We start from the raw sequence: 47998 nt of genomic DNA, 5'->3' as shown, positions 1-47998 counted from the left end.
TAAACATATTATACGAGGGGGTATACATAATGGTGAAAATGAGGAATTTATTTTTATTTATGTCATTATTTTTTATGTTAGCTCTAGTTGCATGCAGTTCACCTGAAGCGGATGAAGTACTGGATTATCATAATAGCTTAGTTGATGATGTACAGCCTAAACTTGAGGAGATACAAACTTTAGGTCAAGAAGTATTAAGTATGAATTCGCAAGAGGATGCTTTGGAAAAACAAAAGAATGAAGTGATTCCACTATTGGATGAGGTGAAAGATTATATTGAATCCAAAGAGCCTGAGCATGACATTACAAAAGAGTATCATCAACTCAAAGTTGACTGGATTAATGCTTTAAGGGAATCTGTCCAGTTAGAACAAGAAGCATTCGAAGGATTGTTCGACGGTTCTTTAACAGAAGAGGAAGCCAATGAAGTACTGGCAAAATCTGAAGAAAAAACACAGGAATCACTAGAAATAGATGAAAAGGCACAAAAAAAATGGGAAGATATAAAAGAAGAATATAAATTTGAGGATATAGAAGAGGAAGAATAATTAATTTCCTTTACTATAACTTTATAAAACTACAGGGTCTTCTGTAGTTTTTTAGTGAGTTTTATTATGTAAGCCCCTTTCCCTTTTCATTGGAACATGTAATAATGAAGAAAACAGATGATGGGATGAAATCATGATAAACGTGGTTAAAATTAAGGTTCAATCAAAATACGTAACGAAGTATAAGAATGGATATCCATTGGTACATAGAGATATGATTGTTGATGATCATTTGCTAAAAAAAGAAGGCAGTATTTTCTATTTAGTAGACCAGCACCAGCAATTTATTGCAAAGGCTTATTATGGAAAGCAAAATAAAGGAATCGGCTGGATTTTATCAAGGAAAAAAGAAGAAAAAATTGATTTTAACTTTTTCAAGGAAAAAATCAATGCAGCAATTCAGAAGAGGAAACATCTATTTAATGATCAGAACACAAATGCTTTTCGAGTTTTCAATGGCGAAGGAGACGGTATTGGCGGATTGACCATTGACTATTTCGATGGCTTTTACTTAATTAATTGGTACAGTCAAGGAATTTTTTCATTTAAAGATGACGTTATACGGACATTGGATGAGCTAGCGAATTACACTGGCATCTATCAGAAAAAAAGGTTTAATACGGAAGGCCAGTATATCGATGATGATGATTTTGTGAAGGGAAAGCGCGGGGAGTTTCCTATCATTGTAAAAGAGAATGGAATGAATTATGCCGTTTATTTAAACGATGGTGCCATGGTAGGTATTTTCTTAGATCAACGTGAAGTCAGAAAAGCGATTAGGGATCAATATTCGAAAGATAAACATGTGTTAAATACTTTTTCTTATACAGGCGCTTTTTCCGTAGCAGCCGCTATAGGTGGAGCAGCAAAAACGACAAGTGTGGATTTAGCAAAACGAAGTAAAAGTAAAACAATTGAACATTTTAGTGTCAATGGAATTGACTATGAACAACAAGATATTATTGTGATGGATGTTTTTGATTACTTTAAATACGCTAATCGTAAAAAATTAAAATTTGATTTAGTTATACTGGACCCTCCGAGTTTTGCACGTTCAAAGAAACACACATTTCGAGCAGCGAAGGATTATACGAAATTGGTAAAGGATACAATTACAATTACGGAGAAAAACGGTATAATTGCCGCTTCAACAAATAATGCGACGTTCGGGATGAAAAAATTTAAAGGATTTATTGACAGGGCTTTTAAAGAAACTGGGGACAAATATGAAATTCTTAGAGAATATACATTACCTAGTGATTTCAAGGTATTGGATGGTTTTTTACAAGGAAATTACCTGAAAGTTGTCATTGTAAAGAAACAAACCTGAAAATAGGTAAAGGAGGTGTTTACATGGGAGTTTGTAATATTGACCATTCCCTTGAGGATGTACAAAAAAAGCTCAAGGGCCAAGAATCATTTTTACCAGATGATTTGGCTCGTAAGGTTCATCAATTTTTAGAAAATGAACAATCCCAGGAAAACTTAAATGAATTATTTCACCTTTTAAAGAAATACGATCTGGCTTCAAAACTTGAAAGGGAAGAAAGAGATAAGAAACTAGCAGTCTTAATTAGTTAGAAATGGATAAAATTCCCTGCTCCTTTATATAAAGCAGGGAATTTTTTAATTTGGAATAACAAGTGAGTTCCTGTTACTATTTTCAAGCACCTGTGGTGGTAGTGTTGGCTTTTTATTTTTTTGTTGCTTGCGTCATTTGATGCCAGATGGAACCTTTGGCTTCTTCCCCGCCTTCAATACGGGCTAGAGCCATTTTCACTTGCATGCGTACCTCAAATTCCGGGTCATCCATTGCCTGACGTAATGCTGGTATAGCAGTTTCATCACCGATTTCATACAGAAACATAGCAGCCCTCCAGCGAACAATCCGACTGGAATCTGACAATGCCTTGATCATTTCCGGGATAGCTTCTTTAAAGCCTAAATCAGAAAGGCAATCGCCCGCAGTACGCCGCACGTTAATCGCATTGTCTTTTAATGCTTTATACAAATAAGGCAGTACTTCAGGTTCTTCAATCATACCAAGGAATGCAGTGGCAAGCCGGCGTATGGATGCCTTTTCGTCATCTAAAGCCTTATTAAGAACATCTAAGTCATCGATCATTGGATCCATTCGGTCAAGTGCTGCGTAACGTTCTTTCCAGTTAGGACTGTCAAGCATTTCGGGTGTAACTTTTACACGTGAATTGGAGGTGGGCGGTGTTTCCCCATCTTTGGTAAAGGCAAGTTGAACAAGTTCGTCCAGTCTTTCTGTGTTATAGCTTGCTGTTAGTTCCTCAACAACCTCTTCTCCAATTTCTTTTATTTCCCCATAACGTGGGTTCTGTTCGACCCATTTTCTTTCCATGAGCATATTGTCTGTAGCTTCAGATGCCTTCATAGAAGCATTTGTGAATGATTCAGGCAATCCAAATCGTTGTTCTGTTTCTCCCTCTTGCAACTTTACTTGCATCGGGATATTTCGAAACATTTGGATAAATACCTTTATTTCACCAAAAGAGTCAGCTGTCGAAGTGCCGCCTGCATGAAATGTATCCGTCATATCTTCTGAAGATCCTAAGACATCTCGCACTTGCGGGAGAATGTCTTCCCATCTAACACGCGGGTTACGCTGCAGCGTAATAAAGTCCATTACTTGGTAAAGACCTTTCACACCTTCAATTGCAAACAGGTCTTTGATATATGGAGGAGCATCGTTTAGCTCATCACCAAGTTGGAAGTTTTGACTTTTCCCATCAGCTAATGTTTCATCGACATTTATTTTCATAGAGTGTGGGCTTGGTGTTGGTTCAATTGAGGTAATTTTCATGTTAAGACCTCCTTAAAAATCCTTGTTATACCTTTGATTTTACCAAAGCAATGGTTGATTATCCATCATTGAAGTTCCATCCTGCATCTAGGGAAATATTATTATATAATGATAGAAAGTGATAGAGAGTTATTTTTAATGGAGGTGCATAAAAATTACAAGTATAAGCTTGGTACGACATGGTGAAACGGACTGGAATGCTTTAGAAATCGTACAGGGGCAAATGGATACCCCTCTAAATGAGAGGGGAATAGAACAAGCCAAGGAATGTGCTAATCAGCTGGTGAAAACGAAGTATGATGTACTGATAACAAGTCCTTTGCAACGGGCAAAGCAGACAGCGAATATTATCAATGAAAAGCTCCAAATTCCGCTCATTGAAATGGAAGCATTTGTAGAAAGGTATTACGGGGAAGCACAGGGTATGACAAAAAGAGAGCGACAGGCAAAATATCCAGATAAAGATTATCCTAATCAGGAAACACGGGGAGCCCTTCGGAAACGCGTAATGGCTGGTCTGAATGAGATCATCGAGAACAATCAGGGTAAGCATATCCTGCTTGTCGCACATGGAGCTGTAATTAACACGATCTTAGCCACCATATCAAATGGAAAGATAGGTTCAGGGAAAACAAAACTAATTAATGCTTGTATTAGTAATATTACCTTTAACCAAGTGGAATGGAGGATTCAAGACTACAATATTGTTTCTCATCTTTCCGCATATTGCGAAAGAAGTGAATAGAGATTTGTTACTTAAGGTTTCTAATGAAATTTTTAATCATATTGTTGTATTCCGTTATCTCTTTTTCATTCATGTGATCCGGCTGTTTCGGAATAATTAATCCTTCTAAATCTGTTACATATAAAAAGTAATGTTTATTATCTTCGCTTACCTTTTCAAATTGATTCCAATTAAAATGGGAGGTAGAATGTTTTGTTTCTCTATCTATTCCATTCTCGGAAAAAGTCATTTGACAGGGGCCAAGTATATGTGAATAATCATTGTTTTGCAGTTTATTCTTTAATTTACGAAAAGTCATAGATTTATATAAATATGGAAATAGAAAAAAATAGATCATAGCTATTATTAGAATAAATATGGCCGATAATAAAGAAGTCTTTACAAGCAATAGCATTCCAAGGAGAATGATGATGGTTGTAATCCATTTAAAGTATTTAGCTTTTATATCATGTGTGCGCGAATTATTAATAACATCTTCTTGAAAGGCTAATAGGTCATCAAATTCAAGATTAAAGTTTACGTTCATTATGATAAGCTCCCTTTTACATAAATCATTTTCCACAATAAAATATTACTTGAAAACTATTTTTTATTCAACGTATTTCATCTAGTTGACAATTAGGTGTTATCATGATTAAGTTAAGATATAACGCATAATTAAATAGGAAAGTCCACTAGGGGTGCCACATGGCTGAGATAAGGTAAAATCCTCAACCCTTCGAACCTGATCTAGTTCAAACTAGCGTAGGAAAGTGGAGAATGGTTATAGTATATGAAAACAGCTATACCTTTGTATACGTATATCAAGCCACTCCAATTTCCTGGTGTGGTTTTTATTATGAAATTACCTTATCTCCATTTTTCCTTCATAGGGATTTTCCATGAAAAGGGGTTAATAAACGATGAAATATGCAACTTCTTCTGCACTTACGATTGCTGGTACGGATCCAACTGGTGGTGCAGGGATTCAAGCAGATTTAAAATCATTTCAGGAGCGAGAAGTTTATGGCATGAGCGTTGTTACGTCGGTCGTAGCACAAAATACATTAGGCGTTCAATCTATCGAACATCTATCTGTTTCATTTATAGAGAAGCAACTTGAAAGTGTTTTTAATGATATTGTACCAGACGTTGTGAAAACAGGGATGATCGCCACACCTGAAATGATGGAAGTAGTTAGTCATGCAATCAAATCTAACCATGTTCCATATGTTCTTGATCCAGTCATGGTTGCTAAAAGTGGAGATCATTTGATGGATAAAGAATCAAGACAGACGATCCGTGAAGCATTAGTTCCGTTGTCTACTGTTATTACGCCAAATATACCAGAGGCAGAAGAACTATTGGAAGTGTCTATTCAATCAACCGAGGATGCAGAAATTGCTGCCAAGCGAATAGTCGAGGAGTTAGGAGCACAATCTGCTATTGTGAAGGGCGGTCACTTTGCTGGAGATGCGATTGATATATTATTTGATGGGAAGAAAATTTACAAATTCCCGACAGAACGAATTAATACAAAGCATACACATGGAACAGGATGTACGTATTCCGCAGTCATTGCAGCAGAAATAGCAAAAGGAAAATCAATTTATGAATCTGTTGCGATCGCTAAGCAATTTATAACTGACGCCATTCGATTCAGTTTAGAAATAGGCAGGGGGAACGGACCGACAAACCACTGGGGTTATCGTTTGCAGGGAGTTCCGGAAAATAAAACGAAAGAGGCTAATTAATGGACTACATCACAGCAATAAGAAAACAAAAACCATTGATCCATAATATTACGAATATCGTTGTTGCAAATTTTTCAGCAAATGGATTATTAGCAATAGGTGCATCGCCTGTAATGGCAAATGCTCCTGAAGAAGTGGAAGAGATGGTAAGCCATGCTAATGCGCTGGTGTTAAATATTGGAACGTGTACACAAACTCAAGTGAGAGCCATGCTTCTTGCTGGGAAAACTGCTAATGATCAAGGGGTTCCTGTTATATTAGACCCAGTTGGAGTCGGGGCAACAAGTTTCAGAAAACAAGCAGTAAAGCAAATTTTGGGTGAAATTAATGTATCTGTTATTCGCGGAAACACAGGGGAAATAGCTATCTTAGGGGAAGTCGGATCAGAAATGAAAGGTGTCGATGCATCAACAGATCATATCAATCCCAATATAGCGAAGCAAGTTTCAAGAAGATATGGTTCAATCGTTATTACGACAGGAGAAACTGACGTTATTACGGATGGTGAAAGATATTCATTATGTAAAAATGGTGTACCCATGCTGCCAAGGGTTACTGGATCTGGCTGTTTACTGACTGCTATCATTGGAGCTTTTGTTAGTGTAGCTGATGATAGGTATCATGCGTCTGTAAACGCAGTTAGCAGTTATGGAGCAGCATCAGAAATTGCTATGGAAACAGTGAGTGGCCCAGGAGCTTTCTCAGCTGCTTTAATGGATAGCCTTTACAATTTAACAAATCAGGATGTTACGAAACGAAAAAGAATACAAATGTTCACAGCTCAGGAGGATTAACCTTTTATGATCAATGAAAAAGATCTTCTACTCTATTTTATAATGGGAAGTGACAATACAAAGCGCAATCCTTCCCAAGTATTACAGGAAGCCATCGATGGCGGAGTTACCATTTTTCAGTATCGGGAAAAAGGACTTCATGTAAAAAAAGGCGAAGATAAAATTCAGCTTGGAAAACAGCTAAGGAAGATATGTCAAGAAAAGGGAGTTCCATTTATTGTTAATGACGATATCGATTTGGCTATCCAGCTTGGTGCTGATGGAGTTCATCTGGGACAAGGAGACGAACCAATTAAAGAGGCTAGAGAAAAACTTCCAAATACTTTTCCGATTGGTATTTCTGTATCAACTATAGAAGAAGCAGTACTAGCTGAGCAGCAAGGAGCTAGTTACCTCGGAGTAGGCCCGATTTTTGAAACAGCAACAAAACCAGGTAAAAAGCCTATTGGAATTCAGACGATTAGAGATATTACGGAGAAAGTTAACATTCCAATTGTAGCTATTGGCGGGGTAAAAAAATCCAATGCTATGCAAATAAAAAAAGCAGGAGCGGCAGGTATATCAGTGATCACGGCAATTAGTCAAGCAGGGGACGCTGAGCAAGCTGCAAGAGAACTGCGAGAACAATTAGACAAGGTGCAGTAAATATTGTCGATATTTCCCGGGAAATATCACATTTTGCGGAAAAAGGGGAATACAATGTGAATCGAACAAGACTAATTACAACAATGGCAGTTTTCGTTGCTATAGCGACAATCGGTTCCCAATTACTCTGGTTTCCTGCAGGGGTTGCAAAGGCATATCCAGTACAGCATGCGATCAATGTTATGGTGGCAATACTATTAGGACCAGTTCCAGCTGTTATAATCGCTTTTGTGACGGGGTTGATTCGTAATATGCTTGGACTAGGAACAATCATTGCTTTTCCGGGGGGGATGATTGGTGCCTTCTTAGCTGGTATTTTCTATAAACATTTTGGCAAAAAAATAATGGCTGTGATTGGAGAAATTGTTGGAACAGGGCTGATTGGTTCCTTGTTTGCAGTCCCGTACGCGAATATATTAATGGGAAGTTCGATGGGAGCCATGGTGTTTATGCCTTCATTTTTAGTAAGTAGTATTTCTGGTGCCTTTATTGGTTATTTTATAGTAAAGCGAGTGAAACAAACAAATCATTTCCAATATTATGCAAATAATGGAAAAAAAGAAGGCAGGCATTTTGGTTAGGAACACCACCATTATGTAGGGCGAGGGTCCAAGGGTGGCATTACGTGATATAAAGATGCGGGGCAATCGTTTTTGCAAAGAAAAGAGTATAAGGTTCATGAAAAGTGCCAATAAAAGGATTAGAAATGGAACTTTGCGCTTGTTATTAAATTTCACTTGGATAACGTTTGTAAATGGATTTATGAAAAAGCACCTTGAAAATGATCAAGGTGCAAATTCATTCATACGGGAAGTACGCCATGTTTTCTCTTTGTAAATTCTACATTTTTTGATTCATAAGCTTTAAAACGCTTTCCTAATTCCACTCTTAACTGATCTGGTTCTACAATTTGATCGACAACCATTTCAGATGCTAAACGATAAACGTCAATATCATCACGATATTCTTCTTGTTTTTCCTTTATAAACCTTTGTCTTTCTTCTCCTTCTAATGATGCTATTTTATTTGCATACACTGCATTTACCGCTGCTTCCGGTCCCATCACAGCAATTTGTGCTGTTGGCAATGCTAAAACAGCGTCTGGTTCAAATGCAGGTCCAGCCATTGCATAAAGACCAGCCCCATAAGCTTTTCTAACGATTACTGAAATTTTTGGAACCGTAGCTTCACTCATAGATGCCAACATTTTTGCACCATGTCTAATGATACCTTGACTCTCCACTTTTGTACCTATCATAAAACCAGGCACATCCATAAGGAAGAGCAGGGGAATATTAAATGCATCACATAATTGTATGAATTTCGCAGCTTTGTCTGCCGAATCTGGAAATAATACACTTCCTTTTTGGCGTGGCTGACTTGCAATAATACCTACAACTCCACCTTCAATACGGGACAATCCCGTTATTATTTCTGGTGCAAATAACTTTTTAATTTCACAAAAGCTGTTTGTGTCGATAATCTGATCGATCAATTCTTTCATATCAAAAGGTGTATTTTGGTTAGCTGGAATAATATCCTTGATTGTTTTATGAAACGCTTTTTGGGCGGGAACTGCAGCTTTTTTCGGTTTGCTTCTAAAGTTAGCAGGGAAGTACGTTAAATAGTTTCTTGCAAATTCAATGGCTTCTTCTTCTGTTTTAGCAAGAACGTCTCCGCAACCGGATACAGCACAATGCATTTTTGCACCGCCCATTTCTTCTAGAGTGACTTTTTCTCCAATAACCTTTTCAGCCATACGAGGGGATCCTAAGTACATGGAGGCATTTCCTTTCACCATAATGACAATGTCACAGAAGGCAGGAATATATGCGCCTCCAGCGGCAGAAGGACCAAATAATAGACAAATTTGAGGAACGCGGCCTGACAATTTTATTTGATTGTGAAAAATACGGCCCGCCCCGCGGCGGCCAGGAAACATTTCAATTTGATCAGTTATTCTCGCTCCAGCTGAATCGACTAAATATAACATTGGCAGTTCTAATTTTAGCGCTGTCTCTTGAATACGAATAATTTTTTCAACTGTTCTTTTTCCCCAAGATCCTGCCTTAACAGTCGAATCATTTGCCATCACGCACACTTTTTGGCCATTCATTTCTCCAATCCCTGTAACGACACCATCGGACGGTAACTCATCATCCATGCAGTTAGCAAAAAATGCATCCTCGATATCCAGTCCCTTATCGAAAAGCAAATTTAGTCGTTCTCTTACAAATAGCTTCCCACGTTCTTGATTATTTTTATGGTACTTTTCTTTTCCACCTTTTTTAATCGTATCGACTTTTTCTGTTAATTGTTCTACATAGGACATAGATATGTATCCTCCTTGTTAGTCTCCTTTATAAACAGGTTTTCTCTTTTCTTTAAAAGCACGTAAACCTTCTAATCGATCTTCAGTACGGATGGTTTCTTTATAACTGAGATGTTCGATCTCCAGCCCGGTTAATAAATCAACTTGCATGCCATTATTAATAGCAATTTTAGCCTGTTGAACCGCTATCGGTCCATTGCTAGCTATATCCTTTGCTATTTCTATTGACCTTTCTATTAACTGACTTGGTTCAATAATTTCTTCGACTAAACCAAGGTTTCTTGCTTCCCTAGCCGTTAATTTTTTTGCTGTATATATAAGTTGTTTGGCATTGCCAATGCCTATTAAACGCGGCAGTCGTTGTGTTCCCCCTGCACCGGGGATAATAGCTAGTGATGTCTCGGTTAACCCCAAATGAATGTGTTCGGCTGCTAATCGAATATCACATCCTAAAGCTAGTTCTAATCCTCCGCCGAAAGCAACTCCATTTAAAGCGGCAATAACAGGCATCCGCATTTGTTCAATATTTAGCACGGTATTTCCGATGCTGCGTACAGCTTCGATGACTTCCTTGTTATTCATGCCGCTTCGTTCCTTTAAGTCAGCTCCAGCACAAAAGGCTTTTTCACCGACACCAGTAATAACCGTACAATAAATAGAATCATATTCACTTATTGAAAAAATAGCATCATTGATTTCTTTTAGTAATTGCCGACTCATTGCATTTGCTGCTTCAGGCCGATTTAGTTTAATAATGGCAATATGATCGTCTCTCAGTTCTACTTGAACAAGATTTGACATGAATAAAAGGCCTCCTAATCTATTAACACTTTAGCCCTCAGAGGAGAGCTAAAGTGCTCGGATTATTCTATAATTACAAGCACATCACCTTCATTGACAAAATCGCCTTCATTAACACTTAATTCTTTTACTATTCCTTCTTCATCAGCAGCAATTGGGATTTCCATTTTCATTGATTCTAAAATAACAACGTCTTGATCTTCTGTTACGGTGTCACCTTTACTAACTACGATTTTCCATACGTTTCCTGCCATATTTGCTTTTATTTGAGTCATTTTAATACTCCCCTCATGTTGAATGGTTCTCCGTTTATTTCACTATCGGTAAATAATGTTCTTCAACAAAATCTGTTGTTGTGTTACCTGAGATAAAGTGTTCATGATGAATAACTTCTTTTAACATCGGTATATTTGTCTTAATCCCTTCAATTTTATAGTTTTGTAGTGCATCATTTAACCTTGATATTGCCTCATTTCTGTTATTTCCTGTGGCAATTAATTTACTTATCATAGGGTCATAAAATGGAGTTATCTTGGAGCCTTGTTCAATCGATGATTCAACTCTAATATATTTTGCGGCAGGCTCCTCATATACAGTTATTTCCCCTGGTGATGGAAAAAAGGTAACAGGATCTTCTGCATAAATACGTACTTCAATTGAATGGCCTTGGATCTCTAAATCATTTTGATCCAACCTCAATTTTTCTCCATTAGCGATATCAATTTGCATTTTTACAATATCCAGTCCCGTAATTTCTTCAGTGATTGCATGTTCAACCTGTATTCTTGTATTCATTTCCAAGAAATAAAACTGTTCATTTTCATCTACAAGAAATTCGATCGTACCTGCGTTTGTATAACCAATTTCTTTCACTGCTTTAATTGCGGCTTCACCCATTTTTTTTTCTGGTTTCTTTTGATATAAAGGAAGAAGGGGCCTCTTCAACTACCTTTTGATTTCGCCGTTGTATCGAACATTCTCTTTCAAATAGATGAATTGCATTACCGTGGGTATCGGCTAAAACCTGAACCTCAATGTGACGGGAATTTACTAGAAGTTTTTCCATGAACATGGAACCATCACCGAAAAATTGTTCCGCTCTTTGGGAGTTGCTCTCAAATGCTTTTAAAAGCTCCTGAGCAGTGTGAACGATTTGCATACCAATTCCACCGCCACCTGCAGAGGCCTTTACCATAATTGGATAACCTATATGTTCCGCTTCCTTTATTGCCGCTTCCGCATCGGATACTTCTCCTTTTGTGCCTGGGATAACTGGTACTCCAGCTTTCTCCATTAATTTTCTTGCAGAAATTTTATCCCCCATTTGTTCGATTACGTTAGAACTTGGTCCGATAAATGTGATTCCCGCTTGTTCGCATTTGTCTGCAAAGCTGCCATTTTCACTTAAAAAACCATATCCTGGATGTACTGCATCAACTTTGGTTTGTTTTGCTATCTCTAGAACTTTGTCCGTATTTAAGTAACTTTCGCTAACCCTTGGAGGTCCAATTAGATAGCTTTCATCTGCCATTTTTACAAAAAGTGACCTGGCATCAGCTTCTGAATAGATGGCAACGGTTTTAATATCGTTTTCTTTACATGTTCGTATGATACGTGCTGCTATTTCCCCACGATTAGCAACAAGTAGCTTGTTGATCATTTTATTCCCCTCAATTCTATCTGGAATGTTTATACTTTTATATTCTCTAAAGCTATTTCCTTTAATTTGTATTTTTGAATTTTTCCGCTAGCTGTCATCGGATATTCATCTAAAAACATAATGTATTTCGGTATTTTATGTCTGGAAATTTGCCCTTCGCAAAACGCTTGGATAGCTTCTTCTGTTGCTTGCTCATTTTCCTTTAAAATGATACATGCCATTACTTCTTCGCCGTATTTTTCATCTGGAACACCCACAACTTGAACATCCACGATCTTCGGATTTTTATATAAAAATTCCTCAATTTCCCGAGGATAGATGTTTTCTCCACCGCGAATAATGACATCTTTACTTCTGCCGGTGATCGTATAGTATCCATTTTCATCCACTGTTGCAATATCACCCGTATAAAGCCATCCATCTTCGTCAATTGTTTCGTTTGTCGCTTCTTCGTTTTTATAATAACCTTTCATTACGTGATAACCTCTGGTAATAAGCTCCCCTGGCTCATGTGGACCGACTTCTTTTAATGTTTCAGGATTAATAATCTTTGCCTCTATATTAGGATGAATTTTCCCGACTGTACTTACTTTCAATTCAATTGGATCGTCAACGGTTGTTTGCATAATAACTGGAGAGCATTCCGTTAATCCATAACAAATTGTAATTTCAGTCGCACCCATTTTATTCATGACATCACGCATGACTTCGATCGGACAAGTCGATCCCGCCATGATTCCTGTACGTAAATGAGATAAATCGAATTCATGAAATCTTGGGTGGTTTAATTCTGCAATAAACATTGTCGGTACACCATGCAATGCAGTACATTTCTCTTTGGAAACCGCTTCTAACACTTCTTCCGCATCAAATTGTTCAATAATGACCATTGTAGAACCTTTAGCAACTGCGGTTAAAATCCCTAAAACACAGCCAAATGTATGGAAAAATGGTACTGGAATGCATATTCGGTCTTTTTCAGTGAGTTTCATTCGATTGCCGATTTGATGGGCATTGTTAATAATATTGTAATGACTGAGCATAACCCCTTTAGGAAAACCAGTGGTCCCGGATGTATACTGCATATTGATAACTTCATCATAATGTAATGCGTTTTTGATAGTATCTAGTTGTTTATCATCGATTTCATGACTTCGCTGAATGACTTCATTCCAATTGAAAGCGTATTCATAATGTTTATCATTTAAAACAATAATATTTTTAAGGTAGGGCAGTTTTTCACTGTGTACATCTCCTTTTTCAGCTTGCTTAATTGTTGGACAAACTTTATTTAATATATTTACATAGTTTGAACTTTTATACCTTTCTGCCATAATTAAAGTCATTGAGTCAGATTGCTTTAATAAGTACTCTAGCTCATCTGCTTGATAGTTTGTATTAACAGTCACGAGCACAGCGCCTATTTTCGCAGTTGCAAATTGCGAGATAAGCCATTCAAACTTGTTATCAGACCAAATAGCTACATGATCTCCTTTCTTAATTCCTAGGGATAAAAACCCTTTTGCCATTTGATTAACGATGGTATTAAACTCTGAATAAGTTTTACGTACGTTTGACTCTGGGTAGACCACTGCTTCATGATTAGGGTATAACTCTACTTGCCTTTCTAACAACTCACCAATTGTTAAGTTAATAATAGAAATCTCCCTCCATTTTGTTATTTAACAACCTAATTGTCTTGCGATAACAATTCTTTGTATCTCTGATGTACCCTCACCAATGACAAGTAATTTAGCGTCCCGCAAAAATCTTTCTACTTCATACTCTCTCATATATCCATATCCACCATGGATCTGAATAGCCTGATCTGCATTGCGTACTGCAGTTTCAGAAGCGAATAATTTTGCGTAAGCAGCTTCTTTAGAAAAAGATTTATGATTATCTTTTAGCCATGCAGCTTTTAAAACGATATTCCTTGATAATTCAGCTTCCATAGCCATATTAGCTAGTTTAAATTGAATCGCTTGAAAGGAAGAAAGAGGTTTGCCGAATTGTTTTCTTTCTTTTGCATAGGCTAATGCTCGATTCAACGAAGCTTGAGCAATACCGACGCTAAGTGCACCGATGGAAATTCGTCCGCCATCTAGGGTGGATAGAAACTGCTTAAATCCTTTTTGGGGATCACCTATCAAATTTGATTTGGGAACCCGCACATTTTCTAAAATAATTTCTGCAGTATCTGAGCCTCTTACTCCCATTTTTTCATAGTTACTATTTATGGTGACACCTTTAGTATCTGTCGGAACGATAATTGCTGATATGATATTTTTGCCTTGCTCATCTTTGCCGGTAACTGCTGTAATAATTAACGTTTTAGCGAAACTGGCATTTGTAATGAAACACTTTTCTCCATTGATTACAAATTCATCGCCATCTATCATTGCGGTTGTTTTTGTTCCGCCAGCATCTGAGCCTGCATTTGGTTCTGTTAAACCGAAGGACCCTAATGCTTCTCCTTTGGCTAAAGGGGTTAAATACTTTTGTTTTTGTTCTTCTGTACCAAACAGGTAAATAGGCGTTGCTCCTAATGATATTGCTGCAGCATAGCTTAGTCCTGTACTGCCACAAACTTTACCAATCTCTTCAACTGCTAATGCATAAGAAATAGTATCTCCACCTGATCCGCCATATTCCTCTGGAAAAGGAATCCCCATGAGACCAAGCTTTCCCATTTCTTTAAAAATATCAATTGGAAACTTTGCCTCTCTATCAATATCAATGGCCCTAGGTTTAATAACATCATTTGCAAAGTCTCGCACCATATTACGAGTCATTCGCTGCTCTTCTGTTAATTCGAAATTCATGAATAGCCCTCCTTGTAATGAATGAGTTATTGTCGGCTGAAAAGCTAGCAAGATAAAAGTCTAGAAAGTTAATGAAATAGTTTTTGAAGGGTTTTATAAAATAAGGGCTCTTATTTATACATCAAAATAGCCATTTTACTTCCCTTTCCTTCATTTTTGTACGAAAGCATAGCCTTCTTTTTCTTACTTAAGTGAGCTTCGGAAGACTGGATATTCCCGCATCACCCTGTGAGCAAGGAATTGACGGAATATCCAGTGTCATCCAAAGATTGTTGTTTGTTTCATGTCATGTGGAAATTAGTTTTTCTATGAAGTATCTTTCCTAATATATTATGCTGAACTTCCTATTATTCTAGATTGACCCAAATCGATTTTACCTGCGTATAAAGGTCTAACGCATAGGAGCCCATTTCGCGGCCATATCCGGATTGTTTATATCCTCCAAAAGGTACTGCTGCATCAAGTGCGTTGTAATCATTAACCCAAACTGTTCCTGCTTCAATTCGATGGGCAACGCGATGCGCTTTACGAACATCAGTAGTCCAAACACCAGCAGCTAATCCGTATTCACTTGCATTGGCTTTTCGGATAATTTCAGTCAAATCATCCTCATCATCAAAAGGCATTGCAGTAAGTACTGGGCCGAATATCTCATCTTGAACGATGGACATATCATGGTTCGTATCTGAAAAAATAGTAGGTGGTACATAGTATCCGGAACGATCAAGTGACTGTCCGCCAATAATAGACTTTGCTCCTGCTTCATGTCCTTCCGTTAGATAGCGATTGACACGCTGAAACTGTTCTTGGGAGACGAGTGGGCCGATATCGGTCGTTTCATCTAGCCCCATTCCTACCTGCATTTGTGAAGCTGCAGCTTTCATTTCCGAGAGAACTTTATCATAAACTTTTTTATGAACATAGAGACGTGATCCAGCGGAACATGCTTGCCCCATATTGAAGAAAATTCCGAGCATAGCTCCTGGAATAGCCTTTTCTAAATCGGCATCTGAAAAAATAATATTTGGTGATTTTCCTCCTAGTTCAAGGGATAAACGTTTCAAATTTCCTGTTGCTTGCTGTTGTATTCTTTTCCCAACTTCAGTAGATCCTGTAAACGCTACCTTACGAATACGAGGATGCTGAACGATTGCTTCCCCAGCAGTTTCGCCATAACCACTTAAAATATTGACTACACCTGGAGGAAATCCTGCTTCATTAATTAAGTCAGCTAAATATAAAGCTGTTAATGGTGTTTGTTCAGCTGTTTTAAAGACGATTACATTCCCTGTTGCTAAAGCTGCTCCCATTTTCCAAGCTAGCATTAATAGCGGGAAGTTCCATGGGATAATTTGCCCAACGACACCTATTGGTTCCCGTCTTGTATACGTTAACATTTCTTTACCAGAGGAATTGGATATCACTTCGCCAGAAACTTTAGTAGCCCAACCTGCATAGTATCGAAAATGATCGATGGATAAAGGTAGGTCAGCGGTACGTGCATGGTTAATTGGCTTTCCATTGTCAAGAGACTCTAATTGAGCTAAAGGCTCTAAATGTTCTTCAATTAAATCGGCTAGCTTCCATATCAATTGCCCGCGTTCACTGGCAGTTAATTTACTCCAATCACCATAAAACGCTTTTTCCGCCGCATGAACAGCCCGATCTACATCTTCTTTATCTGCCTCGTATACCGACTTTAGTTCCTCGCCAGTAGAAGGGTTAATGGATTTAAATGTTTTACCGGAAGCGGATGCTACAAACTCACCGCCGATATAAAGCATTTTTGGCCCACCTTCTAAAAACTGAGCTACGCGCCTGTCGAGACTGATTACTTGATTAGCCATACATATCTACCTCCATATTTTTGCATTATATAATGCAATTTATATGCCAATAAAAAAGTGCCCTTTATCCCATGTTTTAAATAATTATTTGTTCAAATTGGAAACAAGGCGTTCTAAATTGGCACAATTGAGTAATAAAAATATTCGTGTTAAAATTATAACAAATGTAAATATACTGAATATTATGCGAGGTGGTGTAGATGTCGAACTTCATGAATGAAAATCTCAAAGGCTCGTGGAAAAGAAGTGAACAGTATGGCGCTTGCATTCTAAAAGCAAAAGAGGCCATTTTGGAAGACAAAGAATTACGCCAGCATAAAGAAAAAGGGGAAAAATTATTAAGAACGGTTCATCCTACGATAGAGCAATTAGCACATTCTTTAAAATCTTCAAACTCTGTTGTTGTTATTTCGAACCCTTCAGGTATATTACTACATAGCATGGGAGATCCAGCATTTTTAAAAGATACGGAGAAAATCTATTTAAAAGATGGTGCTTGCTGGTCAGAACAAGTGCGAGGTACAAATTCAGCTGGAACAGTTGCAATGGAACAAAAGCCTCTTGCAGTTATCGGAAAGGATCATTATCTAAAGTCACATCATATGCTTTATTGTGTAGGCTCACCTATTTTTGACCCATATGGAAATTTACAGGCGGTATTGAATGTAAGTGGACACGCGGATTTATATCATCCAATGACGTTTGGCATGGTAGATGTGATTGCTCGAAAAATAGAAAACTGGTTACTGGTACGTACGCAAGAAGAAAAGATGATTATTTCTTTGTATCCAGAAGAGAAAGGTATATTTGAAGCATTAATAGCGATAAATAAACACGGTCAGATTATCGGTGTCAATCGGGAGGCACGTACTTTGCTATCATTAGAAAAGCAAGGCGGAAAAGAAATGAACATTAATGACATTTTTAAACGGCCTGAAAGAATATTTGATGAATCTGTAAACGGGGATGGGAAAATGATTCAAATTGAATCAAAAAATCATAAAAAATTATTAGCATCTGTTGTTAATTCAAGTCCCAAATTATTTTCAATGAATCAATCGAATAAAGTCGAGAAGCGGTATGCTCAACCTAAAATAAATAAGCGTTTTACATTCTCTAATATACATGGTGAGGATGAGCATTTTGTACATGCTTTATCATTAGCTAAAAGAGTGGCAGAAACAGATTATACGGTCGTGGTCACAGGGGAAAGTGGTACTGGAAAGGAAATGGTAAGTCAAGCAATACATGAAGCTAGTTCCAGGTCAGCCCAACCTTTTGTAGCGTTAAATTGTGGGGCGATTACAAAAAGTTTAGCAGGCAGTGAACTTTTTGGTTATGAAGGTGGGGCTTTTACAGGAGCAAAACAGAAGGGGCAAGCAGGAGTTTTTGAACAAGCAAACGGCGGTACTTTGTTTTTAGACGAAATAGCCGAGCTGCCGATGGACATTCAAATCACATTACTGCGCGTATTACAAGATTTTCAAATCAAGCGAATCGGAAGCACAAAATCGATAGCAGTCGATGTACGTTTAATAACAGCAACGAATAAAGATTTATGGAAAAAGGTAGAAGAGGGGAGTTTTCGTGCTGATCTATTTTTTAGGCTACAAGGTATCCACATTCAACTGCCGCCTTTTCGGAAACGTTCCGATCGTTTGCAGTTCGCAAAAATGAAGTTAATGGAGGTGGCGAGAGAACTTGGCCGCCCGCAATTATCCTTTTCAAAGGATGCAGAGAACTTTATTGAAACGTATGATTGGCCGGGAAACATCCGCCAAGTAAGTCATGCATTAAGGCAAGCCGCTTTTGCTTCACCTACTAGTAGGATAGAAGTAAACGCGTTTCCACCATATATGAAAAATTGTAATAAGACGATAAGTCAGACAGGTTCATTGCTGCAAGATAGGGAAAACGAAACGATTATCCAAACGATTACGAAAACCAAGGGGAATATGTCAGAAGCAGCACGTATTTTGGGGATTGGAAGAAACACGTTATATAGAAAAATAGAAAGCATGAGAAAAAATAATATTCAAATTGACTATAAATGACTGTTCTCTGGTAATTAAAATGACCTGCAATAAAGTAAAGAACCATTTCATAAAAAAGACCGTATAAAAGGCATTGCCGTATTTATACAGTCTTTTTTTATTGGATTTTTTTAGGGGAAGATAATATTATCCTTCCACTACCTTTTCCTTTGTTTGCATATCTTCTGCAACTTTATCCAAGTGGTCCAATGCATAATCTAATGCATCAATCATTTTATCTACATCTTCTTTAGATGTATTTAGCGAGCATCCAATCCGTAATGTATTTGGAACGAAACCGCCAATTAAGACTCCCTTTTCCATAGCTTTCGCATTGACAATATTAATCGGATAGCTGCTGGGGTCTACTTCATGACTCGTATTTCTATCCAATGGAATAAATGGACGATTTTGTTCATCCTTGACAAGTTCGACAATCCATAAAACCCCTGACCCTGCTACAAGGCCAACTGTTGGATGTTTTTCTTTTAATTCATTTAATCGCTTGCCTATATACTGGCCTGTTTCATCGGCCTTTTCAATAAGGTTCTCTTCGATCATATACTCGATATTTGCACAAACTGCTGCCATTGCAATCGGATGTCCTGAGTAGGTCGATACTGTTTCCCAGCGATATTGATCCATAAATTCAGCAATTTCTTTATTAACAATAACGGCTCCGGCAGGAATAGTAGAACTTGAAATGCCTTTTGCCATTGTCATAATATCCGGTTCAACACCATACTCTTGATAGTTAAACCAGTTGCCCGTTCGACCAAATCCTGTTAAAACTTCATCAACGATCCATAAAATATCTAAATCCTTTGTCATTTTTCTTATTTGTGGGATGTATTCTTTCGGTGGTTTTACAGATCCTGCACCTTGAGTAACCTCTGTTACAATGCCGGCAACTTGTTCAGGTCCTTTATTTTCAATCATTCTTCGTGTATACGTAACACAGGCAAGTTCACCTGTTTCCTTGTCATGACAACTACCGTAAGTGTGCCCTAAAGAACAGCGCATACAGTTTGGTGAAGGAGCTACTGCAATGGTTCCGTCATTTCTTCCTGGGATATGACGTGGCGTAGTATCTTCCTCTGTCTCCGTTATTCCGCTTCGAACTCCTTTTATTCTTGTTAACGTAGATGCCCCGCCAGTCCAACCATGGAAGCCATACTCTCTTGTGATGACATTTGGCCGGTTTTTATATAAGCGTGCCAAAAATAGAGCTGTTTCGTTTGCTTCACTTCCAGTTGATACAAATCGGATTTTTCCTGGCCAATCTTCTTCACCTAAAATATCTTCCATAATCAGTTTTGCTGCTTTTGCTTTATAATCTGTTGTAAATGTATCCCATACATATCCATAACGGTCGAGTGCTTTCTTAATCGCATCATTGATTTTCTTATTTCTTTGCCCTGTGTTTACACAATATAATTGGTTAAAGAAATCTAAAAGGCGTGTTCCATCAGGCATAACAAGGTAATCACCTTCTGTTGACTCAATTGGCACTGTTTGATATTCATCCTGTGTAGAGAAAGTTCTTAGTATATACTTATTATCCCATTCCTCTACTAAACTCCAATCTGTTTTAGACATGCAATTCTCCTCCTTATACGTTTCTGTATTCCAAAGCACATCTTTCCCAATCACCCGTCACTGTAAGCCCTCTTAACCTAATGGAACTCAGAAATCTCATCAACCTCCCCTAAATGTTGTTATACTATCAAATGCAATTTATATGCCAACGCTTACAACATGCATTTCCGTATTTTAACAATATATAGTGGTACATATTGGATCAATGTCGTTTTACAAATGAACACTAACGAGGGAAAAAAGTTGTTTTTAAAGAATGGTATAGCAGATGAAATAGTTTATTAATCAAGAAAACTCTTGCAATTTATATAACAACATTATATAATATCGTATAAATAACGTTATACTTTGATTGAAATATGGGGAGGTAAAATAATGAGTTTATTCGCTTTTGATTCGTTAACGGAAGAAGAAAAGTATGATAGATTTTTAGAAAGAATTAATGCAGGAGAAAAAATAGAAGCTGATGATTGGATGCCAGATGATTACCGCAAACAATTGCTTAAATTAATCCCAATGCATGGTATTAGTGAAATTATGGGTGCACTTCCAGAAAAAGAATGGGTTCCAAAAGCACCATCCCTAAGAAGAAAATTAGCCATCATGTCTAAAGTACAAGACGAAATGGGGCATGGACAATTATTGCTTCGAGTAGCGGAAGATCTCATGCGACCATTAGGAAAAAGACGTGAGGATATTATGGAAGATCTTCTTACAGGCCGTCTGAAGTTTCATAACGTGTTTCATATGGAAGCGCCAACATGGGGAGATGCAGGGGTAATTGCTTGGCTTGTTGATGGAGCTGCAATTATATCACAAACGATGATGCTGACTACATCCTATGCACCTTATGGAAGAGCTTTAAAACGAATTTGTGCAGAAGAAGTGTTCCATGCCCAACATGGCGAAGCGATTGTAATGGCACTTGCAGAAGGAACGGATGAACAAAGACAAATGCTTCAAGATGCTGTTAACAGATGGTGGGAATCTTTACTAATGTTCTTTGGTCCAGACACCAGTAAGCGTACAGGAAATTCCAATCAGGACAAGAACATCATGTATAAGTTACGGACGAAGTCAAACGAAGAATTGCGACAAGACTTTTTAACAAAATATATTCCGCGTATTCACTCAATCGGACTGACTGTTCCTGATGAAACACTGCACTATGATGAAGAAGAAGAAATGTGGGTTTATCAGCAGCCGGATTGGGATAAGTTCAAACAAATTGTGTCAAATAATGGACCTAGATCACAAGCTAGATTACGTTTACGTGAAATTTCACATGAGAATAACGAATGGGTTCGAGAAGCGCTTGGAAAGAAACAAACAATGCAAACAGCTAGTGTTTAAGGAGGCTTAAATAAAATGGAGAAGAAAGAACATATAGACGCATTTTACCAAGAGTTCGAAGTATTTAGCAGGAAAAATAGTTCTGCACCAATGCAGCATCAGTTTAGTTTGTTAGCACCTAACCATGAAATGGCTCTGGTTATGGCCAAGGAAAACTTTATGCGGCGTGAGCCAGTAGGAGATATTTGGGTAGTTAGACGCGATAACATTACAAAGGTTTCAGAGGAAGATAAGGAAATGTTGAAACGTATGGATAATAAAGACTATAGAGAAACAAAAGGCTATGGTTATTTAAAGAAGAAATGGCGTCAGTATGAACAACAAATGTTAGATGAAAAAGAAATTATGTCATGGGCTGGGGGTATCAAGCGTGGTTGAATATAATACAGCACAAGAAGTGGAGAAAGATGCAGCGTATAAAAAAGAATTAGTGGAATTGCTTTACCAACTTGCAGATGATGATTTTATTTTAGCTTTTCGAGGATCTGAATGGCTAGGTATTGCACCTCATATTGAGGAAGACGTAGCATTTTCTTCCATTAGTCAGGACAAAATGGGGCATGCAGTGATATACTATGAGATGTTAGAGGAATTGGGCGAAGGTAAGGCCGACGATCTTGCCCACTTACGTGAACCAAAAGAACGCAAAAATGCTATTATACTAGAAGAGGTTAATGGACCAGGAAATTACCTGGAAGAACCGGAATATGATTGGGCATTTGCTGTTGTTCGAAATTATTTTTACGATATTTCAAAAGCGATTCGTCTATCTTCATTGAAAAATTCTTCTTATAAACCGCTTGCACAAGTAGCTAAGAAAATGATTTTAGAGCAATATTATCATTTAACACATTGGAACATGTGGTTTACTCAGCTAATTAATGCAACAGATGAAGCGAAAAAACGGATGCGTCAAGCCATTGATAAAGTTTGGAAAGACTTTGATGGCGTTCTGACACTCGGACCAAGTGCAAAGGAAATGGCCCGTCTAGGATTAATTAAAGAAGAACAAGAATTGAAAGACAAATGGATGACTGAAATTAAAGAAGTTTTTGAAAAACTCGGTGTAGAATTGCCAACGAATGATGGTCCGGGAATGGAACGCGGAGATGGCAGAAACGGAGAGCATACGGAAGATTTAACAACAGCACTACAAACGCTGTCTGAAGTGTATAAAGTAGATCCGGCAGCTGGTTGGTAATCACTTATCAACAGTAAAAAAGAGGTGATCAGCATGATGAAGACAGATTTATCTAAGGAAGTTATGGAAGTGCTTTCAACTGTGAAGGACCCAGAAATTGATTCGGTCAGCATAATTGATCTTGGGATGGTGGAAAATGTTATCTGCGGAGATGACAAAGCCGTTAAAGTACAGCTTATACCAACGTTTCTTGGTTGCCCAGCCCTCGATATCATTGCACAGAACGTTCAAACAGCCTTAGAAGAATCCTTACAGTTGAAAGACGTGGAAGTGGAATTTTTAAAAGAACCACATTGGACATCAGAACGAATTACGGAGCTTGGACGTATTCGGTTAAAGGAATTCGGCATTGCTCCTCCACCAAGAAAATTAAGCATGATCGGGCCATGGGAAGTGAATTGTCCCTATTGTGACTCACCTTATACAACAATGGAAAACATATTTGGGCCAACTGCGTGCAGAAGTATTTTATACTGTAGCAGTTGCAAAAACCCATTTGAAGCAATGAAGCCTATTTCAAGTATTTAATAAACAAAGGGGATGACGTTTGATGATTAAAATGATTGCGCTTTATAAACAACCGGAAGATAAAGAAAAATTCGATGAACACTATTACAATGTTCATAGCCCAATCACGGCAAAAATTCCTGGTCTTAAAAAAATGGAAGTAACTAAAATCGTCGGTACACCAATGGGGAAAGAAAGTGAATACTATTTACTATGCGAAATGTATTATGAAAGTCATGAAGCTTTCAAAGAAGCGATGAAAACAGATGAAGCAAAGGCATCTGGAAAAGATGTAATGCAATTTGCAGGTGATTTGGTTACGATGATGATTGGCGAAGAAGTTAATGAATAAGTTTATTAGGACAGACATAAAAGACGAGGTCGGTGTTATCACGTTAGACCGGCCTGACGTCTTAAATGCTTTAAATCGAGAGATGGTTGATGAGATCGTAGCAGCAATGGAAAATTTTGATCAGAATGAGGAAGCAAAAGTAATTGTTATTAAGGGTAACGGAAAAGCGTTTGTTGCTGGAGCTGATATCGATGAAATGGCTGATGATGATTCCATTCGCATGGAATTGTTAAATCAATTTGCTGTCTGGGATCGAATCAGCCTGATTAAAAAGCCGGTTATTGCTGCTGTACATGGATTTGCGCTTGGTGGCGGTTTTGAATTAGCGCTTAGCTGTGATATTATTTTTGCTTCTGAAAAAGCACAGATGGGCTTTCCAGAGGTGAAGCTTGGTGTAATGCCAGGTGCAGGAGGTACACAACGATTAACGAAAGCGATGGGTAAAGCAAAAGCCTTAGAATGGCTATGGCTCGGTGATCCAATGGAAGCCAAAGAAGCGATGCATTATGGCGTAATTAATCGAATTATTCCAGAAGAGGCTTTAATGGAAGAGACAATGACTTTTGCTAAAAAGTTAACAAAACAAGCCCCGTTATCGCTTCGCCTCATTAAGGAATCAGTAAATAAGGCGGTTGATTCAACAATCTATGACGGTATGCAATTCGAAAGAAAAAACTTTTATTTACTGTTTTCATCTTTGGATCAAAAAGAAGGAATGCAAGCCTTTATAGAAAAACGCCTTCCTAATTTTGAAGGTAGGTAGGAGGAAACGAATGTTTGAAACGATCGAATATGAAGTGAAAAGTAGTACTGCTTGGATTACACTTAATCGTCCAGACAAATTGAATGCGTTTACCGAACAAATGAATAAAGAAATTACAAAAGCTATTAAAAACGTAAAACGTGATGATTCTGTTCGCTGCCTTGTTATTACAGGCAATGGTCGCGCCTTCTCTGCTGGTGAAGACTTGGGCGGAATTAAAGATGATATAGATTATGGCGATATTTTAAAAAAGCGATATCACCCAATGCTCAAAGAATTAGCAACACTGGAAAAACCCGTTATCGCTGCAGTAAACGGTACTGCTGCTGGAGCGGGGATGAGTTTGGCACTTGCTTGTGATTTTCGCATTCTTTCGGAGAAAGCTAGTTTTGTAGAAGCCTTTATCCATATAGGACTTTTCCCAGATTGCGGAAACCTTTATTATTTGCCGAAATTAATAGGTCACGCAAAAGCTCTCGAACTGGCTGTTATGGGTGATAAAATTTCAGCTCAAGAAGTGCAAAAATTAGGTTTAGCTACAAAAGTCGTTCATGAAGATGAGTTTATGGAGCAGGTAAGTACATTTGCTGAAAAACTTGTGGGCAAACCTACCAAGGCAATTGGACTTATGAAACGTTATTTGCAGGAAAGCTGGGAATTAGATTTAGATCAGTTTCTTGAAAAAGAAGCATATGCTCAGCAGATTGCCGGTAGTACAGAGGACCACAAAGAGGGTGTAGAAGCCTTTTTAAATAAGCGCAAACCTGTATTTAAAGGAAAATAGATAATATAACTTAATACATTAGTTATGGTTGGTATGTTAGGTATAACTTCAGTAAAAGGTTTAATCCAGCAGCCCGTGCGGATGAAAAAACAGGACAACTTCTTCTACATATATCAGAGCAGGGGAAGTTAACATTAGAATGAAAAGTTCGAATGTTTGGGTAAATGATTATGTTTAGCAGGGCGTCTCGCTTATTAAAAGCAGGTATCGCTGTCTCCGCCTTTTTCGGAAACTTCATTTGGGTGATGTTAGGAAGCAGGCCGCGGCATGGCTGTAAACAAAGTATAAAGGCTAGGACCTGTCCACGGAAGAAAAGCGTTCTATCAGGCAGCCGTCCGCTTCATCCATTTTGTATTTAGTAAGCGCGGGCACGCCTTTAAAAAGGCGTGCCCGTATTCTTAATGATGTAGTATAGGAGGAATCTTTTATGGAAAACGTTACAGTAGTTGGCGCAGGAGTAATGGGGAGAGGAATTGCTTATGTATGCGCTGCAGGTGGTTTCCAAGTTCAATTGGTAGATGTAAATGCATCACAATTAGAGCAAGCAGAAAATGAGATTAATAAACTATTTGACAAGAATAAAAAACTAACAGAAGAACAGATACAGAAAGCTAGAAAATCACTAAAATATGTTAGTGAAATGGAAAAAGGTATGGAAATGGCAGATCTTATCATTGAAGCGGTACCTGAAAAAATAGAAATAAAGCGATCTGTATTTGAAACTGCTGATCGTTATGCAAAGGAAGAAGCGGTACTAGCGACAAATACATCCACGATGAGTCCGACCGAAATCGGCTCATTTACTTCACGTCCTGAAAATGTTATTGCTATGCACTTTTTCAATCCTGTTCATAAGATGAAATTAATTGAGGTCATCCGTGGTTTGGAAACAAGTGATGAAACCGTAGCAACGATTGAAAATGTTGGGGAACAGATTGGAAAGGAAATTGTGGTTGTGAATGAATTTCCTGGATTTGTTACAAGTCGTATTAGTGCTTTAGTTGGTAATGAAGCATTTTATATGCTGCAAGAAGGTGTTGGGTCACCAGAGGAAATCGATAAAGCGATCAAACTCGGTTTGAATTATCCAATGGGTCCTTTTGAATTGGTAGATCTTGTCGGCTTGGATGCACGCTTGAACAATATGAAATATTTACATGCGAAGCTTGGAGAAAAATATCGTCCTGCTCCATTGCTTGAAAAATACGTGAAAGCTGGGCGACTTGGCAGGAAATCTGGAAAAGGTGTTTATGATTATTCTCAAGAGCCACAAACTTCGAAATAAAAAGTGCATAAAAATTTAGAATATAGAATAGTAAGGAAGGGGCAGGAAATATGAGAGAGGCAGTAATTATTGATGCGGTTCGTACACCAATAGGAAGATTTGGCGGAGCATTAAAGGATGTCAGACCGGATGACTTGGGTGCAATCGTCATTAAAGCTTTAGTTGAGCGAAATGCAAGTATTCAATCAGAGAAAATAGAAGAAGTTGTTCTTGGGAATGCAAACCAAGCTGGAGAAGATAACCGAAATGTTGCGCGGATGTCCTCCCTGCTTGCTGGTCTGCCAGTTGAAACTGCTGGGGTAACTGTTAATCGCCTTTGTGCATCCGGTCTTGATGCTGTGAATTATGCTACTCGGGCAGTTATGGCAGGTGAAGGAGATATCTTTATTGCTGGTGGAACAGAAAGTATGACTAGAGCTCCTTTTGTTATGGGGAAATCGGAAAAGCCATTTCAACGTAAGCAAGAGATTTATGACACAACAATTGGCTGGAGATTCACAAATGCCAAGCTAGATGAAATGTACGGCACGGACTCAATGCCAAGAACCGCTGAAAACGTAGCTGAAAGATACCAAATCTCCAGAGAAGCACAAGACGAATTTGCTTATAATAGTCAAATGAAAGCGAAGAAAGCAATGGAAACTGGACGTTTTAAAGAAGAGATAGTCCCAGTTGTCTATCATGATCGCAAAGGCAATGAATATATTGTTGACACAGATGAACATCCTCGTCCAGAAACATCCTTAGAAGTTTTGGGGAAATTAAGATCAATTTTCCCTAATGGAACCGTAACAGCCGGCAATGCGTCAGGTGTTAATGATGGTGCTTCCGCATTATTAATTATGAGTGCCGAGAAAGCAGAAGAACTTGGATTGGAACCATTAGCTAGATACATTTCATCTGGTGCAGCGGGATTAGAACCAGCTATCATGGGACTTGGGCCAATAGAGGCAACACGTAAAGCCTTAAAGCGCGCTTCTCTTTCTGTAAACGATCTTGGATTAGTTGAGCTCAATGAGGCATTTGCTTCACAATCACTTGAGTGTATAAAACAGCTGGAGCTTAATCCGGAAATTGTTAACGTAAATGGAGGCGCCATTTCATTTGGACACCCACTTGGTGCGAGTGGTGCACGTATTTTAACAACGTTGGTCCATGAAATGAAGAAGACGAATGTAGAATATGGTTTAGCAACGATGTGTGTAGGGGTTGGACAAGGTCTAGCTACTGTAGTAAGAAATGGAAATATAAAATAACAGTACACATTAGATATATTGTGTACGTATGTTTGAACGGCGTGGTCTAAAATGGCGACGCCTTGTTTAGGAAGAATAAATATTAGGAGATGAAAAAATGGGAAATATTATAGTAGAAGAGAAAAATCACATTGCATACGTAACAATAAACAGACCAAAAGCTTTAAATACTTTTGATTACCCAACACTTGTGGAATTAGGTGAAGTTGTCGACAACATTCATGTCAACAAAGATATACGCGGTGTTATTTTTACAGGCGCTGGTGAAAAGGCTTTTAGTGCTGGAGCCGATTTAAAAGAGCGAAAGACATTAGGCGAACAGGAAGTAAGAAGGAATGTTAAAAAAATACGGGAAGTATTTCATGCGGTATATCAATTGAATCAACCCACGATTGCAGCGGTAAATGGATATGCCTTTGGTGGCGGATTTGAATTAATGCTTGCTTGTGATTTTCGAATTGCAGATGCGAGTGCGGTAATGGGCTTGACAGAATTAAACTGGGCGATCATTCCAGGTGCAGGTGGAACGCAGCGTCTTCCTAGGCTTATTGGCGAATCAAAAGCAAAGGAGCTCATTTTAACCGCAAGAAAAGTAAATGCAAACGATGCCTATGCGTTTGGAATTTTAAATAAGGTTTCGGAACAAGGGAAATTAATGGAAGTTTGTGAGGGACTTCTAAATGATATTTTAGCCAATGGCCCATTAGCGATCCAACAAGCAAAATATGCAATTAATAATGGAATGAATGTAGATATACAAACTGGATTGCAAATCGAGGCGAAAGCTTATGAGATTACGATCCCAACAAAAGATAGAGTAGAGGCATTACAAGCATTTAATGAAAAGCGAGATCCAGTGTTTACAGGGGAGTAGAGTAGTTGCAAAATGCTGCTATAATTGATATTATGTCATTACTAAAAACATATCACTTTTTATCACTCGTTCTTTTTACGTCATAGTATATAATGTATAAAATACAAATACATCAGGTTGACTAAAAGTCTTGCTGATTATCAAGTAATTATTTAATAAAGGTGTTGTTTTGGATGGCTAATGGCGTTATCAATACAAGGTCAATGATTTTTACACTTTATGGTGACTACATTCGTCACTATGGAAATGAAATTTGGATTGGTAGCCTTATACGTTTATTTGAAGAATTTGGTCACAATGGTCAGTCTGTTAGGGCTGCTATCTCCCGAATGAGTAAACAAGGCTGGATTAAGGCACGTAAAGAAGGAAATAAAAGTTATTATTATTTGACTGAAATTGGGATATCTAGGATGGAAGAAGCCGCGAACCGTATATTTAAATTGCAGCCACCAACATGGGATGGGAAGTGGCGTATGCTTATGTATAGCATTCCTGAAGAAAAACGCAGTGTACGAGATGAACTAAGGAAAGAATTAGTTTGGAGCGGATTCGGTACGATGGCTAACAGTTGCTGGGTATCTCCAAATAATCTTGAGAAAGAATTAAAAACCATTATTGAAAAATATGATATAGAGCCATACGTTCACTTTTTTCTAGCTAGGTATGATGGCCCTAGAGAGAATAAAAACTTGATTGAAGAATGTTGGAATATTGATGAAATTAATGCCAAATACGAAGAATTTATAAGTACACACAGTGCCAACTATGTGATTGCAAAGGATAAAATAGACAACAAGGAAATGACACAAGCTGAATGCTTTGTAGAACGTGCAAAACTGGTACATGAATACAGAAAGTTTCTATTCATTGATCCAGGTCTGCCAGATGAGCTACTACCAGAAAAGTGGCTTGGAACAAAAGCATCAAATTTATTTCGGGAATATTATAAAATGCTGGCAGAACCAGCAAGTGAGTTTTTTGAATCGGTATTTAAAGAGGGTAACAGCCTGAAGAAAAAAGATAAGGAATACGACGCATTGGAACACGAATTAATTCCTGAGACGAAATCTTAAAATTAAAGCATAAAGCACCTATCCGTTTTTAAAATCATTCGGATAGGTGTTTTTTAGTTGCTTTTAGCTTAAAACAGCTTTATTTCGCTCATCAACGACTCGAACCGCTTTACCTTCTGATCGAGGTATGGATTTTGGAGCCTTGATATTCACATCAATACTTACTAAACATTCCTCTTTAATGAGTGTTTTAATTTGCTTTTTAAGTTTATCTACATTATTATGACCTAAATCTTGGGAACATTCTAAATAATAATCTTCTGTCAATTCAACATGCAATTCTACAGTATCCATTGTTCCGTTTCTTTTTAAGTAGACTTGATAGTGTGGGGCTAAGTCACTTACTTGAAGTAAGGAACGTTCCATTTCACTAGGGAAAACGTTTACACCTCGCACAATAATCATGTCATCCAAGCGGCCTTTGATACGTGACATTCTTACAGTAGTTCGTCCACATTTACACTTTTCTCTTGTAATACTAGCAAGGTCGCCAGTTCGATAACGAATTACTGGGAGAGCTTCTTTTGTTAAACTTGTAAAAACCAGTTCTCCTTCTTCTCCGTCTGGAAGTGGCTCTAATGTATCTGGGTCTATTACTTCTACAAAGAAGTGATCTTCTTGAATATGCAGACCATTCTGTTCTTCATGACACTCAATGGCTACCCCAGGACCTACTACCTCACTAAGTCCATAGATGTCTACTGCTTTGATATCAAACGTATCTTCTAAAGTCTTTCTCATTTCTTCAGACCATGGCTCAGAACCGAATATACCATATTTTAAACTTGTTTCACGAGGATCTTTACCTTGTTCTTCCATTACCTCTGCAATATGTAATGCATATGTCGGTGTAGAACAGATAACTCTTGGTTGAAAATCCTCAATTAACATAATTTGCCTATGTGTATTACCGCCAGAAACTGGAACGGTTGCTATACCTAACTTTTCTCCCCCGGTATGTAAGCCTAAGCCGCCAGTGAATAAGCCATAACCGTATGCATTATGCATAATATCGCCTTTTCCTCCGCCTGCAGCAGTAATAGACCTGGCTACAATTTCTCCCCAATTATCAATGTCGTTTCTTGTATAACCGACTACTGTAGGCTTTCCACTAGTTCCAGAAGATGCATGCAGGCGAATTATATCTTCCATCGGAGAAGCAAAAAGTCCATATGGGTAATTCGCCCGAAGGTCTTTTTTAATCGTAAAAGGTAGTTTGCGAACATCTTCTAAAGATTGAATATCTTTTGGAGTGATACCAAGCTCATCAAACTTATCCTTATAAAATGCTACATGGTTATATGCCCTTTCAACAGTCTTTTGTAATTCGTTTAGTTGCAATTCTTCCATTTGGCTACGTTCTAAAGTTTCTAACTTTTCATTGAATATCAATTCGAGTCCTCCTTGATGTTAATGTGCATAAAATGACATAAAATATATTGAATCTGGAACATATAATGGTAATGAAAATAAAATCGCATAACATAATAATTATGTTACGTATGTAAATCGTTATAACTATTAATATAGCGCTTTCATTTTAGAATGTCAATAGAATTTAGAATATTTTTATGAGCGTGATTAACAAAGCATTCGTAATTCTATTAAATTTATGTATCCTTACCCAATTAAAAAAGGAGTTTCTATTTAAAGAACTCCTTTTCAAAAAACGTTATGAAAGTTGTTGTAGTTGCGTCTTAAAATCTTTTGCCTTTTTTACATAGGTGTCAATTGTGAGTTGAATAAGATTTAGATCTTCATTTGTTAATTCACGGATAACTTTCCCTGGTGAACCTAATACCAATGTTCTTGGAGGAATTTCCTTACCGGAAGGAATAAGCGTATTTGCTCCAATTAATGCATTTTCTCCAATGATAGCCCCATCTAAAATGGTTGATCCCATTCCGATTAATGCGCCTTTTTTTAATGTGCAGCCATGTAAAATCACATTATGTCCAACAGACACCTCATCCTCCAGTATGAGTGGTGATTCCTCATATAGATGGCAAGCTGAGTTATCTTGGATATTACATTTTTTACCTATTTTTATTGGCGCTTCATCACCACGAATCACGGAATTAAACCATATACTTGACTGCTCCCCTATGGTAACATCACCCATGACATGTGCACCTGGGGCTATATAAGCAGAGTCATGAATGTGGGGTTTCTTATTTTGAAGAGAATAAATCATCTAGCAAAATCCTTTCTTATATAGTAATATGCATATAAATATAACATAACACTATTTTAACGTGAGGTGAAATAATGTGAGAGATTTATGCAAAAATTTAAATATCCGTTATCCCATTATTCAAGGTGGTATGGGAAATATAAGTAATGCTGTCCTGACTGCTGCAGTTTCAGAAGCTGGTGGGTTAGGGACAATTGGGGTTGGTACAATGGAACCTCAGGAAGTAGAAAAAATCATTAAGGAAACAAAGGAGAAAACAGAGAAACCTTTCGCTGTAAACATCCCAATTAATGTGACACCGTATTTAAATGAAGTTATAACGCTCGTTTTACAATATAAAGTACCAGTAATATCTTTGTCAGCTGGAAACCCAGCTCCTTTTATAAAAAGCTTTCATGATAATGGTATTAAAGTAATTACCGTTTGTGGAGCTGTTAGACAAGCAAAGAAGGCAGAGGCAGCTGGAGCAGATGTCGTTGTGGCTGAGGGATATGAAGCCGCAGGTATAAACTCGACACTTGAGTCAACCACATTGACACTTATCCCGCAAATTGTAGAACAAGTGAATATTCCAGTTGTTGCTGCTGGTGGTATAGGAAATGGCCGTGGCCTAGCTGCAATGTTTATACTTGGGGCAAGTGGAGTACAAATGGGGACACGTTTTATCGCAACAAAAGAATCACCATTTCATTCTAACTATAAAGAAAAAGTATTAGCTGCAAATGATCATGAAACGTTTGTTGTAGGAAGATCAGTTGGAAGAATTAGAAGGGTATTAGATACAGCTTATGCTAGAACACTAATCGACTCGGAGAAAAAAGGCATTGAATTAGAAGAATTTAATAAAATGACTACGGAAGAATATCACAAAATTGGTGCATTAGAAGGGAAGCTAGACCAAGGATTTATAAATAGTGGCCAGATAGCAGGACTCATCAAGGACACACCCACAGTCAAAGAATTATTGGATAACATGATGCTTGAAGCAAAAAATGCGATCCGTGAACGACAAAATAGCATTGGAGAAAAGCCTCTATAGAGGCCTTTCTCCTTTCTTATTTATAAAAATTTCTGAAAAAGTGTTGACAAATTATCGAAATACAATTAATCTAAATTATATAATAAATTTAATATATGCCGTTTTTTAAACGTTATACAACATAAACGGCCACTTCGGAATATTACTTGAAAATGAATGAAACCAATTTTAATGGTTTGTTAAGATAAATCGATGGAGGGATAGAGATGGATCAAGAAAATGTGTATGATGTTACGATTATCGGTGGCGGACCAACTGGTTTATTCTCCGCTTTTTACGGAGGATTAAGACAGATGAAGGTAAAAATAATAGAAAGCATGCCACAACTCGGGGGGCAGCTGGCTGCTTTATATCCAGAAAAATATATATATGATATTCCAGGATTTCCAAAAGTTACTGGAAAAGAATTAGTAGATAGTTTAAAAGAACAGACAGCTCAATTTAATCCGACAATAGTTCTCGAACAATCTGTATTAAACATTGAAAAAAACGAAGGCGTTTTCACATTGACATCCAATACTGGCGAAAAACATTATTCGAAAACAATTTTAATTACTGCAGGAGTAGGTGCTTTTGAACCAAGAAAACTAAAACTGGATAATGAAAGTAAATTTGAAAAAGATTGCTTGCATTATTTTGTGGATGATATGAACAAATTCGCTGGAAAGAAGGTTACGGTCTTTGGTGGGGGAGACTCTGCTCTTGATTGGGCTTTAATGCTTGAGCCGATTGCTGAGAAAGTTACCTTGGTGCATCGACGAGATAAATTCCGAGCACATGAACATAGTGTTGAATTATTGAAAAAGTCTTGTGTAGAAATTATGACCCCTTTTGTTCCTGATGAACTAATTGGAGAAGATTCGATAGAACAAGTAGTATTAAAGGAATCAAAAGGTGATAAAAAAGTTTCATTAAACACAGATATAGTGTTGGTTAATTACGGTTTTATATCTTCTCTTGGCCCAATTAAGGACTGGGGCTTAGAGCTTGAGAAAAACTCAATTGTCGTAGACTCTAGAATGGAAACAAATATTGAAGGAATTTATGCTGCAGGTGACATAAATACGTACGAAGGTAAAGTGAAACTAATAGCGACTGGTTTTGGTGAAGCACCAACTGCAATCAGTAATGCTAAAGCAAGCATCGATCCAAAAGGAAGAATTCAGCCGTTGCATAGTACTAGTATTATGGATAAAAGATTAAAAGAACAGGAAGAAAAAGAAAAGGAAACAGTTCGTGGCTAAAACGAATTTAATAGATACGTATAATAATCCTATAAAACAACGGATAATTTTGTAAGCTTAAATGTAAAAAGGAGTAGATGTGTTATGTTCACAATAGTCAATAGAGAAACTTGTATTTCATGTGGTGCATGCGGTGCTTCGGCTCCAGATATCTTTGAATACTGTGATGAAGGTCTTTCATTTGTTACTTTGGATGATAATGAAGGTACGGCTGAAGTTCCTGAAGAGTTTGAAGATGACGTGGAAGATGCATGTGATGGATGTCCTACTGATTCTATAAAAATATCAGATTCACCATTTGATGGGGATCCGGAAAAATTTGAATAAAATCATTATGTAATAGAAGGTGTTACAAAATTTGTTTTTGTCCTACCTTCTATTGTTTTTTTGTTGTTAGGAATTTATATAATTTTCAAAAAATACCTGACCTCCATATAACAAAATGATATTATTCGTATGAACTTCGTTATAATCGCTCAATTTTTTTGAAAGCGTTTTCCTTGTTAATCTGTTATGAAAATAGATTTAAACGATACGCTCACGCCTTGATATAAACATAAAATTTGTAATATTTTGTTATTTTATATAGGTAAATATACTTAGGAAATAAAAAGTACTTTAAATAAAGGGGTAAACATCATGAATGGTGTTGACGGTTAACATTTTACAGTTAACAAAATTTTAAAGGGGGTATTTCATGGAAATAAAAAAGGTAGCCATGAATAAAAATGACCTTGATAGAATGGAGAAAATGGCCGGGCATGAACAAGTAATGTTTTGTAATGATCCTTCTGTTGGCTTAAAGGCAATTATAGCGATCCATGATACAACGTTAGGACCAGCCCTGGGAGGAACTAGAATGTATCCATATGCTACTGTCGATAAGGCTCTGGAAGATGTTCTACGTTTATCAGAAGGCATGACATATAAATGTGCAGCAGCGGATATAGATTTCGGAGGCGGGAAGGCAGTTATCATCGGAAATCCAAAAACAGATAAGACTGCCGCATTACTTCGTTCATTTGGACAGTATGTAGATTCATTCAATGGCAGATTTTATACTGGTACTGATATGGGGACAACAATGAATGACTTTATACAAGTATCAAAAGAAACAAACTTTGTTACTGGAATACCAGAGGTCTATGGTGGTGGGGGCGACTCGTCTATCCCCACCTCCCAAGGTGTGATTTATAGTTTGCAAGCGACTAGTCAATATCTATCTGAAAGTAGAGAATTGGGAGGGAAGACATATGCCATTCAGGGGTTAGGAAAAGTAGGTTTTAAAGTTGCTAGTTATTTATTAGAGATAGGGGCAAATGTGTTTGTTACAGATGTTCATGAAGATGTATTGGAAAAAATAAAAAGAAAAGCTAATAATCTAAAAGGATCGGTAACAGTAGTAAATAGTGATGATATTTACGGGGTTGATGCTGATATATTTATACCTTGTGCAATGGGGGGTGTGATCAATGATCATACCATTGAACAGTTACGTGTTAAGTCTATCGTAGGTTCGGCAAACAATCAATTGCGCAGCACTAAACATGCTAAAGATTTACATAACAAAGGAATCCTTTACGCACCAGATTACATTGTTAATTCGGCTGGTCTTATTCAAGTTGCTGATGAGCTATATGAACCAAATAAGGATCGTGTGTTATTAAAAACGAAGGAAATTTACCAGTCTCTCCTTGAAATCTATCAACAAGCTGCTGTAGAAGGGATGAATACTCTAGAAGCAGCAAACCATAAATGTAGACAAAAAATAGAAGAGCAACAACATCGAAATCATTTTTTTTCACGGGGAAGAAGACCTAAATGGAATATACGAGAATAATTAATTAGGCTCTTAAATAATAAATGAAGATTTCCTAATATTTTAAAGAATAGTAAAAATTTAGGACTTGTGCAGATGGGAAATACTAGGTATAATGATGTAAATATTTTAAAAATTTAAATAGGAGGGAATATTCATGAAAAAATGGTTGCAATTTATTCTTATCGCTTTAATCAGTATCATCACATTAGCGGCCTGTAGCTCAAATGAAAGTTCGAAGGAAGCAGAAGCTGATGATGGAGACGATAAAAGCTCATCAGCTGATGGAGAAACATATAAAGTAGGTGCTACTCAAATTGTGGAGCACCCATCGCTTGATGAAGCTTATAAAGGGTTTCAGGACGCATTGAAAGATGCGGACCTGGATGTCGAATATGATTTTCAAAGTGCTCAAGGGGATCAAAATAATGTAAGTACCATTGCCAAAAACTTTGTCGCTGATGATGTTGATTTAATATTTGGTAACTCAACTCCTAGTGCACTAGGCGCCTTACAAGCAACAAGTGATATCCCAATTGTATTTACATCTGTAACAGATGCGGTAGAAGCAGGTTTAGTAGATTCGATGGATGAAGCAGGTGAAAATATTACAGGAGTTCTTGATCTTCATCCCGATTCAATAGAAAAGACAGTTGAATTTATAGATAAATATTTTGAAGGGGCTAATGTAGGATTAATTTATAATGCAGGAGAACAAAACTCGGTAACACAAATTGAAGCGGTAGAAAAGGCAGTGGAAGGAACTAGCTTAAGCACCTCTGAAAGAACTGTAGCAAACTCTTCTGAAGTACAACAAGCTGCTACAACATTAGTGGGTAAAGCTGATGTGTTTTACATCGTAACAGATAACACAGTAGTATCTGCTTTGGACAGTGTTGTTGGTGTAGCGAAGGAACAGGGAATACCTTTAATGGTTGGGGAGCCGGATTCACTGGCCAGAGGTGGATTTGCAACGTACGGAATTGACTATCATTCGATTGGTTATCGGTCAGGAGAGATGGCTGCGGAAATTTTAGCAGGCGAGAAAACAACGAAAGATTTCCCAGTTGAGCATCCTGAGGATATTCAATTATTTATTAATAAACAAGCTGCTGAAGAACAAGGAATTGATTGGAATGATGAATGGGATGAACTTGCTGAATTTGTAGAGCCAGAAGAATAATAGATGGTTTTACAGTTTATTCGATTCATTTAAATAGGCAAGCAAAAAAGCTATGTATATGTAAATGCTAAGGCGTGCTTAAAAAAACGAATGTGCACGTCTTAGCTTCCCCACCATGAAAAGGAGGAAATTATGTTAATTTCACTATTTGGTGCATTTGAATCAGGTATTATATATGCAATTATGGCATTAGGTGTTTATTTAACTTTTCGTGTGTTGGATTTTCCTGACTTGACGGTTGATGGGAGTTTTGTAACAGGCGCAGCTGTAGCTTCTATAGCAATAATAAGTGGCATACCACCTATAATCGCAACCTTAATGGCAGCTGTTGCAGGTTTCTTTGCGGGTTGTGTTACTGGTTTATTGCATACGAAAGGTAAAATTAATTCATTATTATCGGGTATTCTTATGATGATTGCTCTTTATTCTATTAATTTAAGGATCATGGGACAGCCTACATTACCTTTGTTAAATGAAACAACTATTTTTAAACAATTAGAGTCGATCTGGGCAAGCACGGGAATTAATTCTTTTTTTAATAGTATATTAGGTTCATTAGGAATGGACAACACGCCAGCAACATGGTCTATTCTAATTGTAATGATCATAGTAACAATTGCCATCAAATTACTTACTGATTATTATTTGAAAACGGAAGTTGGACTCGCACTAAGAGCAACTGGGGATAACCAAAAAATGATCCGTAGTTTTTCTGCCAATACGGATACATTGATTATTGTTGGTGTAGGTTTCTCAAATGCACTTGTAGCATTTTCAGGAGCTTTAATTGCCCAACACGGGGGCTTTGCTGATGTCGGTATGGGAATTGGGTTAATTATTATTGGTCTGGCATCTGTAATAATTGGAGAAGCTTTATTTGGAACAAAAACAATTGCGAGAACAACACTCGCAGTAATCGGTGGAGCTATTGTTTACCGAATCGTAGTAACATTGGCCCTTCAAGCAGAATTCCTAGAAACAGGGGATATGAAACTAATCACAGCTTTATTGGTTATTGCAGCTTTAGTAGCACCAAAAGCCATTCGTACTCGAAGGGAGAAAAAACGCCGTTTACAAAAACGTACCGAGCTTAGTCGCTATAAAGTGGAGGAGGCGTCGTAATATGCTTCAATTACAAGATATTGCTATTACTTTTAATGAAGGAACTCCAGACGAAAAAAAAGCTTTACAGTCTATCAAACTGGAATTGAAAAAAGGGGATTTTGTAACGATCATTGGAAGTAACGGTGCAGGAAAGTCCACCTTAATGAATGTAATTTCAGGTAATCTAACACCAGATGTAGGTGAAATATCCATAAATAATAAGCAGGTTACACATTTACCTGAGTATAAGCGATCGGCTTTTATTGGACGTGTATTTCAGGATCCTATGGCTGGAACAGCACCATCCATGACGATTGAGGAAAATTTAGCAATGGCTTATGCGCGTAATAAAAAAAGGAAATTGCGACGAGGTGTAACTGCAAAACGAAAGGTATTGTTTAGAGAATATTTAGAGACTCTGAATTTAGGGTTGGAAGATCGCTTGACAGCAAAGGTAGGATTGCTTTCAGGCGGAGAACGCCAGGCACTCTCCTTGTTAATGGCTACTTTCACCGATCCGGATATCTTATTGTTGGATGAACATACTGCAGCACTCGATCCCTCACGAGCAGAACTGATTACTCAATTGACATATGATATAGTTGAAAAATTTGATTTAACTACACTAATGGTTACACATAATATGCAACAAGCATTGGACTTAGGAAATAGGTTGTTTATGATGGATAAAGGGCAAGTTATTTTTGATGTAGAAGGTCAAGAAAAACAAGCACTAACGATTGAAAAATTATTGCATGAATTCCAGAGAATACGTGGTGAGCAGTTTGAAAGTGATAAGGCAGTATTAGGGTAATGATAACGGATAAAGGTACGGGGCTAATCTCCTGTACCTTTTTTGTTTGGGAATGCTTTGCAAATAAAATTGATGGGTTTTAAGGCTGATTTCGTACAACTTTAATATAATACAAAAAACACCATTCCCTATTTGGAAATGGTGGTGATTCAACATTTAACTTGTATATCTTGATCTTTGTCGACTTCGCAGGTCTTTATCATTCATCAAAGAATGAGTAGCTAAACAAGCGATAAATGCAATCATTGCACCAGCAGCAACATCTGTTGGATAATGGACGCCTACAAAAATTCGTGAAATGGCTATAAGGATAGCGAGTATGATTAATCCCGATCCAAGCCTCTTATCTTTTGTAAAAAAGGCAAATGCAATTGCAAATGCGCCTGTAGCATGGTTACTAGGGAAAGACGGGCTATCTGCAGCTTTATCAATGAGCATGGTAATGGGTCCTTCTATTTCCGTAAAAGGACGTGGTCTGAAATAGAATATATTGATAAGATAATTGGCTCCTATGGCCAAAATAGCAGTAAAAATCGCAAATAGAACGATTTTTTTGTTTATCCGTTTATCGCCTTTTCTAAAGAACCAGATCCAAACTAAAATGAGTAGTATAATATACGGACTAAAATCAGTAAGTAAAATAAAAAAATGATCAAGCAATGTATTCTTATTTGCTAAATTGTTTATTAATTGGAATAAATATACGTCAATATTCATGTTGGTTACTCCATTCTAATCTAGTAGTAAACAGTAAAAATAATAATACTACCTTTGATTACTTTGCATTAAATTAACCATCATATTAACATATATTATCCATTATGCTAAGTAGTTTCCAACTAAAATAAGTGAATCACACTTTGTCACGTTTAATCTAAAAAAGCACTGCGGGGTGAAGTGCGCGATCATAAAAGCTATTCTATCCAATCATTTTATTGATTGTTTTTACTAAAAGCGCTTGAAATTTCTGTTTATCCTCATCCGTAAATGGCTTTGGCCCTTTCGTTCTTTGTCCGCTTCTTCTTGCTTTCGCATTCACATGACGTGAGGCTAGCAGCTGGTCAATATTCGTATCCGTATATGCAAAACCTCTAGGATGAAGGACGATGCAATCTCTGCCTAAACCAAGTGAGGCCAGACCATAGTCCTGTGTAATTAAAATATCACCATGATTTGCTAATTCCATGATTCGATAATCTGCTGCATCTGCTCCAGAGTCAACATAAACAGTTTGTACGCCTACTGTCTCTTCTTGATGTGAAAAATGGTCAAAGCTTTTAACAAGCACTACTGGAATGTTAGCATTTTTTGCAATGGAAATAACAATATCATTTACTGGACTTGCATCTGCATCAACATAAATTTTCTTCAAGCACGTCACTCCCTAAGTGTTTGATCAGTACACTACTTTCTTAAATTATCATGATGAAAAGAAAGTGGTGATGGATGCTATATTATCCTTTATTTGCCTTTTCTAACATTCGATTGATTTGATCTGCCGACTCGGAAATGGTTGTTGCTGCCTGGACAATATCATTTGTTACCTGATCTAATCCTTCTAAATCGCTTTGTATACTTTGATTTGTCAGTTTGGTGTCTTTCATCCGATTATCGATTCTCTCAAAGGCAATTTCGGTATTTTTCATTTGTTCGCGTACCGCTAGTAAATGCTCGCTTGCTTCCTCCATTGATGAGGCACTTACACCAACCTGACTATTGGTCTTATTTACCAATTGTGTAACATTCATGACTGATTTACCTGTTTGTTCAGCTAATTTACGCACCTCGTCTGCAACTACCGCGAATCCGCGCCCATGTTCTCCTGCATGAGCAGCTTCAATGGAGGCATTTAAGGCTAATAAATTGGTTTGATCTGCTATTGACTTAACAATTTCAATGATTGATTTTATCTGGTTTGAAGTTGTTTCTAGACTTGAGATTTCCTCATTGACTTTGATCACACTGGATTCCATGCCCTCTAAAGAGTTATCCATTACATTTAGTCGGCTTTTTCCTTGTTCAGCCGCATCTTTTGCTTCTTCCGCTATTTCGGTACCTGCTTTCGAGTTAGTCGTAATCATATTGATTTGTGCTGTTATTTCTTCGATAGAAGCGGTAGTCTCTTCTGCTAAAGAGGCCAGCTCCGTTGATGTCTGCTCTAATGACTGAACAATATCTGTTTTAAATTTTGATTCCTGATCTTTTATCTCCATTATTTCATCATCATAAGCCTCCAATACTACCTGTTGCTCTAAATTAAGGAGTTTATTTATCGTATGAACACCCAGTAGCAAATCCTCTTCTGATTTAAAGTGTTTGTACAACAATTCGGTTACACTGTGAAAAATTTTTTGGAAGGAGGCAATATACCATTTTTGTGTTAACCCAATTTTAACATGAATAATAGCAATTTTTTTTCGTTTTGTAATAAAATCATCCGTTATAACTCCTGAAAACATTTCAACAATATGTCTTCTTAATGATTTTTTTAATTGTTCAATAGAACTATATTGGTTAATAATATCGATTAGTGGTGCGTGTTTTTCTAGATTTTCATAAAAACAATCAACAATAGGAAAAATGTTTTTTTCAATATAAGGCAGTAGTACTTGGGCCACAGCTAAATCTGCTATTGTCAAATCAAGCATGTTTAATTGGTCCTCTAAATCAGACCCAGGTGATACTTGTAATATTGGTTTCATTTGTTTACTTACATTTAGTAAAGAATCCGCCGTTTGGGGTATATTCTTTTTAAATAAGGATAATTTCATAATAATTGTATCTCCTAACTTTATTAATTTGACACTATTAATATCGGAAAATTAGCCCTAAAATCAAGTGATCTTTTGTAAATGATTCTATTCATGGTATAATCAATAGGTCAAAAAAAGGAGAAACACACCATGTATCCTTGGGATTAATTAATATTTCAGACAAGCAAATAAAAGGGAAATGACTCAGATCCTTTGCAAAAAAATAGGGGGATTATATAAATGAAAAGTTTTTCCATTAATCATTCTAGAACGGTGCAAACAAGGTTGATTCTACCTCCTGATACGAATCATTTAGATACAATATTTGGAGGGAAGGTCCTTGCATATATTGATGAAATTGCTGCACTTTCAGCAATGAAGCATGCGAATAGTACAGTCGTAACAGCTTCCATTGATTCGGTTGATTTTGTTTCTTCCGCTACGGCAGGTGATGCATTAACGTTAGAAGCATGTGTTACATATACAGGTACAAGCTCTATGGAAGTATATGTGAAAGTTACAGCTCATGACCTTATAAAAGATGAAGTAAGATTAACAACTGAATCGTTTTTGACACTGGTTGCTGTAAATGAACAAGGTAAGCCTATTTCCGTACCAAAAGTTTTTCCTGAAACGGAAGAGGAGAAGCACTTATATGAAACAGCACCTAAGAGAAGAGAAAATAGAAAGAAGAGATCTCTAATAAGATGAGTAGTACACTAATAAAGCTGCGGTTTATGATTCCGCAGCTTTATTTTATTAAATCTTGATGAACCTGTAATCCAGTCTGATCTATGACTAATGCATCGACTTCGTAATCTGAAAGTTTTTCTTTCATAAATGATGCAATCTTTGTCCCTTGTCCTCTAGGTACAAAAGAGATCATCGTAGGTCCAGCCCCACTAATAACTGTTCCATATGCTCCTTGACTTTTAGCCTCCTGCTTGATCATTTGATAGTTTGGAATCAGTTCTGCCCTATATGGTTCATGAAATACATCTTGTTCCATCATTTTTCCTGCTAAGTTATAGTCTCCGGATATAAGAGAGGCGATCATAAGGTTGCTAATTCCACTAGCAGCAGTAGCATCGTCTCTGGAAAAAGAATTTGGAAGTACACTCCGAGCAGCTTCCGTAGAAAGTTCGATATTTGGAATATACACCACAGTATCCAAATCAAGGTTTGGTAATTGAAAATAATGAATGGACTGATGACTCATTACAGCCGAAATAACCATACCTCCAAATATAACAGGTGCTACATTATCGGGGTGTCCTTCGATCTCTGTAGCGAGTTTTAGCTTATCTTCAAGCGTTAAAGAAAGACTGCAAAGTTGATTTGCGAGTTCAATACCTGCAAGAACTGCAGATGCACTACTTCCGAGCCCGCGTGCTAATGGGATATCACTATAAATAACTAATTTACACGCTCGAAGCATTTTCCCGTACTTTTCTGCAATTTGCTTGGCCACTTTATAAATAAAATGATCGGTGTATGTAGCAACGGAAGGTAAAAGAGGAGAGTGATTTTCAATCTCCCATTTTTCCTGCTCGATTACTTGTACATTTAAATATTTGTTTAACGCCATGCCAGCCGAATCAAATCCAGGTCCAATGTTTGCAGTGCTGGCTGGAACAGCTATCGTGAATTTATTCATGACTTCACCATATTTGTTATATATTCCGTAACCTTTTCTTCGTCATTTGGAAGTGTGATTGGGTCAACGTTTATTTGATCCATTGCTGTTTGAGGATCTTTTAACCCATTCCCCGTTAATACAGCGGCAACTGTACTTCCGGGTGTTATTTTTCCATCCTTACATTGTTGAATAACGCCCGCGATAGATGCACAAGAACCCGGCTCAGCAAAGATTCCTTCTTTGCTTGGAAGAAGCTTAAAGGCGTTCGTGATTTCTTCATCAGTTACTGCATTAATGATACCACCTGATTCTTCCTTTGCTTTGACTGCAAGGTCCCAACTCGCAGGGTTTCCAATCCGGATTGCTGTAGCAACTGTTTCTGGCTGGCTGATCACTTTGTTTTTGACAATAGCGGCAGCTCCCTCTGCTTCAAAACCAAACATTTTTGGAAGACCTGTCTGTTTTGCTTCGTGATACTCCTTAAAACCTTTCCAATAGGCGCTAATATTTCCAGCATTACCTACTGGGATAGCAAGATAATCAGGTGCTTTTCCCAGATAATCACAAATTTCAAAAGCGGCTGTTTTTTGTCCTTCCAGACGATATGGATTCACTGAATTCACAAGTGTGACAGGTGCTGTTTCACTTATATGCCGTACCATTTTCAGAGCGTCGTCGAAGTTGCCATCAATTTCAACGATTTCTGCCCCGTACATGACTGCTTGAGCTAACTTTCCGAGAGCGACTTTCCCTTTTGGAATGACAATAATTGCGCGCATACCTGCTTTAGCTGCGTAGGCGGCTGCAGCAGCAGATGTATTACCAGTGGATGCACAAATAACAGATTTGCTTCCTTTTTCAGCTGCCTTGGCAACAGCCATAACCATACCGCGGTCTTTAAAAGAACCGGTTGGATTTGCACCTTCCACCTTTCCATATAATTCGATCCCTAATTGTTCAGATAGGTGAGGAAAGTAAATGAAAGGTGTATTCCCTTCGTTAAGTGTAAGAGCAGGAGTTTCCTCTGTTACAGGTAAAAATGATTTATAGTGTTGAATTAATCCAGACCAATTCATTTATTCGACATCTCCTTCAATTCGGAAATAGCTTTTTACTTCCTCGACAACTTCTACGTTCTGCAGGTCTTCTAATACTTTCTTAAATTTATCCAATGATGTCTCGTGTGTAACGACAATTACCTCAGCTAATTCATTACGGTTTTCCGGTTTAATAGGAGCTTGTAGTATACGTTCGAAGCTGATATTTAATTGGTTAAATAGAGAAGATATTGTTGTGAAAGCCCCGACTTCATCTTTTACATGCAATCTGAAATAAAACTGACCATAGCGGTTTTCTGGTTTTTTTAATACTTTTTCAAACCGCGGCTTAGTAAAACGATGTCCATTTACACCTAATAATTTATTTTTAATAACAGAAACGACATCCGACATAACGGCAGTAGCAGTTGGTAAACTTCCTGCTCCTGGGCCATAAAACATTGTTTCTCCAACGGCTTCTCCATTGACATATACAGCATTATACTCATTCTTCACATTTGCGAGCGGATGATCGCTCTTAAGAAATACAGGTTGTACGCTCACCTCTACCTGGTTATTGTCAAAGTTTGCAATACCGATCAATTTCATCGTGAAGCCTAACTTCTTTCCGTATTGGAAATCAGTTAATTCCAGATCGGAAATTCCGCTTACTTCAACATCGTTCAAATCTACCGGTGTTGAAAAAGCAAGACGTGCTAAAATTGCCATTTTTCTAGCGGCGTCTAGCCCCTCAACATCTGCTGTAGGATCTGCCTCTGCAAAACCAAGTTCCTGTGCTTCTTTTAGTGCATCATCATAAGGAACACCTTCGTCATCCATTTTTGTTAGTATATAATTAGTAGTTCCATTAACAATTCCCATTACTTTTTGTATTTTATCAGCAACAAGGCCATCAGATAGGCCGCGTAATATTGGAATTCCACCAGCAACACTGGCTTCATAAAGTAAGTCACATTTATTCTCACTTGCTGCCTGATGGAGTTCAGCCCCGTGTAAAGCGATTAGGTCCTTATTTGCTGTTACAACATTTTTTTTTGGCAGCGAAAGCTTTTAATATATGATTTCGTGCTTCTTCTATACCACCCATAACTTCGATGACAACATCAATTTCAGGGTTATTTAATACATCTTCAGGATTTGTGGTGAGATATTCAGGATTGATATTAACATCACGTGTTTTGTCTAAATTACGAACCAATACACCTTTTACATTAACGCCACACCCTAATTCATGAACGAGTTCCTCTTGGTGATTTTCAATCAGGTTAATCACTCCGGAACCAACTGTACCTAAACCTAATAAACCGACAGATATATTACTATTACTACTCATATTCCCACCTCATTTTATAACAGAACTTTTTCCTTAATATAGACATTATAACCATGTCTAATGATTGATAGCAATATATTTATTTGAATAATAGTTAAAATCAGTCTAGTTGTATACCTATTTTTAAAAGTTATCCGAATAGTTTAATAAATTTGACGACCTCTTTTATATTGTGTAGAATATATTTCTTGAACCAACATATTTTAAATGTTAGGCAAACAGATTCAACCAATGCATCACTTTAGGAAATGAAGCCTTATTATGAACTAGTGTTACACACTAATAAAAATATTTCGCCTTTCTGCAAGAAAAGGTTTAAATGTTCACGATTGGGGTAATGGTTCGAAAAGATGGGGGAAGTTAGTTGATTCAAATAATCATTAACCTATACTAAGGGGGAGAGTGAGTTTGAAGAAACTGCAAGGGTATGATGCAAAGTTAATTAAAGAAATACTAAAAGATGAGGATTCGGTTATTGAAATCGATGACAAGAAATATGTTGTGTCACTCATTGAAAAACCAAAGATACCAATAAGTGATGAGTCTGAAAATAAGCCAAGGAAAAAAGTGCAGCAAATGAAGTTAGATATATTAAACGGAAAAGAGTTTGCTATCGATGATGTGGTAGAAATGATGGATCAAGGAAAGTTATAAAAACACGTGAGATAATTTCTCACGTGTTTTTATAACTTTCCTTGTGAACGAATGACCAATTTATTTCTCGAAAGGTGCAAATTCATGGACCCAGACTTCCATTTTAGGCACCCATTTCATACCGGGATGGAGAGATAATATAGCTTGTTTATATTCATCTAAATTATCATAGCCTTCCTGTTTGGCATCGTCCTCTGTTACTTCACCAAGCTTTTGCGTATAAACTTGTTCCACTCTGTATTTATGGTTATTCAACTCCATGATTTCGCCAACATCAGCGTACCTGCCATTTCTTCGAGTAGCAGTCTTTTTGCCGTTGATTACTTTTTCGATATCTTTAGGTTTGGTTATAAGCCTTTCGATGGTACAAGTTTTTGGAGGTAATGTTTGATTATTGTTTTTTGAAGTCAAAAGAACCCCACCTTTACATGATTAGTTTATTTTATATTAAGTATATTATACATGGTTAATAAATGCAGTAAATAAAATTTGTATGTTTTTGACCAAAATCTTTGTCGCTAGCACTATTGACTTTATATAGTTAGTCTCTATTGATTATTCTTTCACTTCATCATATTCGCTCATCATAGAAGTTAGCTTTCCTGAAACGAAAAGGAGAATGATCCCAAGTGAAATGGCTAATCCGCCAATGGCAATAAATATTTCCATATAACCTAGAGAGGCAGTCAAGGCCGCCAATTGCCCTGCTATAAGATTGGCAACTCCAATTGCAGACATCCATACGCCCATAAGTAGAGAGGCAATTTTAAGTGGTGCTACCTTACTGACCAGTGATAATCCTACTGGGGATAAACATAGTTCACCTAAGGTGTGGAACAAATAAGTAAATATAATAAAGGCAATATGTGCTTTCGCGATAATATTTTCTTCATTGCTGCCTGTGTGTAAAACTGCAGGTATGAGAATCATAAATCCCAATCCGAGCAGGATCATACCTAAGCCCATTTTCGTTGTAGTTTTTAAATCACCGTTTTTTGTTTTAGAAAGTTTTATCCATAGTGCTGATATGATTGGTGCAAGGATAATAATGAATAATGGATTTAGTGATTGGAACCAAGAAACAGGTACGAGGTATCCAAATACTTCTCGATCCACAAAGTTTTTAGTGTATAACGTAAATGAACTTCCTGCTTGTTCAAATCCGGCCCAGAAAAAAACAACAAAGCATGCAAGGATCATAATTGCCAATGTTCTTTTTTTCTCTTTTTTTGTAAGGGTTTGCTTTTGGTCTGCCTTCCTCTTGGCTTCTTTATCCTCTGCTCGGGCTGGTTTCAAGCCGATGTTACCTAAATATCTATTACTT

47 protein-coding genes, 2 pseudogenes and 1 riboswitch are annotated in these 47998 nt (G+C 37.3%); of the genes and pseudogenes, 29 read left to right on the top strand and 20 right to left on the bottom strand.

What is annotated here, in order from left to right; genetic code table 11:
- The 3 genes from GZ63_RS0101600 to GZ63_RS0101590 form a co-directional block, all read left to right on the top strand.
- The coding region (locus GZ63_RS0101600) for a hypothetical protein (protein ID WP_226374289.1) at window positions 1-548 on the top strand (548 nt) is incomplete at its 5' end.
- A gap of 133 nt (window positions 549-681) precedes the next feature.
- Window positions 682-1878, top strand: coding sequence for a class I SAM-dependent rRNA methyltransferase (locus GZ63_RS0101595; RefSeq protein WP_029266205.1), 1197 nt, complete (start codon window positions 682-684; stop codon window positions 1876-1878).
- 23 nt (window positions 1879-1901) lie between these two features.
- Window positions 1902-2129: a hypothetical protein gene (locus GZ63_RS0101590; RefSeq protein ID WP_029266203.1), complete on the top strand. Its 228-nt coding sequence runs from the start codon at window positions 1902-1904 to the stop codon at window positions 2127-2129.
- 112 nt (window positions 2130-2241) lie between these two features.
- Here the strand turns inward: GZ63_RS0101590 and GZ63_RS0101585 are convergent, their stop codons facing one another.
- Complete coding sequence (locus tag GZ63_RS0101585) at window positions 2242-3378, bottom strand: conserved virulence factor C family protein (protein ID WP_029266201.1); 1137 nt, start codon at window positions 3376-3378, stop codon at window positions 2242-2244.
- A 154-nt stretch (window positions 3379-3532) separates the two neighbouring features.
- Here GZ63_RS0101585 and GZ63_RS0101580 point away from each other — a divergent pair, with 154 nt between their 5' ends.
- Window positions 3533-4123, top strand: coding sequence for a histidine phosphatase family protein (locus GZ63_RS0101580; protein ID WP_029266199.1), 591 nt, complete (start codon window positions 3533-3535; stop codon window positions 4121-4123).
- 7 nt (window positions 4124-4130) lie between these two features.
- On the opposite strand, the gene GZ63_RS0101575 is transcribed toward GZ63_RS0101580, so the two are convergent.
- Complete coding sequence (locus tag GZ63_RS0101575; RefSeq protein WP_029266197.1) at window positions 4131-4649, bottom strand: YcxB family protein; 519 nt, start codon at window positions 4647-4649, stop codon at window positions 4131-4133.
- Between the two features lie 140 nt (window positions 4650-4789).
- A riboswitch (TPP riboswitch) is annotated at window positions 4790-4891 on the top strand.
- A 134-nt stretch (window positions 4892-5025) separates the two neighbouring features.
- Here GZ63_RS0101575 and thiD point away from each other — a divergent pair.
- Genes thiD through thiW form a run of 4 tightly spaced genes read left to right on the top strand, consistent with a single transcriptional unit; the run spans window position 5026 to window position 7876 of the window.
- A complete protein-coding gene (gene thiD / locus GZ63_RS0101570; protein WP_029266195.1) occupies window positions 5026-5856 on the top strand; it encodes a bifunctional hydroxymethylpyrimidine kinase/phosphomethylpyrimidine kinase in 831 nt (276 codons plus the stop codon).
- On the top strand, window positions 5856-6650 hold the full coding sequence (gene thiM, locus GZ63_RS0101565) for a hydroxyethylthiazole kinase (RefSeq protein ID WP_029266193.1): 795 nt from the start codon (window positions 5856-5858) through the stop codon (window positions 6648-6650). Before thiD ends, thiM begins: the two co-directional genes overlap by 1 nt.
- Before the next feature lie 6 nt (window positions 6651-6656).
- Window positions 6657-7295: a thiamine phosphate synthase gene (gene thiE / locus GZ63_RS0101560; protein ID WP_029266191.1), complete on the top strand. Its 639-nt coding sequence runs from the start codon at window positions 6657-6659 to the stop codon at window positions 7293-7295.
- A gap of 56 nt (window positions 7296-7351) precedes the next feature.
- Window positions 7352-7876, top strand: a complete 525-nt coding sequence (thiW, locus tag GZ63_RS0101555) for an energy coupling factor transporter S component ThiW (protein ID WP_029266189.1) — start codon at window positions 7352-7354, stop codon at window positions 7874-7876.
- A 221-nt stretch (window positions 7877-8097) separates the two neighbouring features.
- Here thiW and GZ63_RS0101550 read toward each other — a convergent pair whose 3' ends face one another.
- The 7 genes and pseudogenes from GZ63_RS0101550 to GZ63_RS0101520 form a co-directional block, all read right to left on the bottom strand.
- Complete coding sequence (locus tag GZ63_RS0101550; protein WP_029266187.1) at window positions 8098-9627, bottom strand: acyl-CoA carboxylase subunit beta; 1530 nt, start codon at window positions 9625-9627, stop codon at window positions 8098-8100.
- A gap of 18 nt (window positions 9628-9645) precedes the next feature.
- Window positions 9646-10428: an enoyl-CoA hydratase gene (locus GZ63_RS0101545; RefSeq protein ID WP_029266185.1), complete on the bottom strand. Its 783-nt coding sequence runs from the start codon at window positions 10426-10428 to the stop codon at window positions 9646-9648.
- A 62-nt stretch (window positions 10429-10490) separates the two neighbouring features.
- Window positions 10491-10703 (bottom strand): acetyl-CoA carboxylase biotin carboxyl carrier protein subunit, encoded by a 213-nt coding sequence (locus GZ63_RS0101540; protein ID WP_029266183.1) that lies wholly within the window; start codon window positions 10701-10703, stop codon window positions 10491-10493.
- Between the two features lie 34 nt (window positions 10704-10737).
- A pseudogene (locus GZ63_RS16280) lies at window positions 10738-12088 on the bottom strand (acetyl-CoA carboxylase biotin carboxylase subunit).
- Between the two features lie 29 nt (window positions 12089-12117).
- Complete coding sequence (locus GZ63_RS0101530) at window positions 12118-13752, bottom strand: AMP-binding protein (RefSeq protein ID WP_029266180.1); 1635 nt, start codon at window positions 13750-13752, stop codon at window positions 12118-12120.
- Between the two features lie 18 nt (window positions 13753-13770).
- Window positions 13771-14913 (bottom strand): acyl-CoA dehydrogenase family protein, encoded by a 1143-nt coding sequence (locus GZ63_RS0101525; RefSeq protein ID WP_029266178.1) that lies wholly within the window; start codon window positions 14911-14913, stop codon window positions 13771-13773.
- Window positions 14914-15260: 347 nt separating this feature from the next.
- Window positions 15261-16760 carry an aldehyde dehydrogenase family protein gene (locus GZ63_RS0101520; protein ID WP_029266176.1) on the bottom strand — a complete coding sequence of 500 codons (1500 nt, stop codon included), beginning with the start codon at window positions 16758-16760 and terminating at the stop codon, window positions 15261-15263.
- Between the two features lie 200 nt (window positions 16761-16960).
- On the opposite strand from GZ63_RS0101520, the gene GZ63_RS0101515 reads away from it, so the two are divergent.
- Window positions 16961-18814 (top strand): sigma-54-dependent Fis family transcriptional regulator, encoded by a 1854-nt coding sequence (locus GZ63_RS0101515; RefSeq protein WP_029266174.1) that lies wholly within the window; start codon window positions 16961-16963, stop codon window positions 18812-18814.
- 126 nt (window positions 18815-18940) lie between these two features.
- Here GZ63_RS0101515 and GZ63_RS0101510 read toward each other — a convergent pair whose 3' ends face one another.
- Window positions 18941-20392: a class-III pyridoxal-phosphate-dependent aminotransferase gene (locus GZ63_RS0101510; protein ID WP_051681351.1), complete on the bottom strand. Its 1452-nt coding sequence runs from the start codon at window positions 20390-20392 to the stop codon at window positions 18941-18943.
- A gap of 375 nt (window positions 20393-20767) precedes the next feature.
- Between GZ63_RS0101510 and paaA the strand changes: the two genes are divergently transcribed.
- The 11 genes from paaA (at window position 20768) to paaX (ending at window position 29840) form a co-directional block, all read left to right on the top strand.
- Complete coding sequence (gene paaA, locus GZ63_RS0101505) at window positions 20768-21745, top strand: 1,2-phenylacetyl-CoA epoxidase subunit PaaA (RefSeq protein ID WP_029266171.1); 978 nt, start codon at window positions 20768-20770, stop codon at window positions 21743-21745.
- Between the two features lie 15 nt (window positions 21746-21760).
- Window positions 21761-22123 carry a 1,2-phenylacetyl-CoA epoxidase subunit PaaB gene (gene paaB, locus GZ63_RS0101500; RefSeq protein ID WP_029266169.1) on the top strand — a complete coding sequence of 121 codons (363 nt, stop codon included), beginning with the start codon at window positions 21761-21763 and terminating at the stop codon, window positions 22121-22123.
- Window positions 22077-22946: a 1,2-phenylacetyl-CoA epoxidase subunit PaaC gene (paaC, locus tag GZ63_RS0101495; RefSeq protein ID WP_051681350.1), complete on the top strand. Its 870-nt coding sequence runs from the start codon at window positions 22077-22079 to the stop codon at window positions 22944-22946. Before paaB ends, paaC begins: the two co-directional genes overlap by 47 nt.
- A gap of 36 nt (window positions 22947-22982) precedes the next feature.
- Window positions 22983-23474 (top strand): 1,2-phenylacetyl-CoA epoxidase subunit PaaD, encoded by a 492-nt coding sequence (gene paaD, locus GZ63_RS0101490; protein ID WP_029266165.1) that lies wholly within the window; start codon window positions 22983-22985, stop codon window positions 23472-23474.
- A gap of 22 nt (window positions 23475-23496) precedes the next feature.
- Window positions 23497-23805, top strand: a complete 309-nt coding sequence (locus GZ63_RS0101485) for an EthD family reductase (protein ID WP_029266163.1) — start codon at window positions 23497-23499, stop codon at window positions 23803-23805.
- Window positions 23798-24568, top strand: a complete 771-nt coding sequence (locus GZ63_RS0101480; protein WP_029266160.1) for an enoyl-CoA hydratase/isomerase family protein — start codon at window positions 23798-23800, stop codon at window positions 24566-24568. Before GZ63_RS0101485 ends, GZ63_RS0101480 begins: the two co-directional genes overlap by 8 nt.
- A 10-nt stretch (window positions 24569-24578) precedes the next feature.
- Window positions 24579-25352 carry an enoyl-CoA hydratase-related protein gene (locus GZ63_RS0101475; RefSeq protein WP_029266158.1) on the top strand — a complete coding sequence of 258 codons (774 nt, stop codon included), beginning with the start codon at window positions 24579-24581 and terminating at the stop codon, window positions 25350-25352.
- 427 nt (window positions 25353-25779) lie between these two features.
- Window positions 25780-26637: a 3-hydroxyacyl-CoA dehydrogenase gene (locus GZ63_RS0101470; protein WP_029266156.1), complete on the top strand. Its 858-nt coding sequence runs from the start codon at window positions 25780-25782 to the stop codon at window positions 26635-26637.
- 50 nt (window positions 26638-26687) lie between these two features.
- A complete protein-coding gene (locus GZ63_RS0101465) occupies window positions 26688-27893 on the top strand; it encodes a thiolase family protein (protein ID WP_029266154.1) in 1206 nt (401 codons plus the stop codon).
- A gap of 97 nt (window positions 27894-27990) precedes the next feature.
- The gene (locus GZ63_RS0101460) at window positions 27991-28767 is read left to right on the top strand and encodes an enoyl-CoA hydratase-related protein (protein WP_029266152.1); all 777 of its coding nucleotides are present in this window, start codon (window positions 27991-27993) and stop codon (window positions 28765-28767) included.
- A gap of 173 nt (window positions 28768-28940) precedes the next feature.
- Window positions 28941-29840 carry a phenylacetic acid degradation operon negative regulatory protein PaaX gene (gene paaX, locus GZ63_RS0101455; protein WP_029266150.1) on the top strand — a complete coding sequence of 300 codons (900 nt, stop codon included), beginning with the start codon at window positions 28941-28943 and terminating at the stop codon, window positions 29838-29840.
- Window positions 29841-29903: 63 nt separating this feature from the next.
- On the opposite strand, the gene GZ63_RS0101450 is transcribed toward paaX, so the two are convergent.
- Window positions 29904-31190: a phenylacetate--CoA ligase family protein gene (locus GZ63_RS0101450; protein WP_084178895.1), complete on the bottom strand. Its 1287-nt coding sequence runs from the start codon at window positions 31188-31190 to the stop codon at window positions 29904-29906.
- Window positions 31191-31512: 322 nt separating this feature from the next.
- Entirely contained in the window at window positions 31513-32034 is a 522-nt protein-coding gene (locus tag GZ63_RS0101445) for a gamma carbonic anhydrase family protein (RefSeq protein ID WP_029266146.1), read from the bottom strand.
- A gap of 76 nt (window positions 32035-32110) precedes the next feature.
- On the opposite strand from GZ63_RS0101445, the gene GZ63_RS0101440 reads away from it, so the two are divergent.
- The 7 genes from GZ63_RS0101440 to GZ63_RS0101410 all read left to right on the top strand — a co-directional run bounded on the left by GZ63_RS0101440 (window position 32111) and on the right by GZ63_RS0101410 (window position 39237).
- Window positions 32111-33073: an NAD(P)H-dependent flavin oxidoreductase gene (locus GZ63_RS0101440; RefSeq protein ID WP_029266144.1), complete on the top strand. Its 963-nt coding sequence runs from the start codon at window positions 32111-32113 to the stop codon at window positions 33071-33073.
- A 206-nt stretch (window positions 33074-33279) separates the two neighbouring features.
- Window positions 33280-34317: an NAD(P)/FAD-dependent oxidoreductase gene (locus GZ63_RS0101435; protein WP_051681349.1), complete on the top strand. Its 1038-nt coding sequence runs from the start codon at window positions 33280-33282 to the stop codon at window positions 34315-34317.
- 84 nt (window positions 34318-34401) lie between these two features.
- The gene (locus GZ63_RS0101430) at window positions 34402-34644 is read left to right on the top strand and encodes a ferredoxin (protein ID WP_029266141.1); all 243 of its coding nucleotides are present in this window, start codon (window positions 34402-34404) and stop codon (window positions 34642-34644) included.
- Window positions 34645-35014: 370 nt separating this feature from the next.
- Window positions 35015-36157, top strand: a complete 1143-nt coding sequence (locus tag GZ63_RS0101425) for a Leu/Phe/Val dehydrogenase (RefSeq protein ID WP_029266139.1) — start codon at window positions 35015-35017, stop codon at window positions 36155-36157.
- A 136-nt stretch (window positions 36158-36293) separates the two neighbouring features.
- Window positions 36294-37319 carry an ABC transporter substrate-binding protein gene (locus GZ63_RS0101420; RefSeq protein ID WP_029266137.1) on the top strand — a complete coding sequence of 342 codons (1026 nt, stop codon included), beginning with the start codon at window positions 36294-36296 and terminating at the stop codon, window positions 37317-37319.
- A 132-nt stretch (window positions 37320-37451) separates the two neighbouring features.
- Complete coding sequence (locus tag GZ63_RS0101415; protein WP_029266135.1) at window positions 37452-38441, top strand: ABC transporter permease; 990 nt, start codon at window positions 37452-37454, stop codon at window positions 38439-38441.
- A 1-nt stretch (window position 38442) separates the two neighbouring features.
- Window positions 38443-39237, top strand: coding sequence for an ABC transporter ATP-binding protein (locus tag GZ63_RS0101410; RefSeq protein WP_029266133.1), 795 nt, complete (start codon window positions 38443-38445; stop codon window positions 39235-39237).
- Window positions 39238-39393: 156 nt separating this feature from the next.
- On the opposite strand, the gene GZ63_RS0101405 is transcribed toward GZ63_RS0101410, so the two are convergent.
- The 3 genes from GZ63_RS0101405 to GZ63_RS0101395 all read right to left on the bottom strand — a co-directional run bounded on the left by GZ63_RS0101405 (window position 39394) and on the right by GZ63_RS0101395 (window position 42008).
- Complete coding sequence (locus GZ63_RS0101405; RefSeq protein ID WP_051681348.1) at window positions 39394-39954, bottom strand: phosphatase PAP2 family protein; 561 nt, start codon at window positions 39952-39954, stop codon at window positions 39394-39396.
- Between the two features lie 202 nt (window positions 39955-40156).
- A complete protein-coding gene (locus tag GZ63_RS0101400) occupies window positions 40157-40609 on the bottom strand; it encodes a YaiI/YqxD family protein (RefSeq protein ID WP_029266129.1) in 453 nt (150 codons plus the stop codon).
- 82 nt (window positions 40610-40691) lie between these two features.
- Complete coding sequence (locus tag GZ63_RS0101395) at window positions 40692-42008, bottom strand: globin-coupled sensor protein (RefSeq protein ID WP_029266127.1); 1317 nt, start codon at window positions 42006-42008, stop codon at window positions 40692-40694.
- Window positions 42009-42230: 222 nt separating this feature from the next.
- On the opposite strand from GZ63_RS0101395, the gene GZ63_RS0101390 reads away from it, so the two are divergent.
- Window positions 42231-42701, top strand: a complete 471-nt coding sequence (locus GZ63_RS0101390; RefSeq protein WP_029266125.1) for an acyl-CoA thioesterase — start codon at window positions 42231-42233, stop codon at window positions 42699-42701.
- 40 nt (window positions 42702-42741) lie between these two features.
- On the opposite strand, the gene thrB is transcribed toward GZ63_RS0101390, so the two are convergent.
- From thrB to GZ63_RS16275, 3 genes and pseudogenes are all read right to left on the bottom strand, one after another.
- The gene (gene thrB, locus GZ63_RS0101385) at window positions 42742-43647 is read right to left on the bottom strand and encodes a homoserine kinase (protein ID WP_029266123.1); all 906 of its coding nucleotides are present in this window, start codon (window positions 43645-43647) and stop codon (window positions 42742-42744) included.
- Window positions 43644-44705, bottom strand: a complete 1062-nt coding sequence (gene thrC / locus GZ63_RS0101380; RefSeq protein WP_029266121.1) for a threonine synthase — start codon at window positions 44703-44705, stop codon at window positions 43644-43646. The genes thrB and thrC overlap by 4 nt, the downstream gene beginning before the upstream one ends.
- Window positions 44706-46020, bottom strand: a pseudogene (locus tag GZ63_RS16275) (homoserine dehydrogenase). It abuts the gene before it with no gap.
- A 408-nt stretch (window positions 46021-46428) separates the two neighbouring features.
- Here GZ63_RS16275 and GZ63_RS0101370 point away from each other — a divergent pair.
- Window positions 46429-46674 (top strand): hypothetical protein, encoded by a 246-nt coding sequence (locus GZ63_RS0101370; RefSeq protein ID WP_029266119.1) that lies wholly within the window; start codon window positions 46429-46431, stop codon window positions 46672-46674.
- Between the two features lie 60 nt (window positions 46675-46734).
- On the opposite strand, the gene GZ63_RS0101365 is transcribed toward GZ63_RS0101370, so the two are convergent.
- Window positions 46735-47085: an ASCH domain-containing protein gene (locus GZ63_RS0101365; RefSeq protein WP_029266117.1), complete on the bottom strand. Its 351-nt coding sequence runs from the start codon at window positions 47083-47085 to the stop codon at window positions 46735-46737.
- 144 nt (window positions 47086-47229) lie between these two features.
- The coding region (locus tag GZ63_RS0101360; RefSeq protein WP_029266115.1) for an oligopeptide:H+ symporter at window positions 47230-47998 on the bottom strand (769 nt) is incomplete at its 5' end.

The sequence above is a fragment of the Virgibacillus alimentarius genome (assembly GCF_000709085.1).
Lineage (GTDB): Bacteria > Bacillota > Bacilli > Bacillales > Amphibacillaceae > Virgibacillus_B > Virgibacillus_B alimentarius.
Note: the sequence above shows the minus strand (reverse complement) of the source record. Positions and strands in the feature narration are given on the sequence as shown.

Coding starts and splice junctions, on each gene's coding strand:
- GZ63_RS0101520 (WP_029266176.1), bottom strand. CDS start 16,760: ATGGCTAATCAAGTAATCAGTCTCGACAGGCGCGTAGCTCAGTTTTTA.
- GZ63_RS0101485 (WP_029266163.1), top strand. CDS start 23,497: ATGATTAAAATGATTGCGCTTTATAAACAACCGGAAGATAAAGAAAAA.
- GZ63_RS0101475 (WP_029266158.1), top strand. CDS start 24,579: ATGTTTGAAACGATCGAATATGAAGTGAAAAGTAGTACTGCTTGGATT.
- paaA (WP_029266171.1), top strand. CDS start 20,768: ATGAGTTTATTCGCTTTTGATTCGTTAACGGAAGAAGAAAAGTATGAT.
- GZ63_RS0101390 (WP_029266125.1), top strand. CDS start 42,231: ATGAAAAGTTTTTCCATTAATCATTCTAGAACGGTGCAAACAAGGTTG.
- GZ63_RS0101595 (WP_029266205.1), top strand. CDS start 682: ATGATAAACGTGGTTAAAATTAAGGTTCAATCAAAATACGTAACGAAG.
- thiM (WP_029266193.1), top strand. CDS start 5,856: ATGGACTACATCACAGCAATAAGAAAACAAAAACCATTGATCCATAAT.
- GZ63_RS0101515 (WP_029266174.1), top strand. CDS start 16,961: ATGTCGAACTTCATGAATGAAAATCTCAAAGGCTCGTGGAAAAGAAGT.
- thrC (WP_029266121.1), bottom strand. CDS start 44,705: ATGAATTGGTCTGGATTAATTCAACACTATAAATCATTTTTACCTGTA.
- GZ63_RS0101410 (WP_029266133.1), top strand. CDS start 38,443: ATGCTTCAATTACAAGATATTGCTATTACTTTTAATGAAGGAACTCCA.
- GZ63_RS0101425 (WP_029266139.1), top strand. CDS start 35,015: ATGGAAATAAAAAAGGTAGCCATGAATAAAAATGACCTTGATAGAATG.
- GZ63_RS0101525 (WP_029266178.1), bottom strand. CDS start 14,913: ATGAATTTCGAATTAACAGAAGAGCAGCGAATGACTCGTAATATGGTG.
- paaX (WP_029266150.1), top strand. CDS start 28,941: ATGGCTAATGGCGTTATCAATACAAGGTCAATGATTTTTACACTTTAT.
- GZ63_RS0101395 (WP_029266127.1), bottom strand. CDS start 42,008: ATGAAATTATCCTTATTTAAAAAGAATATACCCCAAACGGCGGATTCT.
- GZ63_RS0101435 (WP_051681349.1), top strand. CDS start 33,280: ATGGATCAAGAAAATGTGTATGATGTTACGATTATCGGTGGCGGACCA.
- GZ63_RS0101545 (WP_029266185.1), bottom strand. CDS start 10,428: ATGTCAAATCTTGTTCAAGTAGAACTGAGAGACGATCATATTGCCATT.
- GZ63_RS0101510 (WP_051681351.1), bottom strand. CDS start 20,392: ATGTCTAAAACAGATTGGAGTTTAGTAGAGGAATGGGATAATAAGTAT.
- GZ63_RS0101430 (WP_029266141.1), top strand. CDS start 34,402: ATGTTCACAATAGTCAATAGAGAAACTTGTATTTCATGTGGTGCATGC.
- GZ63_RS0101465 (WP_029266154.1), top strand. CDS start 26,688: ATGAGAGAGGCAGTAATTATTGATGCGGTTCGTACACCAATAGGAAGA.
- thiD (WP_029266195.1), top strand. CDS start 5,026: ATGAAATATGCAACTTCTTCTGCACTTACGATTGCTGGTACGGATCCA.
- paaD (WP_029266165.1), top strand. CDS start 22,983: ATGAAGACAGATTTATCTAAGGAAGTTATGGAAGTGCTTTCAACTGTG.
- GZ63_RS0101415 (WP_029266135.1), top strand. CDS start 37,452: ATGTTAATTTCACTATTTGGTGCATTTGAATCAGGTATTATATATGCA.
- GZ63_RS0101590 (WP_029266203.1), top strand. CDS start 1,902: ATGGGAGTTTGTAATATTGACCATTCCCTTGAGGATGTACAAAAAAAG.
- GZ63_RS0101585 (WP_029266201.1), bottom strand. CDS start 3,378: ATGAAAATTACCTCAATTGAACCAACACCAAGCCCACACTCTATGAAA.
- GZ63_RS0101405 (WP_051681348.1), bottom strand. CDS start 39,954: ATGAATATTGACGTATATTTATTCCAATTAATAAACAATTTAGCAAAT.
- paaB (WP_029266169.1), top strand. CDS start 21,761: ATGGAGAAGAAAGAACATATAGACGCATTTTACCAAGAGTTCGAAGTA.
- GZ63_RS0101450 (WP_084178895.1), bottom strand. CDS start 31,190: ATGGAAGAATTGCAACTAAACGAATTACAAAAGACTGTTGAAAGGGCA.
- GZ63_RS0101480 (WP_029266160.1), top strand. CDS start 23,798: ATGAATAAGTTTATTAGGACAGACATAAAAGACGAGGTCGGTGTTATC.
- paaC (WP_051681350.1), top strand. CDS start 22,077: ATGAAAAAGAAATTATGTCATGGGCTGGGGGTATCAAGCGTGGTTGAA.
- GZ63_RS0101445 (WP_029266146.1), bottom strand. CDS start 32,034: ATGATTTATTCTCTTCAAAATAAGAAACCCCACATTCATGACTCTGCT.
- GZ63_RS0101575 (WP_029266197.1), bottom strand. CDS start 4,649: ATGAACGTAAACTTTAATCTTGAATTTGATGACCTATTAGCCTTTCAA.
- GZ63_RS0101460 (WP_029266152.1), top strand. CDS start 27,991: ATGGGAAATATTATAGTAGAAGAGAAAAATCACATTGCATACGTAACA.
- GZ63_RS0101550 (WP_029266187.1), bottom strand. CDS start 9,627: ATGTCCTATGTAGAACAATTAACAGAAAAAGTCGATACGATTAAAAAA.
- thiE (WP_029266191.1), top strand. CDS start 6,657: ATGATCAATGAAAAAGATCTTCTACTCTATTTTATAATGGGAAGTGAC.
- GZ63_RS0101420 (WP_029266137.1), top strand. CDS start 36,294: ATGAAAAAATGGTTGCAATTTATTCTTATCGCTTTAATCAGTATCATC.
- thrB (WP_029266123.1), bottom strand. CDS start 43,647: ATGAATAAATTCACGATAGCTGTTCCAGCCAGCACTGCAAACATTGGA.
- GZ63_RS0101540 (WP_029266183.1), bottom strand. CDS start 10,703: ATGACTCAAATAAAAGCAAATATGGCAGGAAACGTATGGAAAATCGTA.
- GZ63_RS0101470 (WP_029266156.1), top strand. CDS start 25,780: ATGGAAAACGTTACAGTAGTTGGCGCAGGAGTAATGGGGAGAGGAATT.